Consider the following 56,735-nt stretch of genomic DNA (forward strand, 5'->3'; position numbering starts at 1 on the left):
CGCTGTGGGTGGTCGGTGGGACCTCCTGGGGCGGCGTGCCAGGGCGGGCGGGAGTCGCGGTCACTCACGGCCACTCACGAGGGCGATCGATCACTCCTGGCGCATGTCAGAACTTGCCCGTCTGCACCTCGATGAGATGCCTCAGCTGCTTGCTGAATTCCGCGTGGAAGCTGATGCTGAGGGCTGGCCATCCCCAGAAGTCAAATGCGAGTGCCCCGAGGGCGAAACCGGACCCGAACTGCCACTCGGTGACTGGGATGGAGGCTCCGCATGAGGAGCAGATGACGCTCCCTTCACCAGTTTCCTTCCAGGTGTCGATGCCGTCGCTGAACGGCTGCCAGGCCTTCTGGTCCGCCTCGAACTCCTCCGGGTAGTCGATGATTACGGTTCTCGTTTCACATCGCGGGCAGGTCGCAGAGTCCGCCTCGCTCATCCCCTGTCCTCCGACGTGGTAATCCCGCCCGACGATGACTGCCACCGGGCCCGGTATCCACGACAGGTCCGAGGAATCGGCCACTGCCCGTTCCCAGTTGGGGCCAGCCTCGTACCCATCGTCCACTTGCAGGCTGTACATCCCGTCGCTGGACCTTTCGCGTGTGATCAGTCCCTCGGCAACCATCCAGTCGACCATACGGTCTGCGAGCAACCCAGCCTTTTCGCCGGTCACCTCGACATCGACGATCCGCTCGAAGTAGTCACCCATCGTCCTTCAACTCCTCCTCGGTCACTGGTGCCCACTGTGCCACCACTTCTGAGAGCCAGAGACGGCCGTTCTCTCGATCGCCCGCAGCCGTTACGTGGCAGCGCGGATAAACCAGCGCGGGCCGGGTGGGTCGAGTTCGGCGGCAGACGCGATGATCAGACGGGCGAGGTGTGCGCGGGTCGCGCGCGAGAAACCAGGTCGCAGGCTGATCGTCGTGCCATTAGCGTGCCATTAAGAGGGGTAACGAGGGGTCAACCACGGTCACTCACGACCGACATCAGCCCCAGGTCAACGCCCCTACGAGCCAAGATCCCTGCAATTCCCAAGCTGACAGCGCGGGTTCGATTCCCGTCACCCGCTCCACACACGAAGGCCCAGGTCAGAAAGCAGATTCCTCGGCCGGCTTGCCCATGCCCTCAGCGATCAGCTTGTCTCGCTCGCTCTCGGTGTGCAGATAGATCAACGCGGCCCGAGTAGTCGCGTGGCCCATGACTGAGGACGGCTGAGGCACCGTTCCCCCGGCGGTGCCGTGTCATGTCTGGATCACCGCCGACTTTCGGTTTTATGTATCCGAATCCGGCCACGTCACCATTGTGTGTTCTGCGGAGTATGTCGGCATTTCCCGTCGCTGTCTCATCCAGACCTGCATGATGCGCTTCATTTCCGTCGTGGCCGGTAATGGTTGTCATGAAGGCTTGTCAAGACGCCAAGGGTATCGCCGAAGCGCCTGGTCATGCCCCCCTTGAGTGCTCTTGTTGCGCTCTCATCCTGACGTTTGGATCTAGGGAGGCTCTTCTGTAGTGCGTCACAAGCGGCGGTTCCGGACGCCTTACCCGTGCTGCCGCCTGTTCCGCCCGGCCCGGTCCTCTCGTAGTGCGCGGGGCATCAGCCTGCGCCGTTCGCCAAGAGAAGGAGTCTTGAGAATGAGTGCACTGACCTACACCGTCCTCACCGATCCAACGTCGCTGGAGGCTTCTGTGGACGGGCGGTCCCCGTCCACAGGGACGGTGTATCTGATGGTCACCAACACCGGAGAGGAGGTGGCCTGGTTAAGGATCGAGGTGAGGGTGCCTGTCGGCGACCGCGCAGGCCACCTGACCCGGGAAATCGACACCATCAAGCTGAAGGGCGAGTACACCGACACCCTGGGCACGCAGACGGACTTCCGAATCGAGCCCGACACCCAGCCGGTGAACATCCAGCAGCAGGGCACCAACGTTCTCGAGGTCACCCCCCAGAGCGGTCGCATAGCCGCTTTCGAACCCGGCGACTACATGCTGCTGACACTCGAGAACGTCACCGTCGCCCCCACCGCCGGGGTGGCTGTGCTGATAGTGAAAGAAATTCTCAAAACCGATACCGGGTGGGAGACCAAGTACGCGTCGGTGCCGCTGGTGAAGGCGACAGCAAAGGAGATTCCGGCACCGCGCGACTTCCGCCCGGACAAGGCGATGCTGGACACCGGAGAAAACCTCACGCTGAGCTGGGACGGGTCTCCCGACTTCACCTATGAGATCGTGTTCCCCGGCGGGCGGAGCCCCGTCTCGGGGGGTACCTGGTCACCGCCCACCCCGCAGCGGGCTACCACCTACATCCTCGTCGCCACCGACCCCATCACCCGGAAGCAGCACTTCCTCACCACCACCGTGCAGGTGCGCCGTCCCGTGCTGGAATCGCTCACCGCCACCGACGGCATCGACACACCCTGGGTCCAGGGGACGGCGCACAAGGGGCGCGTCGCCTTCACCGACTCAGGGGCGGAGATCTTCGACAACACGGGCGGGCAGGGTGCCGTGACGGCCGACAAGGCCCTCTTGAACGGCGTGAACACCGAGTGGGTGCAAGGGCGAAGCGCCGACGACGGAAAGATCAGCTTCCCCAAGGATGGGCTCGACGTCCGCCAAGGAAGCGGAGCGTGGGGAAACGTGCACGCCGACAAGGCCGACGTCAACGGCGTCAACACCAAATGGGTGCAGGGACGACACAGTGACGACGGATGGATCAGCTTCCCCAAGGAAGGGCTGAACGTGTATCGGGCGGGCACCCATGAGTGGGGGACCGTGTTCGCGAAGCACGGCCGAACGGCTTCAGGAAAGACTCGCCCCGGACAGGGCTGGAGGGCTTACGCTCCCGACAGCATCTGCATCGACGTGGACACCAGCGCAGGTGAGTTCACCGGCGACCCTGTCTACCTCACCTCCATCGGAGGCGCCGGCGGCATGCAGTATGACCTGGTCGGCACCAGTGCGGTCTACGACATCACCGCCAACAAGTTCAGCGTCTACCTCAAATGGCGCGACGACCGCGAACTGACTCCCGCCATGGCCCAGCAGTTCGGCTGGTACATCAACTGGATCGGCTACGACACCCCCTGACCTCGCACTGATCCCTGGAGCGGAACTTCAACGGCGCCCAGACTGTCCAGTCCCACGACATGATTGACAGTGGGTCACTCAGGACCGGCCCGTCGCCCAGGTCAGCGGCCCTACGTGGCCGGATCCGTACGCCTCCCAAGCTGACAGCGCGGGTACGATTCCCGTCACCCGCTCCAACGACGAAAGCCCAGGTCAACCGAGAGAATCGGGACCTGGGCTTGATCTCGTTTCGCTGCCGAGGGAGCAGGCGCCCAAGCCAACGGGGACGAGACCCAAGCCCGCGACACTCGTGACCTGCACGCAGGCATCGTGTCCATGGGTGATTATGCCGTGGGCAACAACGCGGAGGAGCGAAAGCGCCCTCGTCTCGCCCTCACCCACGAGCTTGCCGCCCGCGTGCAGCGAGTCCGCATGTTCGGGTCAGCCGCGGTTGATCTGGCCTGGGTGGCCGACGGCAAGACCGACGTCCTCGTCATGCTGAGCAACGACCCGTGGGGCACAGCCGCGGGCGTCCTCATCGCCCGAGAGGCCGGAGCCGCAGTCGTGGACATCGACGGCAACCCGCACACCATGACATCCCGCGCGGCCATCGCAGCGAGCCCGAAGCTCGTGGCCGACCTGGTCGAGCTCGTCGCCGCAGCAACGTCACGCTCCCGCCCCTCCTCATGGCCCCCACACAGCCCGTCGTCGGGAGCTCTGTAGGGTGACGGCATGGCTGAGACGCAACGTCAACCCGTGCCCCGCAACGACTCTGGTGAGCTTGACACCGCCTTGGCGTTCCTGACCTTCGCGCGGGAATCGGTGCTCAAGAAGACCCACGGGCTGGACGACGAGCAGCTACGGCGCGTCCTGGTTGACACCGGAACCACCCTCCTCGGGCTGGTCCATCACCTGACCGCAGCCGAGCGCTACTGGTTCGGATACCACGTGGCCGGAGACAGATCCGAGAAAGATCGGGACTTCGGCATGGATGTGACTGAGCTCGATGCCGCGCAAGTTCTGGCCGACTACCACACGGCGATCCAGGTAAGCGATGCCGCGATTCGCGCTGCAGGTGACCCGGCGGCTCCGGTGGCTGAGCCCGTCGATGGTGAGTTCCGGACGCTGCGCTGGGTCCTTGCCCACATGACAAGCGAGACCGCTCGCCACGCCGGCCACGCCGATATCCTCCGCGAGCAGATCGACGGCACCACCGGGCGTTAGAAGACACCCGGTTCTCGGAGCGTCGCCTACGTAGCCGTTTTCAACGCTGCCCTACATAGGACAAGATTCGTAGCCCGAGCACAGCCGAATTGTTCTTGTTGGGGTCAAGGGCGGCGCTCCGCGCTGCCACGCGGCCCGTACGCTGCGTGTGCGTCCGGGGGCCGTTCCCGCGTGCGCCCGCCACTCGGGCCGCGATCGGGATGTGCCACCCGTCTTCACAGCCATTCCGGTCCCGTCACCACTGCTTTACGATCAGCCGCTGTGATGACCTTCTTTGACCCACTCGTCGTCCTGCTCCCTCTGGCCGTTCTCGGCAACGCCACATGGGGTGCCATCATGAGCCCTGGCACCGCACTCACGACCTTCCGAACTGGATTCTTAGGCACCGGCGCGGCCTTGCTTCTTCTTGCTCTGGTCAGCTCGTCCGGCGTCTTCGGCGGTTCCTTCGCCGCGAGCTCCGAAACGCTCGATATCACGGTAAAGGCGGGATTCGGGATGATGCTCGGAGCACTCGTTTGCGCAATCACTCAATGGCGAAAAGACAACCATGCCTCCCGCGGGAGCGCCCGGCTCCGGGATGATCACGACCAGCCGTGACCGGTGGATGGGTGGCTGAGGTGGGGCTGACCCATGGGTTCGGTCGCCGTCGATGACCGACCGAAGATCCTCGAAACCGTCGGCCGGGGCACCGCCGCTCATAGTGGTTCCGGCTGTCAGCTCCAGGCGCTACACGGGGTCTACGGCGCCGTTCAAACCAGCGCTTGTCAGATCAGCGCATGCCGTTCCGCTCGCATCCCGCATAGAAAGCCGATCGGGGTGCCACGGCATCCACTTCCGCTCGACCTCCGCCTCCAGATCGACTCCGTGATGTCGCGCCATCAGCAGGACCTGCGACAAAACATCCGCAAGCTCGGATCGAAAGCCCAGTTCCAGCTCATCTGGAGAGCATCCCTTATCTCTGGCTTGTCCAGAGCGCATGAGGAACGCCTGCGTCAGCTCACCGACTTCTTCCTGAAGCTTGAGCAGGAACCAGGTGTCGTCCCGGGATATCCCATGCTTGCGGGCATAGGCGCTCGATACCGCTTCGACCTTGTCTGTGAGCTGCCGCAGATCCATGCCGGGAGTGTAAGAGGCCAAGGGCGGCAGCCAAAGGCGTTCCAGCTCAGGCAGCCAACGAAAAGGACCGGTACCACTCTCACGATCGCCTGGCGGTGGCTGATCTCCATACCGACGGTGCGGAGGTTCGTCCCTCATCCCCGGCTCACCGAGCAGCAGGCCGACGAAGGTGCGCCGCACCGCCGGACGCTCCGCCAAGCGGCCTGCAGAACCCATGGCAGGAACCCAGGACGCCATCCACCATCTCGGCTGGAACTCGATGGCGACGAACACGTGGCCACGCCATGATGTCCCGATGCACAAGGCGACCGCTTATCATGACGCGCTCGGCGATCATTTCGCCGAACATGCAGAGACGAGCCCCTACAACGCCTATACCGACCGACCCGCGATGCTGCGGCTCGCGGGCGATGTCTCCGGGTCCAGAATCCTGGATGTCGGCTGTGGGGCAGGCCACTACGCGGCCGAGCTCGCGGCCCGCGGCGCGCAGGTGGTCGGAATCGAAGGCAGCGCCACCCTGCTGCGCCACGCGCGAGCACGCGTGAACGGCCAGGCAGAACTCCTTCTCCATGATCTCGAAGAGCCACTCGGTTTCGCCGCTGACGCATCCTTCGACGGGGTGGTCTGCGCCCTCGTGTACGAGCACGTCAGGAACCGTGCGCAGCTGCTGGGTGAACTACGTCGCGTCCTGCGACCAGGTGGATGGCTCCTGGTGTCGACCACCCATCCCACAGCCGACTGGCGCCACTTCGGAGGCTCGTACTTCAGCCACGACTGGAGAGACCTGCCTCTCGGAGACAGCAAGCTCTCGATCCACTACCAGCGGCTGCCGTTGGAGACCTTCCTGGGCGAGCTGTTGGCCGCAGGGTTCATGCTGGAGCAGCTGGTCGAACCGCGCCCCACGGCCGATCTCAGGGAGATCGACGAAGCCGCCTACGAGAAGCTTCACCGAGCGCCGTCCTTCCTCGCGGTGAAGCTGAAACGTCCCTGATCGCGATCCACGAACTCCATCCCACCTCATGGAAAGCCTCTGGCGAGGGCGCTCCGGCTCCGGGGTGATCAGGCGGATGGCGTGCGCGCGTCGCCTGGGGCGATCAAGCCCGCACGTCATCGGCTCAGTCGTCGCCTCAGGACAGCTCCCGCCCTGTCGCTCGATCGACCAGGCGCCGCCCGCCCAGGGGTTTCGTCAGCTGGAGCTGGATGTTCAACGGGTACCCCATGCCCTTCTGCATCAGCGCCTTCTCCCACGGGAAGACGGGTTCGCAGGTGTTGCGCACCTCGACGCCGATCACCACCTCCGCGGCCGACTCCGTCACGTCGGTGTCGGTGACCTCCCGGCACGACTTCCCGTCAGGGCCGGGCACGCCCACGACGATCGTGGCGGTGACCGTACGGCCGTCAGGCGCGACGGCAGCGGACTCGATGCCGTACCACCGCGCCTGACGAGCACATCCGGCCACGCAGAGAATGCCGGCCACAACGATCGCGACATGCCCTCTTGTCCGCATTGTCAGCCGATCTTGCGCTTCTTGATGTCGCCGCCGAACAGGCGGGTCGCGATCCTGATGTCGGTGAAGTGGTTGGCGCATTCGAGCAGCGGCCCGGTGACCGACTCGGCATCGGTTCCGCCGCTGATGACGCCCTTGGCGATGATCTTTCCGGCGTCCGGGTGCCCGGCCACGTCACCCAGGGCGTTGCCGTCGGTGAGCAGGGTGGACGGCCTGCCGGTCGGGAGGCAGTGTCCTGCGGTGATGAAGTGGTTGTCCGACTTCGTCCCCCAGGCGGGCAACAGGGGTCTCACTCGACCAGCCTTTCACATGGTCGGGTAAAGGGCCCCCGGTACGTGTCGGCGGCAGGTGGATGTGGGGGCCCTGCCAGCGGGAGCGCAGCCATCGGTCGTGGCTGGCGATCACGATCGCGCCGGGCCCGTCGGTGCCCAGGGCTTCTTCCAGCTCGTCGGACAGGCGGGGTGAGAGGTGGTTGGTGGGCTCGTCGAGCAGGAGCACCACGGGAGGATCGGCCACCAGCAGCGCGAGCGCGAGCCGGCGGCGCTGGCCGACCGACAGCTCCCCCACGCGCAGGTCCACGTCACGCGGGCTGATCAGGCCGAGCGAGCGCAGCGGTACGGACTCGGCGCGCTCCGGACCGAGCGCCCGCTCGTACGTCTCCCGCACCGTGCGGTCCGGCCGCTCGAACACGGTGTCCTGGGCCAGCAGTCCGACGGTCAGCCCGCGCCGCCGCCGTACCTCTCCCTCGGCGTCCAGCCGTCCGGCCAGCACCGCCAGGAGTGTGGACTTGCCAGCCCCGTTCGGCCCGGTGACCAGCAGCCGTTCTCCTGGCGCCACGTCGAGCCGGTCGATCGAGAGCCGTCCCGGCACCCGCACGTCCCGCAGCGACAGCAAGGTTTCGTCGTGGGGATCGCAGGCGCCCTCCTCGGCACCGACACCCGCATCGTCGGCGATGGCGTGGGCCGCCCCCGCGACACCGGCACCCGCACCCGCGCCGTCGGCGACGGCGCGGGCCGCCTCCACGACACCGGCACCCGCACCGTCAGCGATGGCGCGAGCCGCCTCCACGACACCGGCACCCGCACCCGCACCGTCGGCGATGGCGTGGGCCACCTCCGCGGCACCGGCGCCCGCACCGTGGGTGGCCTCCGCGGCATCGGCGGCGACGGTGACCAGGGTGCGGGGGTGGAAGCGGAGCGGGGGTGGCGGGGCGGGGACCTGCTCGCGTTCCAGCTCGGCGAGCCGGCGGGCGGTGTTGCGGACCCGCCGCGAGATCTGCTGCTGCACGCGTCCTGCGCGGTGCCCGTATCCCATCTTCTCGTTGTCGCGTCGCAAGCCGTCCGTCGCCGGCTGCCGCGCCGTCACCGCGACGGCGCGGCGCAGCTCGCCGAGTTCCTGCTGTTCTTCCGCGTGGCGCCGCTCCCAGCGCTCGCGCTCGGCGCGCTTCTCGGCCAGGTACGCGCCGTACCCGCCTCCGTACCGGACGGGCCCGTCCACCGCCGGGTCGAGATCGACCAGGTCGGTGCAGACCGCGTCCAGGAACGCCCGGTCGTGGCTGGCCACGACCACCGCCCCTGTCATGCCGCGCAGCTGCTCCTCCACGAACACCGCGGCGGCATCGTCCAGGTGGTTGGTGGGCTCGTCCAGCAGCAGCGCGGCGGGCTGCCTGATCAGGAGCGCCGCCAGGGCGAGCCGCCCGCGCTGCCCGCCTGACATCGACGCGAGCGCGCGTCCGTACGGCACGCCGCCCAGGCCGAGCCGGTCGAGGATGATCTCCGCGCGTCGGTCGGCGTCCCAGGAATCGCGTTGTTGCGCCTGGTCGAGCCGGGCCCCATACGCTTCGAGCAGAGCGGCGTCGTCCGGGGCCTCGGTGAGCGCCCGGGTGAGCCGGTCGAGCTCGGCCAGGTCCGTACGGGCCTCTCGCAGGGCGTCGTCGAGCACGTCGGCGACCGTGGCGTCGCCGGCGAACGGCGCCTCCTGGGGCAGGAAGCCCAGGTCCGCGGGCCGTACGACGGTGCCGGAGTCCGGCTCGTCCGCCCCGGCCAGCAGCCGCAGCAGGGTGGACTTGCCCGCGCCGTTCTCGCCGATCAGCCCGATCCGGTGGCCGGGTGCGGCGGTGAGCGAGACGCCGTCGAGCACGCGCCGCGCGCCCAGCGTCCGTACGAGATCGCGGGCGAGCAGCGCGTCACTCACCGGCGGGCGCCCCGGTCTCCAGCAGCCGCCCCCCGGACAGCTCTAGCCAGCGCTCCACCTTGATCTCCGCGAGGAACCGCTCGTCGTGGCTGACCACCACGAACGCCCCCTCGTACGCGCTGAGCGCGCTCTCCAGCTGCCCCACGCTGACCAGGTCGAGGTTGTTGGTGGGCTCGTCGAGCAGCAGCAGCTGGGGCGCCGGCTCGGCGCACAACACGCACGCGAGGGTGGCGCGCAGCCGTTCGCCGCCCGACAGCACCCCGACCGGCAGGTGGGCACGGGCGCCCCGGAACAGGAAGCGGGCCAGCAGGTTCATCCGCTCCGCTTCCAGCATGCCGGGCGCGAACGCGGCCAGGTTCTCGACCACGGTGCGCTCGACGTCGAGCAGGTCCAGCCGCTGCGACAGGTAGGCCACCCGGCCGTCGGCTCGCCTGGTCGTGCCGCCGTCCGGCTCCAGCTCGCCGTTGATGAGGCGCAGCAGGGTGGACTTGCCCGCGCCGTTGGGGCCGGTCAGCGCGATGCGTTCGGGTCCCCGGATCACCAGGTCGATGCCGGGCTCGGCGAACAGGCCGCGGGCCTGAAGGTGTTCGCCGTGGAAGACCGTGCGGCCTGCGGGGACGTTGGTCCCGGGCAGTAGCAGCGCGATCTTCTGATCGTCGCGCAGAGCACGCCCTGCCTCGTCGAGCCTGGCCTTGGCGTCGCTCACGCGGGCGGCGTGCGTCTGGCCCGCCCGCCCCGCGGCCTCCTGGGCGCCGCGCTTCATGTTCCCGGCGAAGATGCGCGGCAGTCCGGCGTTCTTGAGGTTGCGGGCGGCGTTGCTCGCCCGGCGCTCGGCCCGCTCGCGAGCCTGCTGCATCTCCCGCTTCTCGCGCTTGAGCTCCTGCTCGGCGCTGCGCACGCTGCGCTCGGCGGCCTCCTGCTCGGTGCGTACGGCCTCCTCGTAGGCCGTGAAGTTGCCGCCGTGGAAGCGGACCTCGCCCCGGTCCAGCTCGGCGATGCGGTCCATACGGTCGAGCAGCGCCCGGTCGTGGCTGACCACGAGCAGGCAGCCGTTCCAGTCGCCGAGCACGTCGTGGAGCCTGCGCCGCGCGCCGAGGTCGAGGTTGTTCGTCGGCTCGTCGAGCAGCAGGACGTCGGGCCGCTTGAGGAGCTGCGCGGCCAGGCCGAGCGACACGACCTGGCCACCGCTCAGCGTGCGCAGCGTGCGGTCGAACGCGAGGTCGCCGAGCCCGAGCCGGTCGAGCTGGGCACGGGTGCGCTCCTCGATGTCCCAGTCGTTGCCGATCGTGGTGAAGTGCTCCTCGCCGGCATCGCCCGATTCGATGGCGTCCAGCGCGGCGATCACGGGGGCGATGCCGAGGACCTCGGCCACGGTCAGGTCGCCGGTGAGGGGCAGGCTCTGCGGCAGGTAGCCGAGCACGCCGTCGACGGACACGCTGCCGCCACGGGGCAGGTGCTCGCCGGCGATCAGCTTGAGCAGCGTGCTCTTGCCCGCACCGTTCGGGGCGACGAGGCCGGTACGGCCGCCGCCCACGGTGAAGGACAGGTCGCTGAAGACGGGCGTGTCGTCAGGCCAGGAGAAGGACAGGTGGGAGCAGACGATGAACGCATCGGACATGCGAGAGACCTCGTACGAGAACGCGCGGGCGCGACGAAGTGGCCCGGCAAGGAGACAGGGATTCGGGGAACGACGACCAGCGGCCACGCCGGCGGCGATCATGTGCGCCTGCCGGGGCCGATCAACCTCCGGTATCACCCGGAGATGTCGTCGTCACCTGCCATGTCTGGTCTCCTAGCTTCTGATCTCAAGCGTCTATCACCATAGCAGCCGCCGGAATCAGCGCGTGCCGGCCGTCCGGGCGTCCTTCTTGCGCGCCCGGTAAGCAGCTGCCTTGATCTTGTTGCCGCACGACTCCATGCCGCACCACTCCCTGCGTCCGCCGCGCGACCGATCGATGAAGATCTTGGTGCACTCGGGGTTGGCGCACTCCTTCATCAGCGGCACCTCCGGCCCGCTGAGCAGCTCGACGGCGTGCCGGGCCACGGTGGACAGCGCCTGCGCGGGGGTCGCCTCGACCCACCGCCCCTTGGCCGTGAGCTGGGGCGCCGCCGGCGGCTTGCGCGCGATCCCGTTCACCAGGGCGAGCGCCTTGTCGTCGTATCCGTCACCGGCGAGCCGGGCGGTGACCAGCGCGTAGATGGCCTCGCGTACGGCCACCGCCTGGGCCAGATCCGCTTCCCGCGAGGGGGACACGGCGTCGACGATGCCGGACTCCAGGTACCAGGCGTCGAGCCGGCCGGGGACGTCGAGCGTCTCGACGCGCTCCGTGCGGCGCGCGCGGAGCGTGCAGGCGAGGTCGAGCGCGGGGTTGCCGCACAGGAAGACGTGCTTCACGTCACCAGCCTGACAGGTGACTCCGAGCCGCGCAATCGGGCGACGGAAGACGGCGTTCCGGCGTGCGCACCGCCGCACAGGAGGTTTCATCGGTCGTCGCCGCCGCATGCGTCCTGGCGGAGGAACAGGTTCAGGTGCCGTTCCGACGGCAGCTCCTCGTCCAGGTGGTGGTCTCGCCATTCCTCCGGCGGCTCGGCCAGCCAGTCGTGGCCGAAGATCGCGTACGGATGGTCCGCGCGCCCGCGCTCCACCTCGTACTGGCCCAGATACTCCATCAACGGCCGCCACCACCGGCCGTTCGCGACGACCAGGTACGAGGCCGCCAAGCCCGGTTCGTGCAGCCAACCGCGCATCATCCGCGCCTGGAACACGTCCGTGACGGGAGACGGCATGGCCTCGAGGGCAGGGCAGACCAGATGCCGCGCGATCGCGATGTGCGCGCCTGGGGGCACCGTCATCCGCCGGCTCACGTCGTGCCAGATCTCCCCCACGACGGGGTCGGCCTCCAGGTCTTCCCGCTCCGGCGTCCGCAGGGTCAGCCAGCTCATGAAGGCACGCAGCCGCTTGCTCCTGCGGCACCGCAGCAGGGAGAAGGCCCCTGGCTCGCGGCCCAGCCAGAACCGGACGGACGCGGCCGTGAGCTCGCCATGGGTCTCGCGCGCCATGGTGACGAGTTCGTCGTGGTCGGCGGGGGTCGCCCGGGACGACCGCAGATCCTCCTCGCCCACCCGCGAGACGTACCGGTGCACGATCCCGCCGCGCCGGCGCAGATGGCCGATCGTCCGCATGACCGCCACGCACGCGTGGGGGTCCCGGGCGTCGCGCAGGAGCCGGCCCATGACGTAATGGCGGATCCGCCGGTGCATCCGCTCGTAGCCGACGGGGTCCCGCCACCACAGGTCGTGGTCGAGGGCTTCGCGCAGCACACCGTTGATCTCCAGGCCGCGGGCGGCGGTTTCGACATACGGTCGCGCGCGCAGCCAGTCGAACAGCTCCGCTGCCCGGCCGCCCGGCACCGCCGCCCTGAGGAGGTCCTCGGTGGTGTGGCGGGCGTGCGCGCACACGTACAGCGCCGACCGGTGCGCGTCCGTCGGCACGCCACCGGCCAGCAGCGCGAGCACGTTGTCGACCACGTACCGCACGGCGTCACGGCGCGACGGCGTTCCCGTGGCCGACATGCTCCTGCCGACCTCCGCAGCCAGCGACAGGGCGAACGGGTTGCCGGCGGCGAAGTCCACGATGGACCTCCGGAGGCCGGGGTCGACGCCGCGGGCCGCTACCAGCGCGGCCGACTCTTCGGCTGTGAGGGCTGCGAGGTGCCGGGTCACGATCGTCCCTGCCCAGGCCGGATCGGTGAGCCAGGCGGCGCTCGGCCCGCTCCGGCCCGCCACCACGATGATCGTGTCGCCGGGCAGCCGCCGGAGGTACTCGCCGCGCAGCCACGGTTCGACGTCTCCCAGCTCGTCGAAGGAGTCGATGAGGAGAACCGCGCCGGAGACGCCGGAGAGCTCCTCCGCGAACCGTTCGAGGTGTTCGCGCGCTTGCGCGGTCGCCGAGCCGTGCAGGTGCCGTACCCGCCGGCCCGCGGCAGCGGCGTCGTCGGCGAGCTTGCGCAGCAGCGTCGACTTGCCGATGCCGGCGGGTCCCCGGACGAAGAGAAGACCCGGACGTTCCCCACGGCTCGTCTTCAGCAGGTCCTGGAAGGCGGCGCGTTCCGCGCCCCTCCCGACGAACTGCCGATCGGCGGACCACTCCGGCTTCGTGCCTGCCGGCTCAGGCGAGGCCGGCGGCTCCTCCGGGTGGTGTACGGCGGGCCGCTCGGCCCACGGGGCGGGGGCGAGCTCGTCGTCGTGGTCCGCGTCGGCCCGGAGGATCCTGTCGTGGATCTCCCGCAGCCGCGGTCCCGGGCTTACGCCCAGTTCCTTGCCCAGCAGGTCATAGAGCATCCTGTAGACCTCGAGCGCCTCTGCCCGCCTGCCGCTGCGGTACAGGCCGAGCAGGTAGATCTCGTACAACGGCTCTTCGAGCCGGTTCCGCTCGATGAGCAGCGGGACCTCGGCCACCACCTCGGCATGCTCCCCCAGTTCGAGGCGGAGCTGCAGCAGCTCCTGGGTGGCGATCAGTTTCTGCCGTTCCAACCGGAACCGCTCACGTTCGGCGGCCTCGCCGGGGACCCCGGCCAGCGCCGTGCCCGTCCAGAGGTCGAGCGCCTGCTCCAGGCACTTGGCGGCCGCGGCGACATGCCCGCCCGCGCGCTCTTCCCTGGCGGTTTCGACCATGGTGGCGAACTCGGTGGCGTCCGACGCGAACAGCGACGGGTCCAGCAGGTAACTCCCGGACTGGGAGCTGATCGCCGAGCCCAGCCCGTGCTCGGACAGCAGTCGCCGGATGCGGGAGATGTAGGTGCGGACGACGGCTTCGCCGGTGGCCGGCGCCTGCTCGCCCCAGAGGCCGTCGACCAGCTCACCCATCCGCACGAAGCTGCCGCTGTTGGCCAGCAACACCATCAGGACGGCCTGTTGCTGCGGCGCGCCGAGGCTCAGCCGCGTGCTGCCGCAGTCGAGGCCGGGCGGTCCGAGAACGGTGAACCTGCACGCATTCGGCTCTCCAAGCACGATCGGGACGCTTTCCTTCGCGAGACTGCAAGGCGGCCGGCCTGTCGCACGGATCCGCGGTAGTACGTCGCAGAAGGTAGGTTCCGCCGGATCGCCTTCGCGACCGTCACGTGACGCCGTACGTGTACGTCATGCCCGGCCGGTGTCCCGGGGACGGAAAACTTACGGACCGCTGACAAGCTCGGCGATGCGGCGATAGGCCCGACTGAGCGTCAGTAGGGTCGGTCAGAGACGCCCTGGCACGGTTCCAGGGCGGCAGACGGTCGCGGTGCGCGAGAGGGTTGGGGGAACCTCGATGGCCGGGGTGAGCTTTGGGCTACTGGGTCCGATCAGGGTCTGGAGCGGCGGGGAAGATCTGGAGGTCGGGTCTCCGCAACAGCGGGGGGTGCTCGCCCTGCTGCTGCTGAGCGAGGGGCGTCAGGTTTCGCTCGACGAGATCGTGAGCGCGTTGTGGGGCCGCGAGGCGCCGCGCAGCGCCGTCGTGAGCACGCGTATCTACGTCTCCCGCCTGCGCCGGGTGCTGGCTGACGGCGGTTCGGCCGGGCTGGGCACCGAGGCGGGGATCAGGTCGGCGAGCCGGGGCTACCAGCTGGTCGTGGACCCCGGCGCGGTGGACGTGACGGTGTTCAGGCAGACCACCGCCGCCGCCAGGGAGGCCCGCGAGCAAGGGAAGATCGCGGAGGCCTCCCGGCTGCTGCGCGGCGCGCTGGCGCTGTGGCGCGGACCGGCGCTGGACGGGCTGAGCGGAGCCTTCTTCGAGGGCCGCCGCGCCTGGCTCGAACAGCTGCGCGCGTCAGCCGTCGAGGAGCGCTGGGCGATCGACATCGAGCGGGGCGACTGTGGCGAGGCGATCGCCGAACTGAGGCTCGCGACGGCGGCGGAGCCTTATCGCGAGCGGTTGTGGGAGTTGCTGATGTGGGCCCTCGACCGCGACGGCCGCCGCGAGGAGGCGCTGTCGGCCTACCGTCTGATCGCCCGGCTGCTGGACGACGATCTGGGCCTGGAACCCGGTCCCGGCCTGCGCAGGATGTACGCCCGGATCAGGACGGCGGCTGACACCTCACTCGTCTGAGCCGCTGCACCGGCCGGCACGTGCCGCACGCCGGCGGCGTTCCCGGCCTGTCAGCGCCGCGTCAGCTCGGTGACCACGGCCCGGGCGCCGGATGCCGGTGGGGTCACCGGCAGGGCGCCCTCATCGGGAAGACCTTTCCTCGAGAGTCTTCAGCATCCACGCGAGATCGGCCCGGGAGCTCACCCCCAGCTTGGGGAAGATCCGGTGCAGGTGGGTGCCGACAGTGCGGTGAGAAAGGTACAGCCGGTGCCCGATCTCCCGGTTCGTCAGCCCCTCTGCGGCCAGCTGCGCGATGTTCAGCTCGTGCGGCGTGAGCTTCTCCCGCGCGTCCGGGTCCCGGTTCGGGCTCGACTCCCCCGCGCTGCGCAGCTCCCGTCGTGCGCGCTCGCCCCATGCGGCCATACCGAGCGCGTCGAAGGTCTGCCTGGCGGTGCGCAGGTGCGTCCGGGATTCCGCGGCCCGGCGCTGCCGCCGCAACCATTCGCCGAACGCCAGATGGAGGCGTCCGCGTTCGGCGGGCCACCCGGTCAGGTCCGCCCGCAGCGCGGCCGTGAACAGCTTTTCCGCCTCCTCGTTCGGGGCGAGTACGGCGCGCGCGTAGCGCAGCCCGATGTGCAGCGCCGGTGACGGCGTCGACGCGGCCAGCGGTTCCAGGCCGTGCAGGATGTCCCGCATGGTGGCGGTCCGCCCGGCTCGCACGGCGGCCTCGGTGAGCTCCGCGAGGCAGTACGCGCGCAGGGCCAGCTGGTAGGCGGGGTCGGCGGGATCGAGAATCCTGCTCAGGGCGGCGAACGCGTCGTCGAAGCGTTCCTCGCTCATGGCCGCGAGCCCGCGCGCGAGCTGGACGGTGGCCAGGACGGGCCGGGCGCCGGCGGGAAGCGCGACCCGTTCGGCCTCGTCGGCGAGTGTTCCGGCCTGCCCGTGGTCGCCCCTCAACGCGGCGATCTCGGCCTGGACGGCCGTGGCCAGCCCGTACATGAACGGCTGCCCGGTCTCCTGGGCGAGCTTGGCGGCCTCCGCCGCGACCGGGACGGCCGTGGTCAGGTCACCGAGCCGGGCCCGGCTCCACGCCTGCACGGCCAGCGCCCGGGGAAGCAGCCCGAGCCGGCCCTGAGCACGCAGGCCGGGCGCGGCCGCCGCGGAGAAGCGGGCAGCCAGGTCGAACGCCCCGACCTGCAGGGCCGCGCTGCCCAGGTAGCGGTCGGTCTCAGGGGCGGCACCGGCCCCGCCGGCCAGTTCGCGCAGCAGGTCGAGCGCGATGCCGCCCCGCTCGAACGGCGCGACGTACGCGGCGACCGCGACCATGCGCGGGTCGTCGGCAGGAACGGGCAGCCGGTCGGCCACGCCCAGCAGCGAGCGGCGCGCGGCCGGACCTGGTTCGGACCAGAAGCAGCGCATGGCGGCGCCCCACAGGATCCGGACGGCCGGCTCCACCTCCCCGTCGGCTGCCACCGACGCGACCAGCTCGGCCAGCTCTGACACGCGGGAGACGTCCTCGCGCACCCCGTCCTCGAAGCCGCTGAGCAACCAGGCGGCGGTGGCCCGCCGGCGCGGCGACAGCTCGAGGGCCTGTGCGTCGCGCACCAGACGCTCGGCCGTGGCGCGGCTGCCGGATTCGACCGCGAGCTCGGCCGCGCTCAGCAGCCTGTGCGCCTTCCGGTCCTGCCCCTCGCTCAGCCGGGCCGCCTGCTCCAGCGCCGCGATCGCGGCGGCGACCCCGCCCCGGTGCCGGGCCCGGTCGGCCGCGCGGTCCAGCTCGGCCGCCACGCCCTCGTCGGCTCCGGCCGTCGCGGCGGCCCGGTGCCAGGCCCTGCGGTCCGGCTGCTCGTGCAGCGTCCCGGCGAGAGCCAGATGGGCCTGCCGGCGTTCGGCGAGCGTCGCAGCCGCCGCGATGGCCGACCGCATCAGGGGATGGCGGAACGTCACCGTGCCGATGGCGAGCTCGATCAACCGGACGTCGGCGGCCGGTGCGAGGATCTCCGGCTCGGCCGTCGACCCCAGGATCAGGCCCGTGGCCGCGAGCGTCTCGGCGACCGAATCGCTCTGGTTGAGCGCCGCGACCAGCAGGGCGGTGCGGGCCGTAGCCGGCAGGGCGGCTACCCGGGCGGTGAACGCCCGCTCGAGCCGCTCACTCAGCGGCAGCACCGGACCCGGCCCGCCCGGCGACGGCGCCAGGCCGTCGTGGTGTCCCAGGGCGGCCGGCAGTTCGGTCAGCGCCAGCGGGTTTCCCGCGGCCTCCTCCAGCAGCCGCACCCGGACCGCTGGGGTGAGGCCGGGGGCGATCGAGTCCAGGAGCTCGGTGGCGACCTCGTCGGAGAGCCTGTCAACGGGCATCGGGGACAGCCCGGCGTCCTGCACGTGCGCACGCTCGCCTTCACCTTCCCTGAGCGTCGCGACCATGACGACGGGCTCGGACTCGATCCGGCGCGCCACGAAGGCGAGGACGTCGGCGCTGGCGCGATCGAGCCAGTGCACGTCCTCGGCCACGACCAGCACCGGCCGGACGGCGGCCGCCTCGGCGAGCAGGGTCAGCGTGGCCAGGCCGACGAGGTAGGCGCTGGGTTCGGCCGCTTCGGCGAGGCCCAACGCGCCGCGCAGGGCGTCACGCTGCGTGACCGGCAGCGCGCCCACGCCCGCTCTGACCGGGTACAGCAGTTGGTGCAACCCGGCGTAAGCGAGGTGCTGCTCGGCCTCCACACCGGTCGTCGTCAGCACGCGCAGACCCGCGGTCGCCGCCGCGGAGACGGCCGCCGCCACGAGCGCGGACTTCCCGATGCCGGCCTCCCCCCGGATGAGAACGCCGCTGCCGCCTCCGGGGTCGTCGATGAGCTCGGCCAGGGCCTTCAGCTCGGCTTCCCGTCCGAAAAGCGGCATGGTGCGGCACTCCTACCTCGGTGTCCTCGGCTGTCTCCTCCCAGCCGTGCGCGACCCTATCGAAAGTGCCCGGATACGACGTTTCACCAGCGTTCGTCCATCGGGAGCCCGCGATGAGCGCCGGGCTTGACGCGCACCCCAGCTAGCATGGACCGGCAAGTCCAGTCTGGAGGGCGGTCATGCGCACGCTGACCCGCAAGGGAGCCGCGACGCGGCAGCGCATTCTCGAGGGCGCGGCAGCGCACATCCGCGAGCACGGCGTGGCCACCACGACGCTCGACGACGTGCTGGCCAGGACGGCGACGAGCAAGAGCCAGCTCTTCCACTACTTCCCTGGCGGCCGGGAGGAACTGCTGCAGGCCGTGGCCCGCCTCGAGGCCGACCGGGTGCTGGAGGACCAGCGGCCCCAGCTCGGCGACCTCACCTCCTGGCCCGCCTGGCAGTCGTGGCGCGACAAGGTCGTCGACCGCTACCGGCGGCAGGGCCGCCGGTGCCCGCTCAACTCCGTCACGTCACAGCTGGGCAGCCGCACGCCCGGCGCACAGGCCGTGGTCACCGAGCTGATGCACCGCTGGCAGGCCGAGATCGCCGCCGGCGTACGGCACATGCAGGACGCCGGCGAGATCGACCCGGGCCTGGACCCCGACCGCGCGGCGGCCGCCCTGCTCGCCGGCATCCAGGGCGGCGTGCTGATCCAGATGTCCACCGGCGAGACCGACCATCTGGAAGCCGCCCTGGACATGGGCATCGCCCACCTGCGTGCCGGCAAGCCTGCCTCGCCCTGACAGGGGCTCGGCCCCGGGGAGCGGCGGACGCGACCTGTCGCCCCGCCCGCCGTCCGGCCTGTTCGCGCTCACCACACCTGGGCGAAGCAGGCGAGGGCGACCGCCATCACGAGCACGGCCACCGACAACACTCTCATGGGATTCGACCTGGACACCTGGATGCTCCCTTCCGTGGTGAAGCCCGCCAAGCAGAACGCGGGACGACCGGGCGCGCCCATTTTCGTCACCGGTCTGACTGGTGACGATGCTCGCAGCATCTTTCGTCACCTGTCAAGACAGTGACGAATACAGGCGGTTTTTGGACTTGACAGTCCATTTTTCGATGCGCAAGCTGACGCGTGTTCGACCCGACGCCCTCGAATCCGCTTGCGAACGGAGTGGCACCCTCATGTCCATGGACCACTACTACCTGCTCGGACGTTCCGGACTGCGCGTCAGCCGGCTGGCGCTGGGCACGATGAATTTCGGCACCGGCGGTTTCCACGCCGCGTACGGCAAGACCGAGCAGGAGGCCCGCCCGATCTTCCGCCGCTATCTCGAAGCGGGCGGGAACCTCATCGACACCGCGGATTTCTACACCGCCGGCGAGAGCGAGACCATCCTCGGCAACCTCATCGCGGAAGCCAAGGTGCGCGACAGGATGGTGCTCACCACCAAGTTCACCAACAGCGTCGCCCCCGGGGATCCGAACGCGGGCGGCAACGGCCGCAAGCACATGATCAGCGCGGTCGAGGCGTCACTGCGCCGCCTGCGCACCGACTACATCGACCTCTTCCTGCTGCACACCTGGGACCGGATCACCCCCGTCGAGGAGGTCATGCGGACCTTCGACGACCTCACCAGGGCCGGGAAGACCCGCTACGCGGGCCTGTCCGACGTGCCCGGCTGGTACGCGGCGCGGGCCCAGACCCTCGCCGAGGCCCACTCCCTCGTACCGGTGGTCAGCCTGCAACTGCCCTACTCCCTCGTCGACCGGGCGATCGAACTCGAGCACGTCGCCATGGGGCAGAGCCTGGGACTCGGCATCACCGCATGGAGCCCGCTCGGCGGCGGCTTCCTCACCGGCAAGTACCGGAGCGCCGACCAGGGCTTGGCCGGGGACGGCCGGCTCAGCGGCGCGGGCTCCTCCGGGCACTCGTGGACAGAGCGGGACTGGCGGCTGCTGGCGGCGGTCGAGAGCGTCGCCGGCAAGCTCGGCGTGACGATGGCCCAGGTCGCGCTCAACTGGGTCGCCACCCAGCCAGGGGTCGCCTCGGCGATCGTCGGGGCGAGCAGCGCGGACCAGCTCGACGCCAACATGACGGCCCTCGACTTCGAGCTGCCGGCCGAGCTGCGCGCCGAGTTGGACGAGGCGAGTTCCGTGCCGCCCCCGTCGGTCTACCGGATGTTCACGCCGGACTATCAGAACTGGCTGGTCAGTCCGGGCGTCAAGGTCGGGGACAAGCCGGCCGGGTACGCTCCCGCCGTACGGAACTGGGCGTCCGAAAGCAGTGGTTGACGGGCTTCGCACGAACGCCTCCATGGCGCGCGCCGCCTCGGCGACGTGCTCGTGGCCCGTCACCGGGGCGCTGTCGTACAGGACGACGCCGACGAGCCGGTCGGGGCGCGTCAGGGCGTAGTGCCTGTTACGGGGTGCTCTGCTGGGCCAGGCCACCGCAGGTGAAGCCCGCCTCACGTTCGGGATCGAGCTGGATCTGACCGAGGTTGGTGGTCTCCATCGGCCGTCGGAGGGTCTCCAGCTTGTCGCAGTCGTACAGGAGGTACGTGCCGTCGCTCTCGCCCAGCAGCATCATCCAGCGGCCGTCGTAGAGCGGCTTGTCGTCCTCGGCGCTCTTGACCACCGCCCACTGGTCCTGGAAGCCGACGGCGTTCAGCAGTTCGTTGGCCTGGCCGCTGTTCTGGACCTCGATCGCGCCCTCGACCAGCCCCAGGATGAGCAGGAAGCCCAGGCCCACCCCGGTCATTCCACCGACGATCACCTTCGCCCCGGCGCGCCCGACCGGTTTGCGGCGCAGCAGCCGGAACGGAACCAGGAAGGCCAGCACGCCGAGCCCCACGGCGACGATCACCATGAAGAACAGATCCAGCTCCCCGAAAAGGCGAAAGATGCCCCAGTACGTCGCCCCGCACCACAGTGCGGCCAGCGCCGCGGCGATCCACGGCCGTTCCCGGATCCTCCGTACGAGCCTGCTCGCCGCACCGCGGGTCATCCTGTCGATCAGCCAGCACACGCCGACGACCACGCCGAGCAGCGGGAAGGCGGCCAGCAGGAGCAGAACTAGTGTGCTCGTCATACGGCCGAGCAGCACCGCCTGGTCGACGCCCACCTGCTGCGGGTTGACGCCGAAGACGGCGTACATCTGCTCGATGCCGATGTAGAGGACCGCGTAGAGCGCCACCGCGACCGGCACGACGACGGATCCGATGCGTTCGAGCAGTTCCAGGACACCGCCACTGTCCTCCCGCGCCACGGGGGTGTGGTCATCGGGAAGGGCCGGCGTCTCCGGCGGTTCGAGGGTTATGGGGTGACTCGACATGGCGCACGACCATAGGTGCCGGCTGCATGCGAACCGTTGACGACGCGTATGCGCCGAGGCCGGGCCCGCGCCGGCGCGGGCCGTACAGCCGCCGGTGGACGGCTCCTCGCCGGGCGGCGGCCCCCTCCTGAGCAGCCCTGCCATGGCCTGTATACGCGTCGTCGGCAGTTCGTGTGCAGGCGGCGCCTAGGGTCGCACCGGGGGCGGGCTTGCCCGGCCGCGCCGTACGGAAAGGAGACCCGTGACCGAGGTCTTCGCGGACGGCGAAGCGGCGGTGGACCCGGCGGTGGACCCGGCGGTGGACCCGGCGGTGGGCCACTCCTGCCGCTGCGGCGACGGTCACCGTTATGGGCCCAAAGTCCATTTTTGTCAGCGTGAGCTTGGCGGCCAACGGCTCTGGCCTGATCGCCATACCTGAAGAAGTGAGGGAAGCGTGGAGTCGCTCGTCTCGACAATGGTGGGCCGGGATGACGTCCAAGGAGAACTGTCGGCGTTCATGACGGCCACCGGGGGGCAGGCCCTCATCCTCAGAGGCGAGACCGGGGTCGGCAAGAGCGCCCTGCTCGACCACGTGGCCGGCCTCGCGGCCCCGGACAGCCACCGGGTGATTCGCGCCGCCGGGGTCGAGGCGGAGGTGGAGCTGCCCTTCGCCGGCCTGCACCAGCTGCTGTACTCGCTGCTGCCCCACGCGGCCGGGCTCGACGAAGGCCACCGTGCCGTCTTCGACGTCGTCTTCGGGCTGCGCGAGGGCAAGGCGCCGTCGGTCATGTCCCTCGGCATCGCCGTCCTCGACCTGCTGTCCTTGGCGGCGTCGGAGAAGCCGCTGCTGCTGTTGCTCGACGACGGTCAGTGGATGGACGCCTCCAGCGCCGAGGTGTGCGGGTTCGTGGGCCGCCGGCTCAGCGGCAGCTCCGTGAAGATGCTCATCGCCGTACGGTCCGACGTCGGCTCGCGGTTCGACACGGCCGCGCTTCCCGAGCTCCCGGTGGCGGCCCTGTCGGAGGAGGCGGCCGGGCACCTGCTGGACATGCGCCACCCGCAGCTCGACTCGCGGACGCGGCGCATCGTCCTGGAGCACGCCAGGGGCAACCCTCTGGCGCTGCTGGAACTGCCCGCCTACCTGAGCGGCTCCCACACCGGCCGCACGGCCGAGGAACTCCTCGGATTCGGCAACGTCCCGCTGTCGCGCCGTCTGCAGCACGTCTACGGCATCCGTATCGAACGCCTGGCCGGTGCCGTACGCGAGGAACTGCTGCGCGGCGCCCTCGACGGCGTCGGGGCGGGACCGGCCGGCAGCCACGCCCCCGGCGCCCGCTACCGCATGCGCGAGGCCGACGAAGCGGTCGCGGCCGGCCTCCTGGACACCGACCCCGCCACCGGCGACCTCGTCTTCCGGCACCCGCTGATCCGCACCACCGTCGTTCAGCTGGCGACACCCAACCAGCGCCGCGCGGCACACGCCGAGCTCGCGCGGGTGCACCGCGACGACGTCGAGCGGCGCGCCCGCCACCTGGCGGCCTCGATCGTGGATCCCGACGAGGAGGTGGCAGCCGCGTTGGAGGCCGCGGCCGACTCGGCGACCCGGCGCGGCGGCGCGGTAGCAGCCGTGGCCTGGCTGACCCGCGCGGCGGAGCTGAGCGAGAGCCCCGCCGACCGCTCCAGGCGGCTCGGCGACGCCGCCTTCATCGCCGGACACGCCGCGCTCCTGGACCAGGCGCAGAAACTCGTCCGCGCGGACCTGCCGCCGGGCGCGCGCGAGTCCCCCGCCACGGTCGTCACCTCGGCCTACGTGGCCCTGTACGAAGACGGCGACGTACGCTCCGCGCATCGCCAGGTCGCGGCGGCGATCGAGCGTCTGCGGGAAGACGGCGCGCACGAGCCCGCCGACGTGCTCACCCGGCTGGTGAACGTGCTGCTGGCCATCAGCCAGTACGCCGGCGACGCCGCGCTGTGGGACCGCACCGGGCAGCTCATGGACTCCCTGGGGGAGCGGGTCGACACCCGCTCGGCGATCTACCGCGACGCGTGGAGCGACGTCGTCCGGCACGGCGCGGGCGTGCACGAGCGCGTCGAGCGCGCGTTCGCCCGCCTCCCGGAGCTGGAACCGTGGGACGTCTCGCGCCTGGCCGTCGCCGCCTACCACGTCGACACGCTGCGCCGGTACCGCCCCTACCTGCAGCGCGCCGCCGACCGTGAGGCGCGAACCGGCGCCGTGGCCAGCGGCATGACCATGCTGCACCTGATCATGCTCGACCAGGTGGCCGCCGGCGAGTGGGACGACGCCGAACGGACGGGACAACGCGCGCTGGAGCTGACCACGTCCCACGGATACGCGCTGTTCGCCCACCACACCCGCGCCTACCTGGGGCTCCTGGCAGCCATGCGCGGCCAGGTCGAACGGGCCAGGGAGCTGCAGGCCGTCCTGGACGCCTGGGCCCGCCCGCGCGGCGTGGGATTCCTGACCCAGATCGCCGACGCCATCGGCACGGCGGCGTCCCTGAGCGAGGGCGACTACGAAGCCGCCTACCTGTACGCCATCGGCATCACGCCGCCGGGATCGTTCGAGCACTGCGCCCATCAGGCCTCACGCACGCTGCTCGACCTGGTCGAGGCCGCCGTGCACACGGGCCGGCTGGAGCAGGCCCGCCGGCACGCCCAGGCCGCCTCCGACGCCGGCCTGCCCGGCGTCTCCCCCCGGCTGGCCCTCATCACGTACGGCGCCCTGGCGATGACGGCCGCCGACGAGAAGGAGGCCGAGGACATGTACGCGCGGGCCGAAGCCCACCCGGCCGCGGCCGGTTTCCCGTTCGAGCTGGCGCGCATCCGCCTGGCCCACGGCCTCCGGCTCAGGCACACCCAGGGGCCCAAGACCGCACGGCCCGTCCTGGTCCGCGCCGCCGAGTCCTTCGAACGGCTCGGCGCCACCGGCTGGGCCGAACGCGCCCAGGCCGAGCTGCGCGCCTCGGGGGCACCCGCCCGGGCCTCGATGTCGTCCCTGACCGCGCTGACCTGGCAGGAACGCCGCATCGCCGAGCTGGCCGCGAGCGGGCTGACGAACAAGGAGATCGGCGAACGTATGCACCTGTCCCCGCGCACCGTCAGCTCCCATCTCTACCGCGTCTTCCCGAAACTGGGCATCACCTCGCGGGCCGCGCTGCGCGACGCTCTGGGCAAGGCCGGCGACGCGTGACCTCTCCTCACCCGCGCACCCCCAGCTCGGCGAGCCAGACCAGCACGTAGTCGGCGATCGCCCGCCAGCCGCTGTCGACGACCAGCGAATGGGCCCGGTCCGGGAACTGCTTGAGGCTGCTGACGGCCGTGGAGTCGCCGTACGACTTGTACACGGCCCGGGTGACGTGGTCGGGCACCAGCCGGTCCTCCTGCCCCGAGATCAGCAGCAGCGGGCCGCGGCCGGTGTTGCCGTGGTCCACGACCGCCCGGGGGTGCCGTACGGCGCCGCCGTGTCCCAGCTCGGCCAGCAGCCGGCGCGACCCGGGAACGACGTGGCGCTCGAACAGCTCGGCCGACTCCTGCTCGGTGACCGCGTTGGCGAACAGCCGCCGGAACCTCCCGGCGTCCATCGACACCGGCCACGGCTCCCCGAACTCCAGGGAGGTCGCGTGGCCGACCGGGGCGGGAGCGATGGCGACCGCGGCACGGCCCGCGTTCGTGCCGAGGAGGTGCTGCGCGATGAGCCCGCCCACCGAGTGGCCGACGATCACGGGCGGCGTGTCGAAGGAACGGACGATGCGCGCGTAGTGATCCGTGAGCGCGTCGAGCCCCAGCTCGTGGAGCGTCTCGGGATGCCGGCGGGCCTCGCCCACCGTGGCGGGCTCTCCTGGCCAGCCCGGCGCGCAGACGGCGAAACCGAAGCTGGAGAAGCGCTCGTTCCATGACTCCCACGACGACGCGTGGAGCCACGCGCCATGGATGAAGACGACGGGAGTGGGGTTCACGGATCCTCCGGGAAGGCTCAGAACCAGGTCGTACGGGCCGAGGTTCAGGATCGTCCAGATGCGCCTGGGCGGGAACAGTCGAATGACTCAAAGTTCCGGTCCGCCTTGCGTGGCTGGTCCGGCGCGGTCTGCCGGGACAGCGCGCTCCAGGCGCGCGTTTCGCGACGGCCGGTCACGAGTCTCACCGTCATGTGACTGATGTGCTGGATTTCCCTGCCCGAAACAGTGAGAGATGCCGCTTTTCCGCGACACGACACGGAGACTTCACATGATCGACAGGCGCGCTTTCGGCAAGACCGTCGGGTTGGCCGCCGCCTCACTTGCCGGTTTGCAGGCGTTCCCGGCCACCGCCACCACGCGTGCGGCGGCCCCGACGTTGCCGGCAATCACCCCCGGCACGCACACGTCCTTCGCCTCGCTGAAGCAGGTCAGGGCCGGGCTGCTGGACATCGGTTACGCCGAGGTGGGCCCCGCCCGTGGGCCCGTGGTCATCTGCCTGCACGGCTGGCCGTACGACATCCACAGCTTCGTCGACGTCGCTCCGCTGCTGGCGACGCAGGGCTACCGGGTGATCGTCCCCTACCTGCGCGGTCACGGCACGACGCGGTTCCTGTCGTCGAAGACGTTCCGCAATGCCCAGCAGTCGGCGATCGCGCTCGACATCATCGCCCTGATGGACGCCCTCAAGATCGACAAGGCGGTGCTCGCCGGCTTCGACTGGGGGTCCAGGACCGCCGACATCATCGCGGCCCTGTGGCCGCGGCGCTGCAAGGCCCTGGTGTCGGTGAGCGGCTACCTCATCACGAACCTCGAGGCCAACCGCACACCGCTGCCGCCGAAGGCCGAGTACGCCTGGTGGTACCAGTACTACTTCGCCACCGAGCGGGGCCGGCTGGCCATGGAGAACCCGGCCAAGCGCCACGACCTGACCCGGCTTGTCTGGGACACCGTCTCCCCGACGTGGGACTTCGACGACGCCACCTTCGAACGCACGGCCGCGGCCTTCGAGAACCCCGACTACGCCGCCATCGTGATCCACAACTACCGGTGGCGGCTGAGCCTGGCCGACGGGGAGCGCCGTTACGACGGTGTGGAGAAGCGGCTCGCCGTACGGCCGGCCATCAACGTGCCGACCATCACCCTGGACGCCGAGCGCGACCCCTTCACGGCGCCGCCGGGCGACGGCTCGTCGCACCGGAACATGTTCACCGGCCCCTACGAACACCGCACCCTGGAGGGCATCGGCCACAACCTGCCGCAGGAGGCACCCACGGCCTTCGCCCAGGCCGTGGTCGACGTGGACCGCTTCTGACCATCACCCGAAACACACCGACAGCCTGCCGGATGCGATCCGGCAGGCTGTCGGTGTGTTTCCGCTGGTTCCGTCAGACGGTCCGCGTCCGCGGCGAGCGGGCACGCCAGGCCAGCAGCCCGGCCTGGATGATGAAGAACACGCCGCCGCCGGTGGCATAGACCGACAGCACGTCGAGCGAGGCGTCGTCGCCGAGGGCCTGGATGTTGTAGAAGACGCCCACGAGGAACGACAGGCCACCCGCGATCAGCATCGGCCACTGCCTGCCCAGCTCCGGGCCGCGCCGCCGCAGCCCGACCAGCACCTGCGCCGCGCCGGAGACGACGGCCCAGGCACCGAACACGTGCAGCACCGCCGCCACCCCACCCGCCCCCGCCAGGCCGACGCCGACGGCGGCCAGCGTGCTGACCACCCCGTTGAACAGCGTCAGGCGGCGCTCCGATCCGTCCGGGAGCGCACGCAGGTCGATCAGCGACGACACCGCGTCGATCAGCGGATAGCCGACCAGCAGGGCGATCGCGGGGGCGTCGATGGGGTCGTGCGCCAGGGCGAACGCGGCGGCCCACGCCGCGGCCAGGACTCCGCGGCCCAGGTACAGCTTCAGCAGGGGTGACGCTTTCATGATGGGGGCCTTTCCAGAAGTCAGCGCTGAGCGGAGGCGCAGGAGTAGCTGCCGGCATCGGCCGGGTCGCCGTGGCCGGTGTAGCGGGAGACGGACGGGTACCGGCACAACTCGCGCGTCACCGTCTTGCCGGAGGAATCCGTGATGGCGGCGCTCAGCGTCTGCGGGGCCTTGCCCTGTTCGACCCAGGCCGTCAGGGCGCCGAGGGCGTCGGTGGGCTTCGGGCCGGTGCTCGTGTCGCCGGCGCAGTGGGCGACGCCCGGCGCCAGGAACAGCCGGTAGAAGTCGTCGACCTGGCGCGCGCCGCCCATGGCCAGCTCCACCCGCCGGCGGTAGTCCACGGTGCCCTCGGCGGGAATCAGCTGGTCAGCCAGGCCGTGCCAGGTGAGGAGCTTGCCACCGGACCTGCGGAACGCCGACAGGGCCGGGTCGTCGGTGCCGATGATCGTGTCGTACTCGGCCCGGGACTGCTCGAACAGCTTGGCGAACTCGGCGTAGGTGATCGTCGAGACGTCGTAGGAGGGCTGCCGCTTCAGGAACGTCGAGACCCAGATGGCAGGTACGGGGAACGGCGCGCCCACCCGGTCACCGTCCGCGTCGATGCGGGTGCCGGCCAGGTCGAAGCCGGCTCCGATCGGGATGCCGGACCACAACTTCTTACCGGACGGGGTGCGGGGGCCGGCCCAGATCTTGCGTACGACGGCGGCGTCGGCCGCGGTGATGGTCTCCCGCCCGCCGTCGCACTCGACGCTCTCGCCGATGAGCCGCCGCGGGTCGAAGGCGCACGTGGCGGGGTCGCCGACCAGCCCGTCGCGAGCGCCGTCGAGCGGGTCGCAGACCTTGACGGCGGCCTCGTTGAAGGCGTTGAACTTGCAAGGCGAGGGGAAGGTGTTCTCCTCGTTCATGACCACCTGCGGCCACAGGGTCGCGACCTCGAACTCGTCCCAGTTGATCGCCGGGGCGGTGGCCAGGATGCCGTCGAAGTCGCCGGGGTGGCGCTGGGCCTCCATGTAGCCCTGGCGGCCGCCGGTCGAGCAGCCGTTCCAGTACGAGTAGGAGACGGGCCTGCCGTAGACCTCCCTGACGACCTGCTTGCCGACGACCGCCATCTCGTGCTGGGACCGGTCGGCGAAGTTCTTCAGCAGCGCCGTGTCGACCTCTCCGGCACTGTTCAGGGCCCAGCCGGCATCCAGGTACGTGCCGACACCGGCGTCGGTGGTCGCGGCGGCGTAGCCGCTCTTGACCGCGCCGGCCAGGCCCGCGCCGTAGTCGCCGGCGGCGAAGGCGCTGCCGCCCACCGCCTGGAAACGGCCGGTCCATCCCGTCTCGGGCAGCCAGATCCGCACCGCGGCGTGGTCGCCGACACCCGGGTGGGTGAGCGTGACCGTGACGTCGCAGTAGGCCGGCACGTCCGGGATCTTCACCACTTCGGTGAACGGTGGCACGGGCTGGACGGTCACGGTGCCCGCCTCCCGGCGCACCGCCGTCACGGACTCCACCGCGGTACCGGCCGGGGCGTTCACGGAGACGGACGAGCACGTGAACGGGCTGGCGGCGGAGCTCGCGGTGCCGGCCGACGCTGCCACGGCGGCGGAGCCGGTGGTGCCGGCCGAGGCCGCGGCCGGCAGGCACGCCGTCGCCAGCGGCACTCCGGCCGCGAAGATGAGCAGAAGACGTTTCATGACGTTCCTCTCCGGGGTCGTCAGCTGTTGCGGTGCGTCTCACTGTCGTTCGCGGCCGGACACCGGCACATCAGTCAGTTGACGGTCAGCACCGGCGAGCGGCTCCGGGCGCAGGTCGATGGCCTGCATGCGGGGGCATCCGCGCGTCGCCGCCCGTACCCACGTCACGGACTGAAGAGTCGAATGGCTTAACGCGCTGAGGCGCGCGCAGGCACGTGAACGGCCGCCACGCGAGGCCAGGTAGCAGGCTGACCAGCGCCGTTGTGGCACTGAACGACGGCCGGGCCGGCTCGTCGTGACTGACCGTCAAGTGACCGATGTGCCCGCGATCCTTCCCGGACGACAGTGATGGCACCAGATCCGCCACCTTCGTCGGAAGCCTCTCGAAAGGGGAACATCGTGGTCAGCATCAAGGGTGTACGCAGCCGGCGGCTCATGGTGGGCGCCGTGTCGACGATCGCGATCGGTCTCCTCGCCACCGCCGCCACGCCCGCCTTCGCGGCGGACAAGCCCGCCAAGCCCACCATCGTGCTGGAGCACGGCGCCTTCGCCGACTCCTCCAGCTGGAACGGGGTGATCGAAGAGCTGCGCGCGAGCGGCTACCCCGTCGTCGCCGCGGCCAACCCGCTGCGCGGACCGGCCAACGACGCGGCCACGCTCCGCAGCGTGCTCGACCACGTCGCCGGACCCAAGATCCTCGTCGGGCACTCCTACGGCGGCTCGGTCATCAGCGTCGCCGGCGCGAACGATCCCCAGGTCAAGGCTCTCGTGTACGTCGCCGCCTTCCTGCCCGCACCCGGCGAGACCGCCCTGGAGCTGACGAACAAGTACCCCGGCTCCACCCTCCCCGGCGCCCTCGACCCCATCTCCTTCACCCTCCCCGACGGCACCACCGGAACCGACCTGTACATCAAGCCCGGCGCGTTCCGCCACCAGTTCGCCGCCGACGTACCGGCCGGCACCGCGGCCCTCATGGCCGCCACCCAGCGGCCCATCGCCCAGTCCGCCCTGGAGGAGAAGACCCAGGCCGCCGCCTGGGAGGACAAGCCCACCTGGGCGGTCATCACCACCCAGGACCTCAACATCCCCGCCGAGGTCCAGCGCTACATGGCCAAGCGCGCCCGCGCGCACTCCATCGAAGTACGCGCCTCCCATTCCGTCGCCATCTCCCAGCCCAAGACAGTGGCCGGCGTCATCGAGAAGGCCGCACGCGCCACCCGATAGCACCGAACCGAAAGAAGGATCATGACCATGGACATGAAGCTCGAAGTCGTCGTCCTGCCCGTAACCGACGTCGACCGTGCCAAGGACTTCTACACCCGGCAGCTGAACTTCCGCCTCGACGCGGACTTTCCCATCAACGACGGTTACCGGATCATTCAGGTCACTCCCCCCGGCTCCGCCTGCTCGATCATCTTCGGCGACGGACTCACCGACGCCGGACCCGGGACGGTCCAGGGACTGCACCTGATCGTGTCCGACATCGAGCAGGCCCTCAAGGAACTGGCCGGCCGCGGCGTCGACGTCACCGGCCCGTTCCACGACGCCACCGGCGCCTTCCACCAGGCCGGCGAGACCGGCCGCGTCATGGGCCTGCACCCGCAGCGTGCCAGCTACGGCTCCTTCGCCTCGTTCGCCGACCCCGACGGCAACCGCTGGTTCCTGCAGGAGATCACCCAGCGGCTGCCCGGCCGCTGACCAACGGCATCCCCGGGACACGGCCACCCCATGGAGGACCAGTGACCACCGAAGACACCCGCATCTATGACGTGGTCGTGATCGGGGCCGGCCCGGTCGGCGAGAACGTCGCCGACCGGGCCACCGCCGCCGGGCTGAGCACCGTCATCGTCGAAGGCGAACTCGTCGGCGGCGAATGCTCATACTGGGCGTGCGAACCGAGCAAAGCCCTGCTGCGGCCCGCACTCCTGCGCGCCGACGCGAGCCGGGTACCCGGCCTGGACCCGGCCGCCGCCGGGCCGCTGAAGACCGCCGCCGTACTGGCGCACCGCGACCGCATGGCCGCCCACTGGAACGATGACGACCAGGTCGAATGGCTCAAGACGGCCGGCGTCGACCTCCAACGCGGCCACGGCCGCCTCGACGGGCCACGGCGCGTGGCCGTGACCACGCCCGACGGCGGCACCGTCCACCTGCGGGCCCGGCAGGCCGTGGCCGTGTGCACCGGCAGCGGCGCCGCCCTTCCCGACCTGCCCGAGCTCGCCGCCCTGCGTCCGTGGACCAGCCGCGAAGCCACCAGCGCCCCGCAGCCGCCCGGACGTCTCGTCATCGTCGGCGCGGGCGTCGTGGCCACCGAGATGGCCACCGCCTGGCAGGCCCTCGGCTCCGAGGTCACCCTCCTGGCCCGCGGCACCCGCCTGCTGCCCCAGCTGGAACCCTTCGCCGGCGAACTCGTCGCCGACCGCCTGCGCGAAGCGGGCGCCGACCTGCGCTTCGGCGTGACCGTCGCCGCCGCGGCCCGTACCGGCGGCGAGGTCCGCCTCACCCTTTCCGACGGCGGCAGGCTCGCCGCGGACGAGGTCCTCTTCGCCACCGGCCGCGCGCCCCGCACCGGCGACATCGGCCTCGAATCCGTCGGCCTGACCCCCGGCGACTGGCTCACCACCGACGACACCCTCACCGTCACCGCCGTCCCCGGCGACTGGCTCTACGCCGTGGGCGACGTCAACGGGCGGGCCCTGCTCACCCACCAGGGCAAGTACCAGGCCCGCATCGCCGGCGCCGTCATCGCCGCCCGAGCCTGCGGCAGCCCGCTCGACACCGGACGCTGGAGCCCTCACTCCGGCACCGCCGACACCGCGGCCGTACCTCAGGTCGTCTTCACCGACCCCGAGATCGCCGGCGTCGGCCTCACCACCGTCGAAGCCCGGCGCACCGGCCGCCGCGTCGACGTCGTCGACTACGACCTCGGCCACGTCGCCGGCGCCCTCCAGCACCACCCGGGCTACCGCGGCAGAGCCCGCGCCCTCATCGACCCCGATCGCCGCACCCTCGTCGGCGCCACGTTCGCCGGGGCAGGCGTCGCCGAGCTCCTCCACTCCGCCACCGTGGCCATCACCGGCGAAATCCCCATCGAACGCCTCTGGCATGCCGTACCGCCCTTCCCCACCATCAGCGAGGTGTGGCTGCGGCTGCTCGAGACGTACCGGGACCAGCGCGGCCAGGCGACGTTCTCCCGCACCGAGCCCCCGGCGACCTGACGACCTGACGACCTGGTGGCCCGCCACGGCGTCGATCCGAGACGGCGGCAAGGCCCCCGGGGAAAGTCGCGATCGAGCGACTTTTTCGTGGTGCATTTACGGTCGCACAGAAAATCGCCAGAGATTTCTGCACAATTATCCGTACCGCCATGTCGCCATCCCGTACGTTGTCGCCGAATTCCACGAATCGTGGTTCCGCGGAGGCCGGATGTCCACTGAACCGGGCCGGCTCCAAGTCATCCACAAGCCCGCTCCAAGCAGGCCGCGGAAATCTTGCCGGTGACCGATCGGACAAAAGAAAGGGAAATCGTGTTCGCTCGCTCCAAGTCCGGCCCGCTGCTGTCACTGCTAGGCATTCTCGGGTCGCTGACCTTCGTCAGCGCGACCCCTGCGAACGCCTCAGCCGAAGCCCAACTCGGCCTTACGTTATTTGTCCAGGACGTGGACGAGGAGGGCACCTGGAGCAACGGCGACGAGGTCTTCATCAAGGTCCTCCACAATGGAGGAAACCAGCGCTACGCCCCGGTCGACGGCACGATCGACGTCAACGAGTCCAACGAGAACCAGCAGGTCGAAATCCCGTCGGCGAACACCCTCACGTTTCCGGTGGGCGACAGGGTGACAATCCAGGTGTGGGAGGACGACGTCTCAGGGGATGATCTCCTCGCCGAGGCCAAGGACGTCCTCGTCGAATGCAACCGCCCGTTCAGCGGCGTAACCGAAATCACCAAGCGCAAATATTACAGTTACTCGTTCAACGGTACGTTCTCGTGCTGGTGAGCACGGCTGCCGGCGCCCACCTCGTGATGTGCGCCACCTGCAAGACGGCAGGCTGACCACCGAACAACAAGCCAAGCGCGAGCAGGCACGGCCGGCCTGTTCGCGCAAGGACACACGAACGCCCAGCGGCGGAGATCGGGCAACCGGCGGCATCGGGCTTTGGCCTGCTGCTGTGGCCCTGCGCCCCCGCCCACAGGATCGGCGTCGCTGCCGCGACTGAGCGATGCGTGGTTCCTCCGACTTCAGGCCGAGCCGCGCGAAGGTCCAAGCGCTCGCACGGTCAGCGCCGGACACTCGCGAGAGTCGATCGGTGGACCTAACGACCTGTCGAGTTCAGCGGCTCAGGAGGCTCCTCCTGCAATCTCGCTGCGGAGGACTCCGCGTAGATCACCTGGTCGGGCGAAGGTGGCTCGATTCTGACGGTGTCGCCCCAGTTGGTCAGCCGCAGATCGGTGGTGCTGCTCGTGTACTCGCGTGAGTTCCTGCGCGTCGGTTCGGTCCGCGACGACCACATGCGCCGGACCAGACGATCCTTTCCGGCCCACAGCCGCCACGACACCTTGATCTTCTGCTCTTCCCGGTTGGGCGGCCCGCCGAAAGGAATGCTGATTGATGGATCGACCTTCGCCAGCGCGCCTGGCGTCACCATGCCCTCGTAGCGAATACCGCCATCAGCGGTAGGCCGGATTGTCAGGGAACCTGTCAATCCGATCAAGGCAGTTGAGCTGGGCTGATTCTGTGTTGGCTTCTCTGTGGCGTCCTCCTCGGTCTTGGGCTTGTTGATCCAGTCGGGGCCGGGGAGGGCAGGCGGGTGGGGTGCCGCCGCTGGCGAAGCATTCGGGGTGCGTAGCTTGCGCAGTGGCCAGAACGGCAGCGCGCCGGTCGCGGACGACTGCTGCGCGGCCGTAGTGGACGTCGACGGGATGGTGACAGCCAATCCCGGAGTGGTAGTGCTTGTGGTTGTACCAGGCGTAGAAGACCCTGTTGCCCAATTCCGCCCAGGCGGTCAGTGCCAGATCGAGAGCGGCGAGGTGGGGGGTTCTGGTGGGGCGAGCGGAGTAGCCGTCCACCAGGCGTCGAGCCGGATCACGCTGATGGTGGCGGCGGTAACACATGCCCGAGGCGGGTCTTGGCCAGGCCGATGTAGCGGGTTCGACGGGCTCCGGTTGTGGCGACGGCCTGGTGAATACGGCCTGGTGAATGACGCCTTCGACGCCAGAGCGGACCACGTACCGCATCTGCCACCGGTCGGTGGCCTGATCGACACGGATCCGCTGGAGCTCGGCGTGGACGGATGGTCAGCTGGCGACCGTAGCGCAGCGAGTTGGTGCACTGCTCGCGGCTCGGGCATGGGTGGCAGGCGGCGGTAGCAAAAAGAACCCGGATCGCCGGGAGCCCACCCTTGTCTCAGCCCTCGGTTCAGTACTCGGCTGGCCCGTCCTTGCGGGCATGTGGCCTGGCGGGCGTCCCAGTCGAAGGCGAAGGAGCTCTCGTCCTGGCGGGAGGTCGCCGCCCTGTCGGTGCTGTGAGGTGCCTCCAGCAGTTGGTATCCGTCGGCCCCGATCCTCCGCCGGGCCAACGCAGCGCGTTCATGCCGCCGGACGTGGCCAGCCCCAGGTCTGCCAGCTTCGCCAGCATCACATCGTGCTCCAGGCCGGCTTCCCGAGTCGGCGCGAGGACTGGCCGAGTCCGCGTGCGGGAGGGCAGCGGAGAGAACTGCGGAGTTCCGTGATCGCCGGATGGGGCTGCGTTGTTGTCTCAAACGAATGAAGCGGTTGGGCTCTGCTGAGGTTTCCGGTCCTGTTGATGGCGGAACATTGGCGTTTTGGTGCCAGATAGGTAATGTTTGTGCTGAATGTCTAGTTTGTAGTGCGCATCAACAGAATTGAGATGGATCCGATATCTGGTCATGCGACTGACCAGGTTAAGGCTTCGCCTGCAGGTCGCCCGTAGGGGGCGCTCGATTTCGAATGTCGTGATCAGGAACAGCGGCTTCCAGCGTCTCGTTTCGTTGCCCGGGGATGACGTGCTATAAGTTCGCGCCAACCAGTGGGCGTGTATGCGCGTGGGCGCTCTGGCGCCATGGAACGCGTGCGCCCTCCTGACGGTTTTCTCGATGTCGAGATACCTGCAGTAGTTGGAGCATGAGCGCCTCCCTCGCTGGCGAGCGTAGAGACGGCTCGCATCCACCGGTAACGACTAAGGAATCCGCCGGCGCGCCAGCTCGCTCGGGGTGCCGTGGGTCGAGGTTGGTCTGCATCCGCGGCACTGACACCACCTACTTGGCGTGCGGGGCGAACACCATGGTCAGGGCAGGTCATCATGTCAGCGATCAGCCGATGGCATGGTACACACGGACCTGCAAGGTGGCATGCGGTTGCATATTAGGTCGTCCGCTATTGACCTGAGGGGCGACAACAAAAAGGGGTGCACGTAAGTGTTTTGAACCTTACGTGACAACTGGGGCTTGTTTATATAAGCTCGGTAGCCGTGCCGGAACCCGATTCGTCTTATGTGCAAAGCCGCGTTTGTCGTGCGGCCGAAAAGCCATGGCTGTGCATAGCGGACGAAAAGGTGCTCACCCAATTCTCACGGAACGCGAACAAGTACTTGAGTGAGCCTCGGTATGATCGAGAGCGCGAAATATCCCTTTTGACCGGCAAGCTCGCGATCGAGCAAGCGGCCCGCTACGTGCTTCGTTCAGTATTTACTAGAGATATCGAGCGGGCCAGCGTAAGGTACACGACGGCGGGGGACCTAAGGAGGGCAGGGTTTGCGGTCCTGCATACCCCAGGTCGCATCTCCGCAGGTTGCGACGGTGATCTGAGTCACGTCTCGGTGATCTGGCCTGCAGACGATCCCGTCCAAAAGCAGGACATCCCCTGGGACCCCGACGTGACGGAAAGCTTCATCCGATGCTTCAATGGGCATGGAGACGAGCGGAGGTAGGGCGGTGAATCTAGACTCTTTGATCAAGCAAGGACTTCCTCCTTGGCGCCCGCGACCCGAAGCGTCCGATCTAGATGTGTGGCATGAGTACGAGATCCCGCTAACGGGCACCTTCCATCTCAACGGAGATCTCATCCTCTTTACGCAAGTAGCTGCTGCGACCGAAGAGCGAAGCGCGTGGGCATACGTGTGTATCGACCCGAACGATGCCGACTCGGTAGAGAATGCCGTTTTCCCCTCGCTGGATGAGATGGACGCGTTCGTTGAGGACAGGTTCACCGGCCACGAGGTAGTGATCGCCCTTGCGGACGGTGACAAGCTCCTCGACACCTGGACGCGAGAGATCATCGATTCCGGCGGCCTGCCGCAGGCGCTTGAGAGGGCACTCAACAAGGTGATCCAGAGCGTCAACCGTGTGGATGAACAAGAGCGTCGCATCCGGGCGAAGCTGGCAGGAGTTGAGGCGGCGAAGGCAGAACTCGACCTGCTGTCGGCTTGAAGCCGAAGGACTCAGCTCCCGCCCTCCCCTAGGGGAGGGCGGGAGTTTTGTGTGCGGCACGTGCGCCAGATTGCGTAGGACTCGCGCTCCTCTACACCGCCACAGCAATCCAGATGGCCGAGAGCGCGGCACCGTTTGATCACAGCGCGTGACACTCCGACCCTTCGGTGTCTCAGTTCCCCCAAGCGGCGCCTCAACCCCGGTCAGCAGGCCCTACTGGTGCTGGTCATCCCCATCGACCAAGTGGCCGCCGACCGGCCGTACTACTCCGGCAAGCACAAGAAGCACGGTATGAACATCCAGGTCCTTGCTGCGCCCGGACGGCACGCCGCTGTGGACCTCGGGCTCGCTGCCCGGGTCGGTGCACGATCTGAAGGCCGCCCGCATCTGGGGCATCCTGCGCCGTCTGTACAGCACGGATTCGATTCTCGTCACTCGCTCCAACCGTGAAATCGGGAGGCTGTCGGTTTGCTCGACGACACCTGGCGCCGTTGCGTGAAGTGTTCGGTGTCGTCACCACGCCGCCGAGCCGGGACTCAGGCGAGCCGCCAGGCGAGAAGCCCCTCGGGCGCGTCGGCCTGGACGAAACCCGCCTCCGTGAGTTCCCCGTGGAGCGTCTCCCACACGGGACGATAGGCGTGGCCGACGATCTCCTCTTCGCCGACCACCGTGTCGCCCTGCGTGATCCGGTAGACGTAGCGGGCTGTGGCCGCCTCTTCGGTCGACTCGAGGATCTCCGACGAGACCGTGTAGAGGTGCCGGCCCACCTGGCGGGAGCCCAGTTCCTGCAGCGGGCGCGGTGCAGGGGCCCCGCCGTCACGCCAGGTGAAGACCAGGAGGCCGCCCGGTTCCAGCTGCGCTGCCAGCACCGGCCAGAGCCGCTTGCGGTAGCCGGGTTCCAGGGCGTACATCACGTTGATCATCACGATGGCCTCGACCGGCTCGGGCACGTCGACGCTCAGCGCGTCACAGGGAAGTACGGTGACCCGCTCGAGCAGGTCAGGGCGCGTGCTCAGCCGGGACAGCAACACCCCGCGCATGCCCTGCGAGGGTTCCAGGGCGAAGATCTCAGCCGATGTCCATTCGGCCATCGCCGTGGTGATCAGGCCGGTACCCGCACCGACCTCCAGGACGCTCCGCCGTACCCCGGAAAGAAGCGGAGGCAGCTTCTCGCAGATGACCGGCACGTGACCGTTCTCCTGGAGCAGGTCATAGAAGGGAAGAGAGATGAAGTCGGCCATGATCGGCCACACTACCCAGACGCTGGACGCCAAGGGCCCGTTACCGGACCAAGAGCCAGGCGGCCACGGTCTGGCATGGTAGGCGGATGCGACGACTCACCGTGCTCGGCAGCTGTGGCGCCTTTCCGGAACCAGGTCGCGCGTGCAGCGGCTTCGCGGTGGACTGGGACGGCTACCGCCTGGTGCTCGACCTCGGTTACGGCACGCTGCCGCGGCTGCTCTCGCACTGGCCGGACGGTGCCGTGGACGCCGTCGTCATCACCCACGAGCACCCGGATCACTGCGTCGACCTGCACGGGCTGTTCCGGACGCGGTTCTACGGCGACCCCGGTGGGCCGCGGCTGCCGTTGTACTGCCCGCCAGGCGTGCTCGACCGAATCAGCGGACTGGAGCCCGACGTCGACCTGCGGGCGGTCTTCGACGTGCATCCGCTGCCCGGCGGCTACCAGGTGGGGCCGTTCGAGCTGACCGGAGTGTCGCTCCCGCACTACGTACCCAACGCGGGCATCCGCCTGCGGGCCGACGGGATCGCCCTGGCCTACACCGGGGACACCGGCCCGACCCCCGCGCTGGCCGAGCTCGGCCGTGACGCCGACCTGTTCATCGTCGAGGCCACCGACCGCGACGGCGAGACCTGCCGTCCCACTCGCAATCTCATGACCTCCGCCGAGGCCGGTCACTGGGCTCGCCGGGCGGGCGCCCGCCGGCTGATGCTCACCCACTTCTGGCCGGGAAACGACCGGGCGGCCGCGGTGGCCGCGGCTCAGCTGGTGTTCGGCGGTGACGTGCTGGCGGCCGAGGAGGACCTCACCGTCATGCTCGGGTCCTGAAGCCGTCGGTACGGCATGCCGGGTCGCGCCCGGCAGGCACGCCCGGCCCGAGAAGACGCGCCTGGACGTCGGCGCGTGCCGTCCGGAGATCGCTAAGGTGTGCCCCATTCTGCGAAAGGACCGCCTTGTCGAACTCCCCCCAGTTGACGAGACCGGCGCTGCTGACCTGGATGGCGGCCGCGGCCCTCGCCGCCTTCCCGACCTGGGAGGAGTGGCGGTTCCGGCTGGAGCCGGCTGAGTTCGTGACACACGCCTGCTTGGGCGGGCCGTGGGAGACGTCCCTCCTGGACCCACTCAGAGGCGATCTCGACTGGATCATGGCGGACGTGGAGGCGTGGGCCGTCCCCGCGCTTGTGGTCATGGCCGGGTTTCTCGCCTGCCTGGGCGGTCGGGATCCGCGGAGCGTGGGGCGGCGTACGGCGGGCGTTCTCGTGTTGGTCGCGGTCATCGGACCGGCCACCCCCGCCTACATGGCTCAGGATGGATGCGGCGTGATCCCCACGCTGAGCGCCGAGTGGTTCGGCACAGTGATGAGCGCCTGGGGAAGCAGCCAGCTCTGCCTGTTGGGCGCCGCCGCGCTCGTCCTGCTCATCACCCGGACGATGAGCGCCGCGACCTCGGAACGGCCGGCGGCTGCTCCGTCGGACGGTGTGACCTGGCGTCGGCCGGTGGCGCTGCTGGTCGACTACACGATCATCACGGTGATCCTCGCGTGGGTCGTCAACCCCCTCGTGTCCCTGATCGGCCTGCGCGCCTCCATGTACCTGGACTTCGGACTCCTGAACTGGTCGGCCCTCTCGTGGGCCAACGTGGAGCTCGAACGGATTCTCGTCCTGCCCGGAGTGTTCCTGTACTTCTGGGTGCAGCACAGCCTGTGGGGACGGACAGCGGGCAAGCGGCTGCTGGGCATCCATCTCGTTTCGGCGCGGACAACGGCGCGACCGGCGGCGGGAAGGACAGCTGTCCGGACGCTGCTCTTCCCGCTCCTGCTCTTCGTGTCGACCGTGGGGCAGCTCGCGCTCATCGTGGACGGGCTGTGGGCGCTTCTCGACCGTGACGGCCGGACGCTTCACGACCGTTGGGCGGACACCGAGGTCACCCGGAGGGCTGCCGGGGTCGCGGCCGAGTCGGGATGACGTGGCAGCGCGCCCGCCGCCTGCCGGGGACGCGGCCGGGCGGGTCTCGCGGTCAGCCGGCGATGCCGAGCAGTACTGCCGCGGTGCCCAGGCCGAGGGCCAGCGGGTAGGCCCACCAGCGGGGCGCCGGGCCGTCCTTCAGCACGCGGACTCCCAGCGGCACCAAGGCCACGCACAGGCCCACCGTGGCGACGACCGACATCGGGCCGGTGCCCTTGAGCACGCCGATCGGCAGGGCGCTCGTCGCGGCCAGCGCCACGGACCTGGCGATGCCCAGGACGCCGGCCCGCCACGTCCCGATGGCCAGCACGACCCAGCCGAAGAAGATCGCCGTGTTCAGCGTCTGGAACACGTGGAAGGCGCCGTAGGAGTCGGCGACGGCCGTCCGCGCCGCTTCGAGGCCCCGCACGTGGACGAGCTGGGCGGCGAGATGGTTGACCCCGGCGTGGAAGGTGCGCGCGAACAGGCCGGCCAGGACCAGCGCGCCGCCCCACAGCGCCCAGCGCGGCCGGGTCGCCCACACCCGCCGGACCACGGCGACGACCGCGGGCCACAGCAGGACGTTCCCGGCGGCGAAAGCACCGTACGACAGGGTCATCCGTTCCGGACTCGTGGCGAACGCGGCCAGCTGCGCGGGGAAGAAACCGTCCACGTCGGCGCGGAGCAGGACACCGGCGAGCATCAGGACCGGACCGAGGAGCAGCCCGGCGCCCTCGACCCAACGGCCGGGGAATTCGAACGAGGTGGTCGTCATGCCGTCGATCCAACCGGCGCCGCCCTCCTCGCACATTGGCGCGGGGACGAGCCCGAGGGGTAGACCTGGCACTACCCCGGCGCGGCCTGCAGATAGGCCAGTACGGCAAGCACCCGGCGGTGGCCGTCGGCGGTGGGCGGGAGATCGAGCTTGGCGAAGATGGCGGCGATGTGCTTGGCCACGGCCGCGTCGGTGACGAACAGCGCCCGGGCGATCGAGGCGTTGGCGCGTCCTTCGGCGATCAGGCCGAGCACTTCCCGCTCTCTCGGGGTGAGGCGCTCCAGCGGGTCGCGCCGCCTGCTCAGCAGTTGCCGTACCACCTCCGGGTCGACGACCGTGCCGCCGCCGGCGACCCTGACCAGCGCGTCGACGAACTCCTCGACGTCCCCGATCCGCTCCTTCAGCAGGTAGCCGACGCCGGCGCCGCGGCCTGAGGCGAGGAGTTCGGCCGCGTAGGTCTGCTCGACGTACTGGCTGAGGACCAGCACGGCCAGATCCGGCTGTGCCGTACGCAGCTCCAGGGCGGCCCGCAGTCCTTCGTCGGTGAAGCCCGGCGGCATGCGCACGTCGACGACCGCGATGTCGGGCCGGTGCTCCTTGACCGCGGCGACCAGGGCGGCGGCGTCGCCGACGGCGGCGACGACGGCGTGCCCGAAGCGTTCGAGCAGGCCCGCCAGGCCCTCGCGGAGGAGGACGGCGTCTTCGGCGATCACTACGCGCACGGGATCTCCACACTCATCGTCGTCGGCCCGCCGGCCGGGCTGGACAGCGACAGTCTTCCGCCGACCGCCGCGACCCTGTCGGCCAGCCCCACCATGCCGGTGCCGCCCGCCGGATCGGCGCCGCCGACGCCGTCGTCCCAGACCTCCACGACGAGCACGTCGCCGGCCAGCCGGGCGCGGATCCGCGCCCGGCGTGCCCGGCTGTGCTTGGCGACGTTCGCCAGGGCCTCGGCCACGACGTAGTAGGCGGTCGTCTCGACGGCGTCGGGCAGCCGCCGCGGCAGGCGGACGTCCACGTCGACCGGGATCGGGGAACGTCCTGCCGCGTCCCGTACGGCGGCGCCGAGGCCGCGGTCGGTGAGCACCTGCGGATGCACGCCCCTGATCAGCTCGCGCAGCTCGACCAGGGCCTGTTTGGCCTCCTCGTGCGCCTGGACGAGTTGCCGGGCCGCGGGCGAGTCCGGAGGAAGGTCGAGCCGGGCCAGGCCGAGCCTCATGCTCAGCGCGACGAGCCGCTGCTGGGCACCGTCGTGCAGGTCGCGCTCGATCCTGCGGCGTTCGGTCTCGAAGGCGTTCACCAGCCGGGCGCGCGAGCGCAGCACGTCGGCCAGCTCGGTGGGAGCGAGCAGCGCCCTGGTCGCGGCCGCGCGGGCGCCCGCCCAGGCGGTGAAGACGTAGGCGGCCACCGGGACCAGGAGCACCCCCGCCACCGAGCCGATCAGTGCCGCCGCCGGGGCCCATTCGCCGTCCATGGGCTGCACCACGGGCGACAGGATCAGGACGGCGGGGCCCGCCACGGTGAAACAGGCCACCACCAGGTCGATCCACCAGAGCGCGAGCAGGGACACCAGGCCCAGCACCACCGTTCGCGACGGCTCGGAACGCGCGGCGGACAGCGGGGCGAGATCGACCAGCCGTAGCCGCCACCGCTCGAACCTCACGACGAGCGGCACCAGGGCAGCCACGGCGGCCAGCCCGGCGACGACCATCACCGGGACGAGCGCCAGGGAGGAGATCAGGCCCGCCGCGACGACGACGGCGGAGCCGGGCACGACGCTCGACAGCAGGTAGGCCAGCGACCGCCACGGCCAGCTCGATCGCAGGAAGGACAGCGGACGCCGGGAAAGAGCCTCCAGCGCGGTCGAGGTGCGCACCGCCAGAAGCTATCGGCCGCCGTGGGTCACGGTTGCGACAGGAAGCCGGCGAGGGCGCCGCGGTTGCGCCGGAGGTCGTCGATGCGCTGGTCCACGGCCGCCAGTTCCCGGTCCATGAGGTCGCGCAGGTCGGCGCACCAGTCGAACTCCGGCTGGTCGCCCCGGGTGCACGGCAGCACCACGCGGATCACCTCGGTGGTCAGCCCCGCGTTCAGCAGCACGCGGACCTTCCGTACGGTGACCACCGCGTCCTCGTCGTAGCTGCGGTAACCGTTCAGATCGCGCGTGGGCTCGAGCAGGCCCTGCGCCTCGTAGTACCGCAGCAGCCGCGAGCTGACTCCGGTCCGCCGGGACAACTCCCCGATCAGCATGTGACCCGCCCTGTCCGAGGTTGACCTTCCAACCGATGTGAACCCTTAACGTCGCGCCGAGAGCAAACATTTCGCGCCCGTCGTCGGCGGCGCGGGGCCTGCCGCGGCGCCGTGGCCGGGCCCGCCGTTCGGTCCGGCGGGTTCCGTGCCCCGGAGAGCCGGCACGGTGTGAAGGATCCCGACCCCTGGAGGGTGGTAACACATGTCAACGACGAGCGACGAGCGGCCACGGGGCGACGCCGTGGCGGCCCCCGCGGCCGGGGCGGATTCGCCGCGCTGGCCGGCGCGGTCCTGGGTGGCGTTGCTCATCTGCAGCGGGGTGATCCTGCTCGACGGGCTCGACATCTCGATGATCACGGTGGCGATACCGGAGATCCGGCAGGAGTTCGGGATGGGCGCGGCGGCCGCGCAGTGGCTGGCGGGCGCCTACATCCTGGCGTTCGGCAGCTTCCTGCTGCTGGGTGGACGCTTCGCCGACCTGTTCGGCAGGCGGCGGACGCTGGTGACCGCCATGGCGGTGTTCGCGCTGGTGTCGCTGTTCGGCGCGCTCGCCGCCGATCCGGTCCTGTTGATCGTCTCCCGCTTCGTCAAGGGCATGGCCGCGGCCTTCACCGCGCCGGCGGCCATGTCGGTGCTGACCACGACCTTTCCCGAAGGCCCGCACCGGAACAGGGCGTTCGGCATCTTCAACGTCTTCGAAGCGTCCGGGTACTCCTCCGGCCTGCTGGTGGGCGGCCTGCTCGCGGCGCTGGACTGGCGTGCCACCTTCGTGCTGCCCATCCCGATCGCCGTGCTGATCCTGGTGGCCGCGCTGCGTTTCCTGCCGCCGGATCCGCCGCGCACCGAGCGGTCGCGGCTCGACCTCGGTGGCGCCGTGACCCTGGTCGCCGGGATGCTGCTGCTGGTGTCCACGGTGTCCTCCGCGGCGGACGCCGGCTGGGCCTCGCCGTGGACGCTGGGCGGATTCGCCCTGTCCGGGCTGCTGCTGGCGGCGTTCGTGGTGATCGAGCGCACCGTCAAGGAGCCGCTGATCCGGCTGGGCATCTTCCGCAACCGCGGCCTGGTGGCCGCCAATGTCAGCGCCGCCCTGCTGTACGGCGGCGCCATGGGCTTCCAGTTCCTGCTCGCCCTCTACCTGCAGAACCTGAACGGCTGGCAGCCGTGGCAGACGGCGCTGGTGCTGCTGCCGGCGGGGCTCATGGTCGTCGTCATCGGGCCCGTGCTGGGGGCGCTGATGAACAGGTTCGGCGTCACCAGGGTGCTGATGGTGGGGCTGGTGGCGTTCATCCCGTCGTACCTGCTGATGCTGCGCATCGGCCCCGAGCCGGACCTGTGGACGGTTCTGCTGCCGTCCTCCGTGCTGTGGGGTCTGGGCTTCGCGCTCAGCATCTCGGCGTTGATGGTCGCCGGCACCAGCGGGGTGGCCGACCACGAGCAGGGGCTCGCCGCCGGGCTGCTCAACAGCTCGCTGCAGGTCGGCGGCGCCGGCGGCCTCGCGGTCGTCACCGCGGCGATCGTGCCCGGTACGCAGCTGGCCATGCTCTACCCCGGAGTGGTGGTCGCCCTGGTGTTCGCGGTCCTGACGATCGCGGCGCAGGCGCTGCGGCGAACGCGCGGATCGTAGCGCGCGGGGGGCCGCGCCGGGCCGAGGGGACGAACCTCGCCGGCCCGGGCGGGCCGTCTCCGGAGCCGGGCCTCCTCGGCCCGGGCGGGCCGTCCCGGCGTCACGGGTGCCGGGCGGGGTGTCCGAGCAGCAGGCCCAGCAGCGTCTCGGGGTCTTCGCGGTGCGGGTCGTGGCCCGTCGGCAGGGACGTCTCGCGCACCAGGGGGAAGTCACGCGTGACCGCTTCGAGCTGCCGCCGGGTCCACCGGCAGTAGGCGTGCCAGGCGGGCACGAGCCGCTCGGGGAACACCCCGGCGAAGGCCGTCGCGTCGCCGCTGACGACCAGGAGCGGGCACCGCGCCGCCCGGTAGGCGGCGAACAGGTCGAGGGCGGCTATCTCACGCATGATCTGAAGGAACCGGTCCGGGAGCCCGCGGCCCATCTCCGCCAGGAACGCGGTCATCTCCCGGCAGGCCTCCGCCGCCGCGTCCGCGTCCAGCGCGTCGAACTGGTCGGGCCGCGTGGGGTTGCCATGGCCGTCCAGGTTGACCGCGAGCGGGCACTCCGGGTGCTCCCCGGCCCACAGCGTGGCGACCATCCCGCCAAGGGAATGCCCGACGACCAGGGGCCGGTGAAGCCGGTGGGCCTCGGCGACGGCGCTGACGTCCTGGAGCACCTCCCGCCACGACCACGGCGCCGCACCGGACTCCCCGTGATCGCGGAGGTCCATGGCCACCGGCCGGAACCCGTTGTCCGCGAGCAGCCCCGCGAAGGCCGTCCAGTCCTCGCGTGTCCGTCCGCCGCCGTGCAGGAGAAGCACGTCCGTGCCGTGTCCCCCGTGGTCCTCCGCCGCGATCACCACATCGCCGGCCGCGATCTTCCTGACCGTTCCCACGCCGCTGACCCCTTGTCGTCGTCCCGTCCGCCGTTCTTCGTAACATCCGGGTACGGCCGCCGCCACGGCTTTTCCGCCGGCGCATGCCGTACCGGGAGGACGAACCGGAGCCCGACCAGGGGAGCGACGATAATGGACAGCGCCCCCCACCGCGGAGGAACAACCTGGGAGGGCTCGTGGAACTCGGGTTGAGAGACAAGGTCGCGGTCGTCACCGGTGGCAGCGCGGGGATCGGCCTGGCCGTCGCGCACGGCCTCGCCGCCGAGGGGGTGCATCTCGTCCTCGCGGCACGCGGCGCCGACCGGCTCGACGACGCGGCGCGCGGCATCAGAGAGACGTACGGCGTGCGGGTGCTGCCCGTCGCATGCGACGTGGCGACGGCGGCCGGCACGACGGCGCTGGCCGCGGCGGCCGAGGACGCCTTCGCGGGCACGGACATCCTGGTCAACAACGCGGGCTCCGGCTCGAACGAGACCATCCTCGACGCGCCCGACGAGAAGTGGCAGGCCTACTGGGACCTGCACGTCATGGCCGCGGTACGGCTGGCCCGCGGTCTCGTGCCCGGCATGCGGCGGCGCGGCGGCGGGGTCATCCTCCACAACGCCTCGATCTGCGCGGTGCAGCCGCTGTGGTACGAGCCGATCTACAACGTGACCAAGGCCGCGCTCATGATGTTCTCCAAGACGCTGTCGACCGAGGTGGTCGGGGACAACATCCGCGTCAACTGCGTCAACCCCGGCCTGGTCCTCACCCCCGACTGGGTGAAGACGGCGAAGGAGCTCACCGCCGGCACCGGCGGAGACTGGCGGGGGCACCTCGACGAGGTCGCGCGGGAGCACGCGCCCATCAAGCGCTTCGCCACGCCGGAGGAGGTGGCGGACTTCGTCGTCTTCCTGTGCTCGGACCGCGCCGGCTACTCGGTGGGCTCCACCTACTTCGTCGACGGCGGCATGCTGCGAACGGTGTGACGCGCCCGCGCCGATCCGCTCGTAGGGCCCGCGCCCGCGGAGGAGGTCACCGGTTGCCGGGGCGGGTGAAGCCCAGGGGCGTGCCGCCGTAGCCGGAGATCTTGACCACGTCTCCCGTCTTGGGCGCGTGGATCATCGTCTGCTTCTCCGGGTCGAGCACGATGCCCACGTGGTCGGCCGTGCCGTCCCCGTTGTTGTCGAAGAAGACGAGGTCGCCCGGCTGGACCGCGCCGCTGGGGATGCGCGGTCCGCGCAACCACTGGTCGTGGGCGACCCGCGGGATCTGCGTCCCCGCCGACTCGTACGCGCGCAGCGTCAGCCCCGAGCAGTCGAAGGAGTCGGGCCCCACGGCGCCCCAGACGTAGGGGTCCCTGAGCTGCTTCAGCGCGTAGTCGATGACGGCCTGCGCGCGCGGGTTCGGCGCGAGGCTGTGGGCGTTCGGCGGGACGGCGAGCGAGGGCGCCCCGCTGCCGCCGCCGCTGCCGCCGCCAGGGCTGTACCCGTTGCCGCCGCTCGGCGTGTAGCCGTTGCCGCCCGGCGTGCCGTTCCCGTTGTAGGAGGCGAGCTGGGTGGTGCCGCTCTTGGGCTGGAAGTCGGGGTCGGGGATCCAGCGCTTGTCGGCGTTGTTCCCGGGGACGAAGTCACGGTCGCCGGGGGCCTTGATGGCGGAGAAGAACTTCTTGTCCTCGGGGACGTACTTCTCAAGCTCCGCGATCGCGTTGTTGACGGCGGTCAGCGCCTCGCCGCGCGGCTTCTGGGCCTCCCGGACGCCTTCCGCCTCCTTGGCCCTGATGGAGGTCAACGAGATGGACGTGGTGTCCGGGTCGTTGCGCTGCTCGTCGAGCCACGCGCGCTTGTCCCGGTAGATGCCCTGGACGGTGCTCTTGGCCGTTGCCAGCGCGGTGCCGGCCGCGTCGAGCTTGTCGGCGCAGCTCGTCAGCGCGGTGCTCAGGGCCGTGCCCTGCGCCGGGTACTGGGCCATGTAGGTGGCGAAGTCCTCGGCGGCGCCGCCGTTCCAGGCGTTGTCCACGCCGCGCACGGCACGCTGGAGGGCGCCGGTCTCCGTGGTGATGGTACCGGCCAGCTCGCGCCAGCGTTTCGCGACGGCGGTGATCTCGGTCTGCTTGCCGTCCAGGTCCTCGATGATGTCCTGGATGTCGCTGAGGTAGCGGTCCCAGATGTCGCTCACACCTGCTCCGCCCGTGTGGGGACGGGGAGGTCGGCCTTCTTGACGTTGGCGACGACCGTGTCGATGGCCGTCTCGACCTTGTCGAGGTTCTGGTAGGCGTGGCCCATCTCGGCGTCGACCTTCTTGTCGAGGTCGTTGACGAGCTTGGTGAGCGCGGCGGACCTCTCGTCGAGCGAGCCGAAGGTACCGCCCGCCGTGGTCGGGGGCGTCCGGTCGGCGATGGCCCTGAACTGGTTCGCGACGCCCTTGGCCTTGGAGGCGCAGTCTTCCAGCGCGTCGAAGTAGATATCGAACCCTGCCACGCGAGCCCGCCTCCCGTGTCACGCTGACATCAATGGCCACGACAATCTAACACTCTTAGTGATCAATGCGGCGATATCTCCGGAGACCACGGCCACACCGTCCTGTGGCCGTGGGTCGCCCGATCGTCGGCATCCCTCGTCGCGCCCGCCGCTAGGGCAGCTCGATGGCGTTCTTCACGTGGTCCACCGGGCTCGGGCCGGCCGGGTCCTGTTCCATGTGCTTGCGGTTCTCCTCGACGAGCGCCTGGTTGAGTTCCACGAACGGCCGCATGCGCGCCTCGTAGGCGGCGAACGCGCTCTCGTGGCCGGCCTTGGCCAGCTCGTCGGCGAGAACGTACGCGCCCACCAGCGCCAGGCTCGTGCCCTGGCCGGACAGCGGCGACGCGCAGTAGCCCGCGTCGCCGAGCAGCGCCACCCGCCCGGTCGACCAGCGGTCCATGCGGACCTGGGCCATCGAGTCGAAGTAGAAGTCCGGCGCGTCCCACATCGCCTTCAGCAGCCGGGGCACCTCCCAGCCCCCGTGCGCGCAGTGCTCGGCGACCAGTCGCTTCTGCGCCTCGACGTCGCGGTAGTCGTACTCGATCGGCCCCTGGGCCTCGAAGCCGAGATTGACGCGGAGTTCGGTGTTGCCGCGCACGGGGTAGACCGCGCCGCCCGTGGTCCCGTCGTTGAACCAGGTCTGCCAGTCCTCCAGACCCAGGTAGTTGTCCGTGGAGAAGATCGCCACGTACGTCCCGAGGTGATGGACGAACTGCTCCTCGGGGCCGAAGGCGAGCCGGCGCACGTTCGAGTGCAGGCCGTCCGCGCCGACGACCAGGTCGAACACGCGCGGGGCCGTCCGCTCGAAGGTGACGTGGACGCCGTGCTCGTCCTGGACGAGCGAGGTGATGGAGTCGCCGAAGACGTACTCGACGTCTTCATGTGTCCTTTCGTGGATCAGGCGGCTCAGGTCTTCGCGGAGCAGTTCCACGTCGTCGCTGTCGAGACGGCCGCTCGACAGCGCCACCTCCGTGGACCGCCACAGCTCGTTACCCTCTCCGTCGAGCATGGACATGCCCTTCATGCGGGTACGGCAGCTCCGCACGTCGGAGAGGATGCCCATCCGGTCGGCGACCGTGAGGGCGGCGCCGCGCACGTCGACCGCCTGGCCGCCGGGACGCAGGCCGGGAGCGCGCTCGACGACGGTGACGGTGAAGCCGTGGCGGCGGAGGAAGGAGGCGAGGGCGGGGCCGGCGATGCTCGCGCCGGAGATCAGCACAGAAGTCATGGTTCATTGGTAGTCCCGATGCCGCTCGACCCTCTAACTGTGCTAGAACAGATTCGCCCGTTCGTATCACATCTGTTCTAGGACAGCTCGATGGAAGCCCCCTACCTGCGCATCGCCGCCGAGCTCCGGCGCCGTATCCAGACGGGCGAGCTCGCCCCCGGCGACAAGGCGCCCTCCACCCGTGCCGTCGCCCGCGACTTCGGGGTGGCGCTGGCCACCGCGGTGCGGGCGCTCGCAGTCCTCAAGGAAGAAGGCCTGGTGGAGGCCCGCCCCAGGTCGGGCATGGTGGTGGCGGCCACGCTGAGCAGGCCGCGCCGGCGCGCGGGGGCGGCGGAGCTGACACGGGAGCGGATCGTGCGCGAGGGGATCGCGATCGCCGACGCGGAAGGGCTCGGCGCGGTGACCATCAGGGCCGTGGCCGCGCGGCTCGGCGTCGCGGCGGCGGCGATCTACCGGCACGTGCGGGGCAGGGACGACCTGGTCCGGACCATGGCGGACCTCGCCTACGGCGAGGAGCGCTACCCGGCCACGGCGCTCGGCCGGCGGGAACGGCTGGAGGCGGTCGCGCGCACGCTGTGGCGGACCTACCGGCGGCATCCCTGGCTGCCCCACCTGGCTCCGCTCAGCCGCCCCCTTCCCCTGCCCGGCCTGCTCCGCCACGGCGAGCAGCTGCTGCGCGCGCTCGACGGCCTCGGGCTCGACCCTGAGACCATGCTCACCATCGAGATCCTGTTCTACTCGTACGCGCAGGGTCTGGCCGTCCACGTCGAGCGGGAGGCTCAGGCGATGTCGGCCACCGGGCTGTCCGACGAGCAGTGGCTCGACACCCAGGAGAGGGCGATGAACGCCTTCGTCGCCTCCGGCCAGGCTCCCCTGTTCTCCGGGCTGATCAGGGGCCTCGGCGAGAAGGGGTACGAGTTCGACCTCGACAGGCTCTTCGAGTTCGGGCTGCGGACGCTCCTCGACGGCCTGAACCTCGACGACGGCCGCTGACGCCGTCCCCGGCTCGAAGCGAGCCCGCCACGAACGCCCCGCCGTAGGCGGCCAGGACGCGGCCGATGTCGCAGCCGCCTGGAGCAGCAGCCCGGATCACGGGGGGCGTGGCGGTTTCGGGGGACGCGGAGTAGGGTGGTTATACGTATAAGCGCGACATCCGAGGGGAACCATGCAGCTCGAAGTCCGCGAGTGGGGGTCGGCGGGAGCCGGCAAGCTCGCCATCCTCATCCACGGCGCCATGTCCTCGTCCGCCACCTGGTGCCGCGTCGCCCCGCTGCTGGTCGAGCGCGGCTACCACGTCCTGGCACCCGACCTGCGCGGCCACGGGGCCAGCGGCTGGGCCGGCTCCTACCGGGCGGAGGACTTCGCCGCCGACGTGGCCGAGTCGCTGCCCGCCGGAGCCGACATCGCGATCGGCCACTCGCTGGGCGGTCGCACGCTCGCGCTCGCCGTCGACGCGCTCTCCCCCGCCAAGGCCGTCTACAGCGATCCGGCGTGGCTGCTGTCGGGCGCGCAGGCCGACGTGGCGACGATGGCCGGGTTCGCGCAGGCCACCAAGACCGCGACGGCCGAGCAGATCGCCCAGATGAACCCGCGGTGGGCGGCCGAGGACGTGGCCGCCGAGCTCGAGGGCTTCGCCGCGTGGGACCTCAGGGTGATGGACGCCATCGGCGCCTTCGGCGACCTCGACCTGAAGCCGCCCGCCGTCCCTTCGCTGGTCCAGGCGGCCGACGTGGGCTTCCTGATCTCCCGGGAGTACGGCAGGCGGCTGGAGGATCTCGGCTACCGGGTCGCGTTCGTGCCGGGCACGGGACACTGCGTCCACCGCGACGACCTCGACGGCTTCATGGCCTCGCTCGACGGCTGGATCTGACCACATGTGTGGATCAAGAATGTTATGATTCTTTTGTCATGACAATGCAGCATGACGCCAAGGATCCTCGCGTGACACTCACCGACGATCCGACCCGACACCACGAGGTCTACGTCACCGCCTTCAACACCGGCGACGTGAACGCGGTCGAACAGGTCTACGAGGACCACGCCGTCCTCGTGCCCGCCCCCGGCCGGCCGATGACCGGTCCCGCCCGCGCCGCCGCCACCCGGCACCTGCTCGGCATGGGGCTGCCGATCGAGGCCCGCCCCCGCCACGTCTACGTCGCCGGCGACATCGCGCTCCTCATCGTCGACTGGACGATCCACGGCACCACGCCCGACGGCACGGACGTCCACCTGGAAGGCACGGCGACAGACGTGGCCAGGCGGGGCCCGGACGGTCTCTGGCGCTATGTGATCGACAATCCCTTCGGGACCGCGGCCTAGCACGCACCGTCGCCCTCGCGACACGAGGGCGACGGTCATCTCTCCATGGCGGTGACTTTCCGCGACAGCGGACCGCGTTTATCGTTCGGGGCCTGCCGAGCACCATTCAGCGAAATCGGGGGCTCCATGTCACCGCTTTTACGGCTCGCCCTGGTGGCCATTCTCGCCGTTCCGTCGACGGTGGCTGGCGCGAATGCGGCCGGGGCGTCGGCGACGAAAACCGACGATCTCCAGCAGGACATCAGGACGGCCGTTCACGCGGTCAACCTGTTCTGGTCAGAGCACTGGTCGGATTATTTCCCCGGACGGTACACGCCGCCGCGCGTGGTGGGCTCGTACAACGGCCGGAGCGCCTACCGGCCGCGGTGTTCGGGGTACCTGGTGCTGCCCTACAACGCCTCCTACTGCACCACCCAGGACTTCATCGCCTGGGACATCAACCTCATGCGGATGAGCTACTCCTACGGCGACGGCCTGGTCTACCAGGTGATCTCGCACGAGTGGAGCCACGCGATCCAGAACCGCATGCCGTACCGGTATCTGGCGGCGCAGATCGAGCTGCAGGCCGACTGCCTGGGCGGGGCGGCGCTCGCGGGGGCGTCGAGGGACGGCACGCTGGTCTGGGAGCGGGGCGACAGCCAGGAGATCGCCGCGACGCTGCGCGCGATGTCAGGTGACACGCCGTGGACCAACCCCCGCGACCACGGCAGCGCGAGCGAGCGGATCGACGCGTTCAACACCGGCGTGCGCTACGGCGTGCGGGCGTGCCTGGCGTAGGCGGCTCACAGTTCGATCTTGTGCTCGCGGCCGGCCAGGATGCAGTAGTGCAGGGTCCTGCCGACGGTCCTGCCGGCCATGTCCGCGCGCCCTTCGGCCATCCAGGCCAGGCCTGCCCCGGCGAAGGCGCGGAGCGCGGCGTCGTCCGACGCGCCGACGCGGGTGAACATCTGGGCGGTCAGCAGGTAGTAGCGCTGGTCGGCGTTCACCCCGTCGCGCACCTGGGGGCTCGCGAACAGGCCGCGCGCGTAACGGCACGCGTCGAGCCACGCGACCGAGCCAGGCCTGACCGGCCGGCGGGCCGCCTGAGCGACCTGCGGCAGCCAGACGAACGGCGCCGGTGTCCCGATGCCCACGGTCGGCAGCCAGCTGCGCAGGACGGTGTAGCCGGTGGCCGCCGCGATCAGGATGGCCGGCACCGTCACGACCGCCACCAGAATGCGGCGGGCGCCGGCCCCGCGCGTCCGCGGAACCCCGGCGGACGTCCTGCGCAGGAGGCCGCCCACGGCCGCCAGCGCCAGGCCGGCGTAGAGCGTGTAGGTGACCAGATGGAGGTAGGAGTTGCCGAACGCCGGCGGGTCGAGCGCGCCGCCCGTGAAGCACCGGCCGGCCCCCTGCGGTCCGCAGCGCGCGACCGCGGTGTGGCCGTACAGCAGCAGGAGCATGGGCGCGCACGCCACGGGCAACGCCAGTCCCGCGTGGGCCACCCCCCACCAGACCCGTGACCGTCCGCCGACCATGACGCCGATGACCAGGCCGGACAGGGCGAGCAGGGCAGCGCCCGTCCCGACCAGCGCGTAGGCCGCGACGGCCAGCCGCTCCGGCGCCTGCCGCCCGGCGAGCATGGGGTGCAGGAGGAAACCGGCAGGCACCATGAGCGCGCAGGCCACGGCGGTCGGGAGCAGCGCGCGGACGAGGCGGGAGTACGGGCGGCGCAGCAGGACGGGAGCCGCGCCGTCGAGGTGCAGCGACTGCTCCCGCCTCGGTGCCGATCGCCTGCCGATCCCCGCGCCGACCAGGAAGGCGCAGGCGAGGGTGACGGCCGCCAGCTCCGGGACGAGCCTGGCCATGGCCACCAGCACCAGGACGAATACCGGCCAGGAGTCGCCGGCCTGCACGATCAGCGATGTGCCGTGGAACCACATGCCCAGCCAGGGGCCGATCACCAGCGCCGAGACGACCACGGAGACGAGGGTGATCCACCGCGGCCGGCGGGAGGTCGCCAGCCAGGCCGAGCAGCACGCCCTGGCCCAGCCCAGCAGGGCCCTGAACAGCAGCAGGACGACCAGCACGTGGACCAGCCCGAGCAGGGGGTCGTTCAGGACGATGGTCCAGATCCAGACGTCGGCTCGGATCGTGACCGGCAACTGGCCGGCGATCAGACCCGCCGTGAAGCTCACCGCCGCCCACCACAGCCGCGTCTTCGGCCCCTGCCCCGCGAGCCGCTCGCCGGTGGCCCGCCAGACGGCGACGACCACGATGCCCGCCACCAGGAACCCCAGCACGAGCCCCGGCAGGTGGTAGCGGACCTCGAGCGGGGCCTCGAAGTCCAGGAAGAAGACCGCGGCGACGACGGGGACGAAGCCGAGCCCGGCCAGCAGGCCCGCGGCGAACATCTCCCACTGGTTCAGGCGGAGCAGCCGTCCCGGCTCGTCGAGCACGTCACGGCGGTCCTCCGGACGGGGATGGCTGGTGAAGAAGCGGAACGGTCCCCGCAAGGGCGGGTCGGCGACCGTCTCGACGGCCGCGGCCATGCCCTCGCGCCGGTCGGGCGTGTCACCGGCCCGCACGTCGGCGTGGTGCTCGCGGGCGCGCAGCACCGCCGTACGGGCCAGCCAGAGCACCAGCGCGATGACCGGAATCACGACTCCGAGGAAGACCAGCCCCAGGGGCCGCCAGAGCGCCGTGAGAACGAGCGCGGGCAGGCAGGTCGCCAGCAGGAACGACCACCAGATCGCCACGGTGAAGTGGGCGATGCCGACGTCACGGTTGCGGATGTGGGCCAGCTCGTGGCGCAGCACCGCCTCCGCGACAGCGGGCCGGTCGGCGTGGGCCATGACCAGGCCCATGCTCAACGCGACCACATGGCGTCCCGGTAACCCGAAGGTGCGCCCGGTGATCCCGCCGCGCGCCGAGTCGACCACGAACCTGACCCGCCTGCCGGGCAGCTCCTGCGCGGCGACGATGGCCAACCTGCGGGTCAGCGCCTCGTGGCCGGCTCCCGTGCCGGCCTCGGCCAGCGGGACCGGGCGGCGGCGGCGCGCCCACACCGGGTGAACGGCGTAGAGCAGCACCGCCAGCAGCGCGGGAGCCAGGAGCGGAACGATCCTGAGGAGGCCCTCCCCCGCCATCACGGTCCTGGCGCAGCCGGCGTACTGCTCGACGAGGTGCCTCGGGTCATCGGACGACGCGGCCCCCGACCGCAGCGCCGACAGGCACGGCGCCTGCCGTACGTGCTCCGGCGCCCCGCTGACCGACCACCAGAGCTCGACGTGGAGGGTGCTGAGGTAGAGCGACGCGGCGAACGTCGCGGCGATGAGGATGAGGAAACGGGACGTCGTCGACGAGGGCAGCACGAACGGGTTCAGCCGGGGACCGGCCGCCGGTTCGCGCGCCGCCGTCACCTCTCTCCCGACAGGTGCCCGTAGGTGGCCTGGCGCAGGCGCAGCGCGACGGTCTTGTCCACCCCCAGCGCGAGCGCGATGTCCTCCACCGCCTGCGCCGTCTCCTTCGCCTGGGCGGGCTCGAAGACCGGGACGACGGTCGCGGGGGCGGCGATGGGTGCCGGGCGGGGCGGGAAAAGCTTGTTCCAGACCTTCGTGGAAACCTGCTTGGCGGTGCGTTCGACGGCCTGCGTGAGCGTGTTGGTGGCCGCGCCGGTCAGGACGGTCAGCACGATCGGGGTCACGAGCATCACCGCGTCGGCGGCCGAGAACCCGAGAAGATCGTCACCGCCGCCCCGGAAAGCCGTGCGCGGATTCCTCCGGGTGGCCGCGGCGATGACGGAATAATATTCCGCTTCTTTGGGCGCGACTTCGGCGACAATGGCACGGGCCACGTCGTCCAGGCGCCGAATGGATCCGCTTTCCGATTCTGCCGCCATGGTCACCCCTCACCGAATTGGTTGGCCGGAGTCACCGCATGGTAGCGGCCTTTTTCGCGGGAAAACAGATGGCGAAATTCCGGCTGGAATCATTTGCGGCGCGGGTCAGGACCACAAGTGTTTTCTGATTTCGACTGGTATGATCAACCATGTCCGGCTTACCCGTCTGAGGGCCTCCGCGCGGCGTCTCCCGTGCGACGGTGGCGCGGGGTCGCCGGCGGCGCGTCCCGGGCATGGGTGATGAGCCCGGACAATTCTCTGGTGAACATCAGACAGGGCACGGCGGCCGACACCGAGGCTGTCGCCGCGCTGCACACCAGGAGCTGGCGGACCGCCTACACCGGGATCCTCCCCCAGGACTACCTCGACGGCCCGCTCGCCGACCGGCAGGCCGTCCTCTGGCGCGAGCGGCTGGCCGGCGGCCACACCGGGCACCTGCTGGTCGCTGACGGCGGCGACGGCGTGGCGGGGTTCGCCTACCTCATACCCGAGGGTGAGCGGGTCCTGCTGGACAACCTCCACGTCGAGCCCGGGCTCAAGCGCTCCGGCATCGGCGGCGTGCTGCTGCGCCACGCGCGCGACCACGCCGGATCACGCGAGCTCTACCTGGAGGTCCTCAAGCGGAACACCGCCGCCATCGCCTTCTACGAACGCCACGGCGGCATCAGGGCCAGGGAGTTCGTGGAACGCTTCCCCGAGGGCTTCGAGGTGGACGTGCTCGAGTACTACTGGAGCGGGATGCGCAGCGACACCGTCCCCCGCAGGTCGAGCCACGCCTCCTGAGGCCCCCGGACCAGGCGCAGCACCACCTCCTCGCAGCCGGGGCAGCGCGCGACCAGGCCCGGCCCCGCGTCGTAGACCCGCAGGGCGGCGACCGGGCCGCGCAGGCCACAGGCGGCGCAGCGGCCGACGGCCGCGGTGACGTCCACGGCGAAGATCTCGCCCAGCGGTCCTGCCAGGGCGTTGCCGTCGAGGTGCATGTCAGCCTCCAAAGCGCTCGGTCCTGACCCGGGCGGGATCGTGGCCGAGGTCGAGCAGCAGGTCGGCGACGGCCTCGACGAAACCGGTCGGTCCGCACACGAACACGTCGGGGCCCGGCCCCGGCAGGTCCTGCTTGCCGATCCTGCGGCGCGGCTCGACCCGCGTGTACAGGTGGGTGACGGTCAGGCCAGGCTCGGCCCGGTCGAGCTCGGCGCCGTAGTAGCGGTCGGCCGAGGTGCGGACGGAGTAGACCAGCTGGAAGGGCGTCGTGCTGCCTGCCGTACGGCGGGCTCTGATCATGGCCATCAGCGGCACGATGCCGGAGCCGCCCGCGACCAGCAGCACGGGCGCGCTGTCGGGACGCCACACGAACCAGCCGCCGACGGGACCGCGCAGCTCGATCTCGTCGCCGACGGCCAGCTCCTCCACCAGGTACGGCGAGACCTCGCCGTCGGGCAGGCCCTCCACGGTGAGCTCGACGCCGCCGGGGGTGGCCAGCGAGTAGCTGCGCTGGGCCGTGTAGCCGTCGGGCGCCGTCAGCCGTATGTCGACGTGCTGGCCCGGCAGGTGGCCCGGCCAGTCCGCCACGTCGAAGACCAGCGTGCGCGCCGTCGGGGTCTCGGCACGCGCGGCGGCCAGCCGGGCGCGGCGCCATCTGATCGCCGGCACGTGACCGCCTAGTCGCCCTCGTAGCGCTGCTCGCGCCACGGGTCGCCGTAGTTGTGGTAG

Annotated in this window: 53 protein-coding genes and 2 pseudogenes (1 of these 55 running past the window's edge); 26 read left to right on the plus strand and 29 right to left on the minus strand. The window is 70.4% G+C overall.

Annotated features, from left to right (window positions below):
* Positions 1–106: 106 nt before the first annotated feature.
* Entirely contained in the window at positions 107–703 is a 597-nt protein-coding gene (locus ACWDLG_RS00890) for a hypothetical protein (protein WP_449914521.1), read from the minus strand.
* 923 nt (positions 704–1,626) lie between these two features.
* Here ACWDLG_RS00890 and ACWDLG_RS00895 point away from each other — a divergent pair.
* The 4 genes and pseudogenes from ACWDLG_RS00895 to ACWDLG_RS00910 all read left to right on the plus strand — a co-directional run bounded on the left by ACWDLG_RS00895 (position 1,627) and on the right by ACWDLG_RS00910 (position 4,878).
* On the plus strand, positions 1,627–3,078 hold the full coding sequence (locus ACWDLG_RS00895; RefSeq protein ID WP_449914523.1) for a hypothetical protein: 1,452 nt from the start codon (positions 1,627–1,629) through the stop codon (positions 3,076–3,078).
* 243 nt (positions 3,079–3,321) lie between these two features.
* Positions 3,322–3,780 (plus strand): annotated as a pseudogene (locus ACWDLG_RS00900) (inositol monophosphatase family protein); the annotation flags it as partial.
* A 9-nt stretch (positions 3,781–3,789) separates the two neighbouring features.
* Positions 3,790–4,281: a DinB family protein gene (locus ACWDLG_RS00905; RefSeq protein WP_449914526.1), complete on the plus strand. Its 492-nt coding sequence runs from the start codon at positions 3,790–3,792 to the stop codon at positions 4,279–4,281.
* 261 nt (positions 4,282–4,542) lie between these two features.
* Positions 4,543–4,878 carry a hypothetical protein gene (locus tag ACWDLG_RS00910; protein WP_449914527.1) on the plus strand — a complete coding sequence of 112 codons (336 nt, stop codon included), beginning with the start codon at positions 4,543–4,545 and terminating at the stop codon, positions 4,876–4,878.
* A gap of 129 nt (positions 4,879–5,007) precedes the next feature.
* Here the strand turns inward: ACWDLG_RS00910 and ACWDLG_RS00915 are convergent, their stop codons facing one another.
* Positions 5,008–5,397, minus strand: coding sequence for a pyrophosphatase (locus ACWDLG_RS00915; RefSeq protein ID WP_449914529.1), 390 nt, complete (start codon positions 5,395–5,397; stop codon positions 5,008–5,010).
* Positions 5,398–5,611: 214 nt separating this feature from the next.
* Between ACWDLG_RS00915 and ACWDLG_RS00920 the strand changes: the two genes are divergently transcribed.
* Positions 5,612–6,388, plus strand: coding sequence for a class I SAM-dependent methyltransferase (locus ACWDLG_RS00920; protein WP_449914532.1), 777 nt, complete (start codon positions 5,612–5,614; stop codon positions 6,386–6,388).
* A 136-nt stretch (positions 6,389–6,524) separates the two neighbouring features.
* On the opposite strand, the gene ACWDLG_RS00925 is transcribed toward ACWDLG_RS00920, so the two are convergent.
* The 6 genes from ACWDLG_RS00925 to ACWDLG_RS00950 form a co-directional block, all read right to left on the minus strand.
* Positions 6,525–6,857 (minus strand): hypothetical protein, encoded by a 333-nt coding sequence (locus ACWDLG_RS00925; RefSeq protein ID WP_449914533.1) that lies wholly within the window; start codon positions 6,855–6,857, stop codon positions 6,525–6,527.
* A 50-nt stretch (positions 6,858–6,907) separates the two neighbouring features.
* Positions 6,908–7,078 carry a hypothetical protein gene (locus tag ACWDLG_RS00930; RefSeq protein ID WP_449914535.1) on the minus strand — a complete coding sequence of 57 codons (171 nt, stop codon included), beginning with the start codon at positions 7,076–7,078 and terminating at the stop codon, positions 6,908–6,910.
* Position 7,079: 1 nt separating this feature from the next.
* Entirely contained in the window at positions 7,080–9,098 is a 2,019-nt protein-coding gene (locus tag ACWDLG_RS00935; RefSeq protein ID WP_449914538.1) for an ABC-F family ATP-binding cassette domain-containing protein, read from the minus strand.
* Positions 9,091–10,716: an ABC-F family ATP-binding cassette domain-containing protein gene (locus ACWDLG_RS00940; RefSeq protein WP_449914539.1), complete on the minus strand. Its 1,626-nt coding sequence runs from the start codon at positions 10,714–10,716 to the stop codon at positions 9,091–9,093. Before ACWDLG_RS00940 ends, ACWDLG_RS00935 begins: the two co-directional genes overlap by 8 nt.
* Before the next feature lie 219 nt (positions 10,717–10,935).
* Complete coding sequence (locus tag ACWDLG_RS00945) at positions 10,936–11,493, minus strand: CGNR zinc finger domain-containing protein (RefSeq protein ID WP_449914542.1); 558 nt, start codon at positions 11,491–11,493, stop codon at positions 10,936–10,938.
* An 86-nt stretch (positions 11,494–11,579) separates the two neighbouring features.
* Positions 11,580–14,108, minus strand: a complete 2,529-nt coding sequence (locus ACWDLG_RS00950) for a BTAD domain-containing putative transcriptional regulator (protein ID WP_449914544.1) — start codon at positions 14,106–14,108, stop codon at positions 11,580–11,582.
* A 304-nt stretch (positions 14,109–14,412) separates the two neighbouring features.
* Between ACWDLG_RS00950 and ACWDLG_RS00955 the strand changes: the two genes are divergently transcribed.
* A complete protein-coding gene (locus ACWDLG_RS00955) occupies positions 14,413–15,180 on the plus strand; it encodes an AfsR/SARP family transcriptional regulator (RefSeq protein WP_449914546.1) in 768 nt (255 codons plus the stop codon).
* 120 nt (positions 15,181–15,300) lie between these two features.
* Here ACWDLG_RS00955 and ACWDLG_RS00960 read toward each other — a convergent pair whose 3' ends face one another.
* Positions 15,301–18,054: an ATP-binding protein gene (locus ACWDLG_RS00960; protein WP_449914549.1), complete on the minus strand. Its 2,754-nt coding sequence runs from the start codon at positions 18,052–18,054 to the stop codon at positions 15,301–15,303.
* A gap of 179 nt (positions 18,055–18,233) precedes the next feature.
* Here ACWDLG_RS00960 and ACWDLG_RS00965 point away from each other — a divergent pair, with 179 nt between their 5' ends.
* Together ACWDLG_RS00965 and ACWDLG_RS00970 are read left to right on the plus strand one after the other, a co-directional pair.
* Positions 18,234–18,839, plus strand: coding sequence for a TetR/AcrR family transcriptional regulator (locus ACWDLG_RS00965; RefSeq protein ID WP_449914552.1), 606 nt, complete (start codon positions 18,234–18,236; stop codon positions 18,837–18,839).
* Positions 18,840–19,233: 394 nt separating this feature from the next.
* Positions 19,234–20,337, plus strand: coding sequence for an aldo/keto reductase (locus tag ACWDLG_RS00970; RefSeq protein ID WP_449914554.1), 1,104 nt, complete (start codon positions 19,234–19,236; stop codon positions 20,335–20,337).
* Between the two features lie 127 nt (positions 20,338–20,464).
* On the opposite strand, the gene ACWDLG_RS00975 is transcribed toward ACWDLG_RS00970, so the two are convergent.
* Positions 20,465–21,376: a hypothetical protein gene (locus tag ACWDLG_RS00975; RefSeq protein ID WP_449914557.1), complete on the minus strand. Its 912-nt coding sequence runs from the start codon at positions 21,374–21,376 to the stop codon at positions 20,465–20,467.
* 241 nt (positions 21,377–21,617) lie between these two features.
* Between ACWDLG_RS00975 and ACWDLG_RS00980 the strand changes: the two genes are divergently transcribed.
* Positions 21,618–21,794: a hypothetical protein gene (locus ACWDLG_RS00980; RefSeq protein ID WP_449914559.1), complete on the plus strand. Its 177-nt coding sequence runs from the start codon at positions 21,618–21,620 to the stop codon at positions 21,792–21,794.
* A gap of 36 nt (positions 21,795–21,830) precedes the next feature.
* Positions 21,831–24,566: a LuxR C-terminal-related transcriptional regulator gene (locus ACWDLG_RS00985; protein ID WP_449916158.1), complete on the plus strand. Its 2,736-nt coding sequence runs from the start codon at positions 21,831–21,833 to the stop codon at positions 24,564–24,566.
* A 7-nt stretch (positions 24,567–24,573) separates the two neighbouring features.
* On the opposite strand, the gene ACWDLG_RS00990 is transcribed toward ACWDLG_RS00985, so the two are convergent.
* Positions 24,574–25,332: an alpha/beta hydrolase gene (locus tag ACWDLG_RS00990; RefSeq protein WP_449914561.1), complete on the minus strand. Its 759-nt coding sequence runs from the start codon at positions 25,330–25,332 to the stop codon at positions 24,574–24,576.
* A 268-nt stretch (positions 25,333–25,600) separates the two neighbouring features.
* On the opposite strand from ACWDLG_RS00990, the gene ACWDLG_RS00995 reads away from it, so the two are divergent.
* On the plus strand, positions 25,601–26,644 hold the full coding sequence (locus ACWDLG_RS00995; protein ID WP_449914563.1) for an alpha/beta fold hydrolase: 1,044 nt from the start codon (positions 25,601–25,603) through the stop codon (positions 26,642–26,644).
* A 73-nt stretch (positions 26,645–26,717) separates the two neighbouring features.
* On the opposite strand, the gene ACWDLG_RS01000 is transcribed toward ACWDLG_RS00995, so the two are convergent.
* Both ACWDLG_RS01000 and ACWDLG_RS01005 read right to left on the minus strand, forming a co-directional pair.
* Positions 26,718–27,266 carry a hypothetical protein gene (locus ACWDLG_RS01000; protein ID WP_449914565.1) on the minus strand — a complete coding sequence of 183 codons (549 nt, stop codon included), beginning with the start codon at positions 27,264–27,266 and terminating at the stop codon, positions 26,718–26,720.
* Positions 27,267–27,286: 20 nt separating this feature from the next.
* Positions 27,287–28,948 carry a DUF6351 family protein gene (locus ACWDLG_RS01005; RefSeq protein ID WP_449914567.1) on the minus strand — a complete coding sequence of 554 codons (1,662 nt, stop codon included), beginning with the start codon at positions 28,946–28,948 and terminating at the stop codon, positions 27,287–27,289.
* A 399-nt stretch (positions 28,949–29,347) separates the two neighbouring features.
* Here ACWDLG_RS01005 and ACWDLG_RS01010 point away from each other — a divergent pair, with 399 nt between their 5' ends.
* The 4 genes from ACWDLG_RS01010 (at position 29,348) to ACWDLG_RS01025 (ending at position 32,946) form a co-directional block, all read left to right on the plus strand.
* Positions 29,348–30,172 (plus strand): alpha/beta fold hydrolase, encoded by an 825-nt coding sequence (locus ACWDLG_RS01010; RefSeq protein WP_449914569.1) that lies wholly within the window; start codon positions 29,348–29,350, stop codon positions 30,170–30,172.
* Positions 30,173–30,193: 21 nt separating this feature from the next.
* Positions 30,194–30,646, plus strand: coding sequence for a VOC family protein (locus ACWDLG_RS01015; RefSeq protein WP_354914184.1), 453 nt, complete (start codon positions 30,194–30,196; stop codon positions 30,644–30,646).
* A gap of 41 nt (positions 30,647–30,687) precedes the next feature.
* Positions 30,688–32,166 carry a dihydrolipoyl dehydrogenase family protein gene (locus ACWDLG_RS01020; RefSeq protein ID WP_449914571.1) on the plus strand — a complete coding sequence of 493 codons (1,479 nt, stop codon included), beginning with the start codon at positions 30,688–30,690 and terminating at the stop codon, positions 32,164–32,166.
* A 273-nt stretch (positions 32,167–32,439) separates the two neighbouring features.
* Positions 32,440–32,946: a hypothetical protein gene (locus tag ACWDLG_RS01025; protein ID WP_449914573.1), complete on the plus strand. Its 507-nt coding sequence runs from the start codon at positions 32,440–32,442 to the stop codon at positions 32,944–32,946.
* A 316-nt stretch (positions 32,947–33,262) separates the two neighbouring features.
* On the opposite strand, the gene ACWDLG_RS01030 is transcribed toward ACWDLG_RS01025, so the two are convergent.
* Positions 33,263–33,883, minus strand: a complete 621-nt coding sequence (locus ACWDLG_RS01030) for a hypothetical protein (protein WP_449914575.1) — start codon at positions 33,881–33,883, stop codon at positions 33,263–33,265.
* Positions 33,884–34,032: 149 nt separating this feature from the next.
* A complete protein-coding gene (locus ACWDLG_RS01035; RefSeq protein WP_449916161.1) occupies positions 34,033–34,332 on the minus strand; it encodes a transposase in 300 nt (99 codons plus the stop codon).
* A gap of 1,639 nt (positions 34,333–35,971) precedes the next feature.
* Here ACWDLG_RS01035 and ACWDLG_RS01040 point away from each other — a divergent pair.
* Positions 35,972–36,394 carry a hypothetical protein gene (locus tag ACWDLG_RS01040; protein ID WP_354919830.1) on the plus strand — a complete coding sequence of 141 codons (423 nt, stop codon included), beginning with the start codon at positions 35,972–35,974 and terminating at the stop codon, positions 36,392–36,394.
* 225 nt (positions 36,395–36,619) lie between these two features.
* Positions 36,620–36,803: pseudogene (locus ACWDLG_RS01045) on the plus strand (transposase family protein); the annotation flags it as partial.
* 127 nt (positions 36,804–36,930) lie between these two features.
* Here the strand turns inward: ACWDLG_RS01045 and ACWDLG_RS01050 are convergent.
* The gene (locus ACWDLG_RS01050) at positions 36,931–37,635 is read right to left on the minus strand and encodes a class I SAM-dependent methyltransferase (RefSeq protein ID WP_449914577.1); all 705 of its coding nucleotides are present in this window, start codon (positions 37,633–37,635) and stop codon (positions 36,931–36,933) included.
* A gap of 86 nt (positions 37,636–37,721) precedes the next feature.
* Between ACWDLG_RS01050 and ACWDLG_RS01055 the strand changes: the two genes are divergently transcribed.
* Together ACWDLG_RS01055 and ACWDLG_RS01060 are read left to right on the plus strand one after the other, a co-directional pair.
* Complete coding sequence (locus ACWDLG_RS01055; RefSeq protein ID WP_449914580.1) at positions 37,722–38,465, plus strand: MBL fold metallo-hydrolase; 744 nt, start codon at positions 37,722–37,724, stop codon at positions 38,463–38,465.
* A 125-nt stretch (positions 38,466–38,590) separates the two neighbouring features.
* Complete coding sequence (locus ACWDLG_RS01060; RefSeq protein ID WP_449914582.1) at positions 38,591–39,601, plus strand: RDD family protein; 1,011 nt, start codon at positions 38,591–38,593, stop codon at positions 39,599–39,601.
* A gap of 52 nt (positions 39,602–39,653) precedes the next feature.
* On the opposite strand, the gene ACWDLG_RS01065 is transcribed toward ACWDLG_RS01060, so the two are convergent.
* The 4 genes from ACWDLG_RS01065 to ACWDLG_RS01080 all read right to left on the minus strand — a co-directional run bounded on the left by ACWDLG_RS01065 (position 39,654) and on the right by ACWDLG_RS01080 (position 42,602).
* The gene (locus ACWDLG_RS01065) at positions 39,654–40,355 is read right to left on the minus strand and encodes a hypothetical protein (protein WP_449914585.1); all 702 of its coding nucleotides are present in this window, start codon (positions 40,353–40,355) and stop codon (positions 39,654–39,656) included.
* Positions 40,356–40,426: 71 nt separating this feature from the next.
* Positions 40,427–41,077 carry a response regulator gene (locus ACWDLG_RS01070; RefSeq protein WP_449914588.1) on the minus strand — a complete coding sequence of 217 codons (651 nt, stop codon included), beginning with the start codon at positions 41,075–41,077 and terminating at the stop codon, positions 40,427–40,429.
* Positions 41,068–42,231, minus strand: a complete 1,164-nt coding sequence (locus ACWDLG_RS01075) for a sensor histidine kinase (protein ID WP_449914591.1) — start codon at positions 42,229–42,231, stop codon at positions 41,068–41,070. The genes ACWDLG_RS01070 and ACWDLG_RS01075 overlap by 10 nt, the downstream gene beginning before the upstream one ends.
* Before the next feature lie 26 nt (positions 42,232–42,257).
* Positions 42,258–42,602 carry a MerR family transcriptional regulator gene (locus ACWDLG_RS01080; RefSeq protein WP_354919812.1) on the minus strand — a complete coding sequence of 115 codons (345 nt, stop codon included), beginning with the start codon at positions 42,600–42,602 and terminating at the stop codon, positions 42,258–42,260.
* Positions 42,603–42,804: 202 nt separating this feature from the next.
* On the opposite strand from ACWDLG_RS01080, the gene ACWDLG_RS01085 reads away from it, so the two are divergent.
* On the plus strand, positions 42,805–44,226 hold the full coding sequence (locus ACWDLG_RS01085; protein WP_449914595.1) for an MFS transporter: 1,422 nt from the start codon (positions 42,805–42,807) through the stop codon (positions 44,224–44,226).
* Between the two features lie 100 nt (positions 44,227–44,326).
* Here the strand turns inward: ACWDLG_RS01085 and ACWDLG_RS01090 are convergent, their stop codons facing one another.
* Positions 44,327–45,100 carry an alpha/beta fold hydrolase gene (locus tag ACWDLG_RS01090; RefSeq protein ID WP_449914597.1) on the minus strand — a complete coding sequence of 258 codons (774 nt, stop codon included), beginning with the start codon at positions 45,098–45,100 and terminating at the stop codon, positions 44,327–44,329.
* Positions 45,101–45,276: 176 nt separating this feature from the next.
* On the opposite strand from ACWDLG_RS01090, the gene ACWDLG_RS01095 reads away from it, so the two are divergent.
* On the plus strand, positions 45,277–46,068 hold the full coding sequence (locus ACWDLG_RS01095) for an SDR family NAD(P)-dependent oxidoreductase (RefSeq protein WP_354919806.1): 792 nt from the start codon (positions 45,277–45,279) through the stop codon (positions 46,066–46,068).
* Positions 46,069–46,114: 46 nt separating this feature from the next.
* Here ACWDLG_RS01095 and ACWDLG_RS01100 read toward each other — a convergent pair whose 3' ends face one another.
* From ACWDLG_RS01100 to ACWDLG_RS01110, 3 genes are all read right to left on the minus strand, one after another.
* Positions 46,115–47,257 carry a bifunctional WXG100 family type VII secretion target/C40 family peptidase gene (locus ACWDLG_RS01100; protein ID WP_449914600.1) on the minus strand — a complete coding sequence of 381 codons (1,143 nt, stop codon included), beginning with the start codon at positions 47,255–47,257 and terminating at the stop codon, positions 46,115–46,117.
* Positions 47,254–47,559: a hypothetical protein gene (locus ACWDLG_RS01105; RefSeq protein WP_354919797.1), complete on the minus strand. Its 306-nt coding sequence runs from the start codon at positions 47,557–47,559 to the stop codon at positions 47,254–47,256. The genes ACWDLG_RS01100 and ACWDLG_RS01105 overlap by 4 nt, the downstream gene beginning before the upstream one ends.
* Positions 47,560–47,710: 151 nt before the next feature.
* Positions 47,711–48,826 carry an FAD-dependent monooxygenase gene (locus ACWDLG_RS01110; protein WP_449914604.1) on the minus strand — a complete coding sequence of 372 codons (1,116 nt, stop codon included), beginning with the start codon at positions 48,824–48,826 and terminating at the stop codon, positions 47,711–47,713.
* A gap of 90 nt (positions 48,827–48,916) precedes the next feature.
* Here ACWDLG_RS01110 and ACWDLG_RS01115 point away from each other — a divergent pair, with 90 nt between their 5' ends.
* The 4 genes from ACWDLG_RS01115 (at position 48,917) to ACWDLG_RS01130 (ending at position 51,922) form a co-directional block, all read left to right on the plus strand.
* Positions 48,917–49,819 carry a GntR family transcriptional regulator gene (locus tag ACWDLG_RS01115; protein ID WP_354919791.1) on the plus strand — a complete coding sequence of 301 codons (903 nt, stop codon included), beginning with the start codon at positions 48,917–48,919 and terminating at the stop codon, positions 49,817–49,819.
* Positions 49,820–49,991: 172 nt separating this feature from the next.
* Entirely contained in the window at positions 49,992–50,696 is a 705-nt protein-coding gene (locus ACWDLG_RS01120) for an alpha/beta fold hydrolase (protein ID WP_449914607.1), read from the plus strand.
* 38 nt (positions 50,697–50,734) lie between these two features.
* Positions 50,735–51,145, plus strand: a complete 411-nt coding sequence (locus ACWDLG_RS01125) for a YybH family protein (RefSeq protein WP_449914609.1) — start codon at positions 50,735–50,737, stop codon at positions 51,143–51,145.
* A 126-nt stretch (positions 51,146–51,271) separates the two neighbouring features.
* Complete coding sequence (locus ACWDLG_RS01130; RefSeq protein WP_449914612.1) at positions 51,272–51,922, plus strand: neutral zinc metallopeptidase; 651 nt, start codon at positions 51,272–51,274, stop codon at positions 51,920–51,922.
* 5 nt (positions 51,923–51,927) lie between these two features.
* On the opposite strand, the gene ACWDLG_RS01135 is transcribed toward ACWDLG_RS01130, so the two are convergent.
* Both ACWDLG_RS01135 and ACWDLG_RS01140 read right to left on the minus strand, forming a co-directional pair.
* Positions 51,928–54,546, minus strand: coding sequence for a M48 family metalloprotease (locus tag ACWDLG_RS01135; protein ID WP_449914615.1), 2,619 nt, complete (start codon positions 54,544–54,546; stop codon positions 51,928–51,930).
* On the minus strand, positions 54,543–55,025 hold the full coding sequence (locus tag ACWDLG_RS01140) for a hypothetical protein (RefSeq protein WP_354919776.1): 483 nt from the start codon (positions 55,023–55,025) through the stop codon (positions 54,543–54,545). The genes ACWDLG_RS01135 and ACWDLG_RS01140 overlap by 4 nt, the downstream gene beginning before the upstream one ends.
* Before the next feature lie 261 nt (positions 55,026–55,286).
* Here ACWDLG_RS01140 and ACWDLG_RS01145 point away from each other — a divergent pair, with 261 nt between their 5' ends.
* Entirely contained in the window at positions 55,287–55,808 is a 522-nt protein-coding gene (locus tag ACWDLG_RS01145) for an N-acetyltransferase family protein (RefSeq protein WP_449914617.1), read from the plus strand.
* On the opposite strand, the gene ACWDLG_RS01150 is transcribed toward ACWDLG_RS01145, so the two are convergent.
* The 3 genes in view from ACWDLG_RS01150 to ACWDLG_RS01160 are tightly spaced (at most 8 nt apart) and all read right to left on the minus strand, a layout consistent with a single transcriptional unit that may run on beyond the window.
* Complete coding sequence (locus ACWDLG_RS01150; RefSeq protein WP_354919771.1) at positions 55,751–56,005, minus strand: DUF6510 family protein; 255 nt, start codon at positions 56,003–56,005, stop codon at positions 55,751–55,753. The genes ACWDLG_RS01145 and ACWDLG_RS01150 overlap by 58 nt on opposite strands.
* Before the next feature lies 1 nt (position 56,006).
* Positions 56,007–56,675: a ferredoxin reductase gene (locus tag ACWDLG_RS01155; protein ID WP_449914620.1), complete on the minus strand. Its 669-nt coding sequence runs from the start codon at positions 56,673–56,675 to the stop codon at positions 56,007–56,009.
* An 8-nt stretch (positions 56,676–56,683) separates the two neighbouring features.
* Positions 56,684–56,735, minus strand: the end of a protein-coding gene (locus ACWDLG_RS01160) for a sulfite oxidase-like oxidoreductase (protein ID WP_449914623.1). The gene runs 548 nt beyond the window's last position; 52 of the gene's 600 nt are visible here — the last part of the coding sequence; the start codon falls outside the window, past its right edge — the gene reads right to left on this strand; the stop codon is at positions 56,684–56,686.

Source organism: Nonomuraea sp. NPDC003727 (genome assembly GCF_053586935.1).

Bases quoted from the DNA above. Each gene is read 5' to 3' on its own strand.
- ACWDLG_RS00890 (WP_449914521.1), bottom strand. From the start codon at position 703: ATGGGTGACTACTTCGAGCGGATCGTCGATGTCGAGGTGACCGGCGAA.
- ACWDLG_RS00895 (WP_449914523.1), top strand. From the start codon at position 1,627: ATGAGTGCACTGACCTACACCGTCCTCACCGATCCAACGTCGCTGGAG.
- ACWDLG_RS00905 (WP_449914526.1), top strand. From the start codon at position 3,790: ATGGCTGAGACGCAACGTCAACCCGTGCCCCGCAACGACTCTGGTGAG.
- ACWDLG_RS00915 (WP_449914529.1), bottom strand. From the start codon at position 5,397: ATGGATCTGCGGCAGCTCACAGACAAGGTCGAAGCGGTATCGAGCGCC.
- ACWDLG_RS00920 (WP_449914532.1), top strand. From the start codon at position 5,612: ATGGCAGGAACCCAGGACGCCATCCACCATCTCGGCTGGAACTCGATG.
- ACWDLG_RS00940 (WP_449914539.1), bottom strand. From the start codon at position 10,716: ATGTCCGATGCGTTCATCGTCTGCTCCCACCTGTCCTTCTCCTGGCCT.
- ACWDLG_RS00960 (WP_449914549.1), bottom strand. From the start codon at position 18,054: ATGCCGCTTTTCGGACGGGAAGCCGAGCTGAAGGCCCTGGCCGAGCTC.
- ACWDLG_RS00965 (WP_449914552.1), top strand. From the start codon at position 18,234: ATGCGCACGCTGACCCGCAAGGGAGCCGCGACGCGGCAGCGCATTCTC.
- ACWDLG_RS00970 (WP_449914554.1), top strand. From the start codon at position 19,234: ATGGACCACTACTACCTGCTCGGACGTTCCGGACTGCGCGTCAGCCGG.
- ACWDLG_RS00975 (WP_449914557.1), bottom strand. From the start codon at position 21,376: ATGTCGAGTCACCCCATAACCCTCGAACCGCCGGAGACGCCGGCCCTT.
- ACWDLG_RS00985 (WP_449916158.1), top strand. From the start codon at position 21,831: ATGGTGGGCCGGGATGACGTCCAAGGAGAACTGTCGGCGTTCATGACG.
- ACWDLG_RS00995 (WP_449914563.1), top strand. From the start codon at position 25,601: ATGATCGACAGGCGCGCTTTCGGCAAGACCGTCGGGTTGGCCGCCGCC.
- ACWDLG_RS01000 (WP_449914565.1), bottom strand. From the start codon at position 27,266: ATGAAAGCGTCACCCCTGCTGAAGCTGTACCTGGGCCGCGGAGTCCTG.
- ACWDLG_RS01005 (WP_449914567.1), bottom strand. From the start codon at position 28,948: ATGAAACGTCTTCTGCTCATCTTCGCGGCCGGAGTGCCGCTGGCGACG.
- ACWDLG_RS01015 (WP_354914184.1), top strand. From the start codon at position 30,194: ATGACCATGGACATGAAGCTCGAAGTCGTCGTCCTGCCCGTAACCGAC.
- ACWDLG_RS01050 (WP_449914577.1), bottom strand. From the start codon at position 37,635: ATGGCCGACTTCATCTCTCTTCCCTTCTATGACCTGCTCCAGGAGAAC.
- ACWDLG_RS01055 (WP_449914580.1), top strand. From the start codon at position 37,722: ATGCGACGACTCACCGTGCTCGGCAGCTGTGGCGCCTTTCCGGAACCA.
- ACWDLG_RS01065 (WP_449914585.1), bottom strand. From the start codon at position 40,355: ATGACGACCACCTCGTTCGAATTCCCCGGCCGTTGGGTCGAGGGCGCC.
- ACWDLG_RS01080 (WP_354919812.1), bottom strand. From the start codon at position 42,602: ATGCTGATCGGGGAGTTGTCCCGGCGGACCGGAGTCAGCTCGCGGCTG.
- ACWDLG_RS01085 (WP_449914595.1), top strand. From the start codon at position 42,805: ATGTCAACGACGAGCGACGAGCGGCCACGGGGCGACGCCGTGGCGGCC.
- ACWDLG_RS01110 (WP_449914604.1), bottom strand. From the start codon at position 48,826: ATGACTTCTGTGCTGATCTCCGGCGCGAGCATCGCCGGCCCCGCCCTC.
- ACWDLG_RS01115 (WP_354919791.1), top strand. From the start codon at position 48,917: ATGGAAGCCCCCTACCTGCGCATCGCCGCCGAGCTCCGGCGCCGTATC.
- ACWDLG_RS01120 (WP_449914607.1), top strand. From the start codon at position 49,992: ATGCAGCTCGAAGTCCGCGAGTGGGGGTCGGCGGGAGCCGGCAAGCTC.
- ACWDLG_RS01125 (WP_449914609.1), top strand. From the start codon at position 50,735: ATGACAATGCAGCATGACGCCAAGGATCCTCGCGTGACACTCACCGAC.
- ACWDLG_RS01130 (WP_449914612.1), top strand. From the start codon at position 51,272: ATGTCACCGCTTTTACGGCTCGCCCTGGTGGCCATTCTCGCCGTTCCG.
- ACWDLG_RS01140 (WP_354919776.1), bottom strand. From the start codon at position 55,025: ATGGCGGCAGAATCGGAAAGCGGATCCATTCGGCGCCTGGACGACGTG.
- ACWDLG_RS01150 (WP_354919771.1), bottom strand. From the start codon at position 56,005: ATGCACCTCGACGGCAACGCCCTGGCAGGACCGCTGGGCGAGATCTTC.